The following is a 56,668-nucleotide window of genomic DNA, read 5'->3' on the forward strand; positions in this document are numbered from 1 at the left end:
CGCACGCTGGAGGATTACCGCAGCAAGCAGATCGCGCAGGCCGCGGCGGGCTATGCCAACCTCACCGCGCACGCCGCCGAAACCCAGCGCGAAGTGGTCTCCTCGGTCGAGACCATGCTGAAATCCGCCGCCTATATCCGCGCCTCCGGCGGCATCGCCCAGAGCTGCGAGGTGCTGCGCGCCAGCCTGCCGACCGTGCTGCCCTGGATCCGCAGCATCATGTTCGTCTCCCGGGACGGGCTGGTGCAGTGCTCCACGCTCAACACCCAGGTCGGGCTCAATGTCGGCGACCGCGAGTATTTCAAGAAGGCGCAGGACAACCGCGGCTTCGTGTTCAGCGACTATCTGCGCGGCCGGACCAACGGCCGGCCGATGATGATGGCCGCCTATCCGGTGGCCGCGATCAATCCGGAGCTGGATTCGGTCGTCGTCGCCGGCATCAACATCGACTGGCTGTCGCAGATCATGGCCAATCTCGGCGGCCAGCCCGGCATGTCGGCCGTTCTCGTCGACTCCACCGGAGTCGTGGTTGCAGCCCCGGCCGATCAGGCCAGCCTGATCGGCCGCTCGCTCGACACCATCCCGCTGATGGCCGCGATCGCGGAAAAGGCGCTGAGCTACGACGAGCCCTCCGGCTCGGTGTCGTTCACGGCGTCCGACGGCGCGCAGCGCACGCTGAGCTTCGCCCGCATCGCGGGCACGCAGTCGCGGCTGATCGTCAGCATGGACGAGGCCAAGGTGACGGCGGCGATCAACCGCGATATCCGCACCGCCTATCTGCAGCTCGGCTTCGTCTGCCTGTTCGTTCTGCTGGGCGCCCTGGTCGGTGCGGAGCGGCTCGTGATCCACCCGATCGAGCTGATGACCGGCATGGCGCGGCGGTTCGGCGAGGGCGACTGGTCGGCGCGCGTCGCCAAGCACAAGCTGCCGTCGGAATTCGTCCCTCTGGCGCGCGCCTTCAACGCGATGGCGGCGCAGCTCAGCCAGCGCGAGCGCGAGCTGGTCGCCTCCAACGATCGCCTCACCGTGATGGCGTCGATCGACGCGCTGTCCGGCCTGGCCAACCGCCGCGGCTTCCAGAGCCGGCTCGATTTCGAGTGGATGCGGGCGCAGCAGTATGAATGCGAGCTGTCGCTGATGATGATCGATGTCGATCACTTCAAGCTCTACAACGACACCTACGGCCATCCCGAAGGCGACGCCTGCCTGACCAGGATCGGCGAGGTGCTGTCCGGAATCGCCGCCGACACGATGGGCTTCGCCGGCCGCTACGGCGGCGAGGAGTTCTGCCTGTTGCTGCCGAACACCGACGCCGCGCATGCGCTCGCGATCGGCGAGACCGTGCGCACCGCGGTGCTCGGCCTCGCCGTGCCGCATGCCTCCTCGAGCCATTGCGTCGTCACCGTCAGCATCGGCATCGCCACGACCAAGCCGAACGAGACCCAGCGCCCCGGCGACCTGATCGAAGCCGCCGACGCCGCCCTCTACGCCGCCAAGCGCCGCGGCCGCAACGCCGTGATCGAGCACGGCTTCCTGCAGACGCTCGATGAAGCCGGGATGGCACTGGCGAGCTGAGCGTATCGCCGCACAAGGCGGATCAGCCCATCACCCCAGGCGGGCCTGCCGCCCGGCCAGGCCGGAGCCGGTATCCCCCGGCATTATCACCAGACCTCAATCGCGCTATGATCCGGCCATTCTTTGGACAAGACTGGTGGGAGTGCTGAGAGCTGACCGACCCTAACGGATAGCCGAGTTGGCACCCCTGGGTGACATTGGACGGAAAGGGAAACGCCAGTGACCTCCACACCCACTCCAAACCCAGTCGAATCGAGCGATAGCCCGGCCGCGCCCGCCGACGAGAAGCTCGCGGAAGTCCACAAGCAGATCACCAGCGCCAACGAAGACCTCACGCGCTTGAGTGAACAGCTTGCAAGAATGGAGCGCGACGCCGCGTCCCCGCCTCCGGCGCAACCTGCCCCGCCCGCGGTCGGACCTAATCCAGCTCCCTCCGACCCAGGCCCTGCCTCTTCCGGACCTGTCTCGCAGTCGCCGCGCCGAATGCCGCGCTTTCGCGCCCTCGCGGGCTTGTCGCTGGCAGCCTGTATCGTCGTCGCTGCACTGGCTCTGCACTCGTCTTATGGCAGGAGTGCCAAGCTGGCTGTCGCCCGTTGGGTGCCGCAGCTCGCTTCAACGCCATCATCGCCCCCGGATGATCCGCCGCTTGCGGCACAGCCTGCTCCGGCCACCGTTCAGGTCGCCGCGGCAGACGCCGCTCCGCCCCAAGCGACGCCCCCGGTTCAGACCCCGCCGCCGCAGGACGCCGCCCCGCCGGCCAACACAGCTCCTCCCGACCAGACCCAGCTGCTGCAAGCGATCGCGCGCGACCTCGCAAACGTGGAGCGGAATATCGAACAGCTCAAGGCGGACCAGCAACAAGCGGCCCGCGAGAACGCCAAAGCCATTGAGGAACTCAAGGCGAGCCAGGAAGACATGAAACGGGCGCTCGCGAAGGTTTCCGAGCCGAAGCCATTACCCGTACCGGCGCCGCCGGCTCCGGCCGCGCGCAAGCCCGAGCGGACGCCTCAGCCGCCCTACGCAAGAGCGCGGCCTCCGATGCCAAGGGAGATGCCAAGGGAGTGGCTGTACGACGACTGGTGACCGTCGATGCAATGATCGTCGGTCGTTTCGGCCCCTGCGCGCCACAGCTATTAGGTCAATGGTATTACCCGATAGCCCGTCGTTCCGAAGTTGGCCAGCGTCCCTCTACTCATCATCGTGCGGCCATGCTTTGGTCAAAACTGCGTTGAGTGCTTGGGGAACTTCGACGTCGTGACAATGCGATTCGCCTCTTTTGGTGACCCTGGATCAGGGGACAGGTCGCCACAGCATTCCTAAGATGCCCGCTGCAAAGGCTAGCGATGGAAAGGGCAAGGTTCGACAGAGCCAAAATTCTCGCTTTTGGCGACGCGCGGAGCATTGTGACCTGCGCGGTCGAAATCCTGATCATTGCCGCGATCTATGGCGGCCTTGCCGAAGCCGCGCGGCTCGTTCCCGCGATCAATCCAGCCGCGACACCACTCTGGCCGCCGACCGGGCTTGCGCTCGCACTGGTCCTGCTGCGCGGTCACCGGATCTGGCCGGCGATCCTGGCGGGAGCCGTCGTTCCCTACCTTATGGCCGACCGATCGTTGCTGGAGTTTGCCGCCGCCGGGATCGGCAGCCTGCTTGCTGCATTTGCCGGGGCATGGCTGATCGACCGCTGGTCGAACGGTCGCCGGACCTTTGCCACGCCTGTCGGTGTCCTAAAGTTTGCAATCATTTGCTTTGCGCCGACCACGATCATCAGTTCGGCCATCGCCCTGGCCGGCTTCACGCTCGCCAACGAAACGAGCCTTCCCGATTCCATCGCCGCCGGGGTCACCTGGTGGCTTGCGGACGCTGCAGGCTGCCTGGTGATTGCTCCGGTCGTCGTGCTCTGGGCGACGATGCCCCTTCGCATTTCCTCCAAATGGAATCTCCTGGAGTCGATCGCAGTCCCCGCTCTCGCTGCCATCATCGGGATCGTTGCTTACAGCCCGCTCATCGGCAGCGACCTCATCAGCACCAACCTCGACGTGTCGCTTCCGCATCGGAGCCTTCTGGGCTTTCTGGTTTTACTACCCCTGATCTGGGCCGGCCTGCGCGGCGATCGACGCACCGTGTCGACGGCTGCGTTCATTTTTGTCGGAGTGGCCGTGTGGGGGTTCTCGGCGGGGAATGATCCATTTCCAAAAATCGATCCGAATGGCGCATTGCTATCCTTGCTGGTGCTTTCGATCATCGTATCGGCGCCTCCCCTTGCCCTGGCAGCCGCAATTGCAACGCGCCAGAGCACGGAAGCGCGTCTCCTTTCTGTTCAGGACCAACTGAACGGTCAACTTGAGCGGAAAGCCTTGGCGCTCGACAGCATCAGGCGGCACTTCCAAACCCTTATCGAAGGTGTCGTCGACTATGCAATCTTTGCGCTTGATAGAGAGGGACACGTCACGAGCTGGAACAGCACCGCGCAAAAGATCATCGGCTACACTTCGGAAGAAATCATCGGCAAGCATTTTGGAATATTCTATCGGCCGGATGAACGCCGCGCGGGTTCACCGGCACACGCGCTGGAGACGGCAATCGAACGGGGCAAGTACGACGTTGAGGGTTGGCGCATCAGAAAGAATGGTACGCCGTTCTTCATCACGGGCTCGGTCTCGTCGAGCCATGATGACGCAGGAAATCTGATCGGCTTCATTAGCATTCTGCGGGACGCAACCGAGCGACGCGACGCGGAGGAGAAGCTTGTCCAGGCACGCGAACAGCTCGCGATGTCGCAGAAAATGGAGGCAATCGGCAAGCTGACCGGCGGGATTGCACACGACTTCAACAATCTATTGATGATCATCGGAGGCAGCGCTCAGATCTTCACGCGCCTGCTTGATCCGAAACTGCCCAAAGCAATCGAAGCCATCCAGACCGCGGCGAAACGCGGCGAGAGCCTCACACGCCAATTGTTGACGTTCTCTCGTCACCAGCATCTCAGCCCGACGGTCGTCGACCTGAATGCGTCCATCAAGAACATGCGGACGATGATCGAGAGCTCGTTGCGCGGGAACATCGTGTACAACGAGAACGTCGGCGAGGGCGTCGCGTCGATCAAGGTGGACCTCGCCGAGCTGGAGCTTGCGATCGTCAACATCGCCGTCAACGCGCGCGATGCAATGCCGAGCGGCGGCACCTTCACCTTGTCCGTCCATGCGGTGACCGCGAACCAGGAAACCAGCGGCGATCGCCGTGAAAAGGCCTACTTTGCGATCGCGCTTGGCGATACCGGCACCGGTATTCCGCCCAATCTTCTGTCCAAGATGTTCGATCCGTTTTTCACGACCAAGGAGGTCGGTAAGGGGACCGGGCTCGGCCTGTCCCAGGTCTATGGTTTTGCCCATCAGGCCGGTGGAACGGTGACGGCAGACAGCAAGGTTGGGCAGGGAACAACGATTACGATCTACTTGCCGTCCAGTGCAGACGAACAAACCGCCGGTAAGGACCTCGCCGCCGCCAGAGCAAGACCGAAGCAGCCGCAGCGGCAGACGGTTCTCGTTGTCGACGACAGCCCTGAAGTGGCGGATGTGACATCATCGCTGTTCGAGCATCTGGGTTACGAAACCATCTATCGGGATTCGGCCGAAGCGGCGTTGAAATTGCTCGATGCCGGCACGAGGATCGATCTCGTCTTCAGCGATATCGTCATGCCGGGAACCATCGATGGCGTCGGGCTCGCGAGAGAAGTGCGGTCGCGGTACCCGGGTTTGCCGATCGCCCTTACGACCGGCTACAGCGATGCTGCAAATGCGGCACCGCCAAGTCTGAAGATACTCCGCAAGCCGTTCGACACTGAGGCACTCAGAGATTTTATCCAGGATCTTGCACCGCCGAGATCGGCGCGCTCTTCCGTCGTACCTTTGGCGTCAAACACGTCCGACGCTTCGCGCAGACATTGATCGACCGCCATCGCGGGCACTGATCGGCGGTGCCGACGCGGTGATCGAGCGCGGATTGGAGACGTTGGACGAAGCCGGGATGACACTGGCGGGCTGCGCAGCTCCTCCTTCGTCATTCCGGGGCTCGCGAAGCGCGAGCCCTGCGGGCTGCCCCGGAATGACGAGGCGGCTTTCCTGTTGCGAGGCGAACTTCAGTCACGCTATCGCGCCATGGAGCCCGACCTCACCCTTCCATCAATTCATCGGCCCGGCCGAACGCGGCGACGCGCGGCGCTTGTGTTTTGCGGGAGGTGCCGCGGGCTCCGGCGTCGCTTCCTTCACGCCGCCGATCCTGCGCAGCGCGGCGTCGGCGGCGCGCTCGCCGCTGTCCCAGGCGCCGTCGACCGTGCCCCACAGCGTCTCATGTGTGGCCTCGCCCGCGAGATACATCGCGCCGATCGGCTCGCTCAAAATCCTGCGCGAGAATTGCGCGCCTGGCGCTGCGGCCGACATTGCGCCTTGAACGAAGGGCTGTGCATTCCAGCGCGTCGCGCTGGTCTTCTTCACGGCGGCGCCGACCTCGCTGCCGTAGAGCCTGGTCAGCCATTCCACCGCGAACGCCGCCATCGCCTTCTCGCCCTGCGCCGACAGATCGCGGCCGAACGAGCCGGCGACGTCGATCGTGCACAGCGAGGAGCCGGCGATATTGCCGTAGAGCAGCGCGGTCCTGGCCGAATTGCTCTGCTCGATGATGACGTCGTCGCGTGACAGCCCGAGCGGATTGCCGGGGATCTGCAGCGCGATGCGGTCGTAGCTGCCGAGCGTCAGCTTCGCGGCGGCATCGAGCGCGCGCTTCGGCAGCTCGGGCGTAAACTTGATACTGCCGCTCGCGAGCACGTTGCTCGACACCGTGACGATGGCGGCGCGCGCCGTGATCTTGCCGGCGGGCGTCTCGACCATCACGTCGCGATTGCTCCACAGGATGCGCTGCGCCGGCGTCGACAGCACCAGCGGCAACCCCTCGCCGAGCTTTGCGATCAGCGCGCCGAGCCCCTGCCGGCAGGCGATCGCGGTGTTGCGATCCTGCGCGCGCACCTTGTCGACGGCGGACAGGTCCTTCAGATCCTTGCCGCTGAAATTGGCGCCGAGCAGGAATTCCGCGGTGCCGGTCCAATCGCCGAGATCCTTCGGCATCGCGGCGGCGCAGGCAATATCGGCCCTCCGCGAGGCATCGTCGACGGCGCGATTGGCGCGCACCAGCGCCGCCAGAAATTCCTCGGTCTCGCCGGGACGGGCGTAGCGCCGGCCGATGCGGATCTTCTGGCCCGCCGGCGCCGTGACGATGTCGAGGCCCGCGGAGCGCGCCAGCCGGATCATCGGATTGGTTTCGGGATTGTGCATCCAGCGCGCGCCGCGATCGAACGGCGCGTCGAAGGTCGATGCATCGGTCTGGCAGCGGCCGCCGAGCTGGCCCGATGCTTCCACCACGATCACTTTGCGGTTTGCGGCAGCGATCCGTCGCGCCGCGGCAATGCCCGCGGCCCCGGCGCCGATCACGACGATGTCGGCCTCGCGCGGCGGCGGCGCAGCAAGGACCGGTCCGCCCAGAGCGGGCGCCAGTGCAAGAGCAGCCGACGCCGACAGGAAATCGCGGCGGGTCACTGGCATGGCTTAGCTTCTGGCATGGTTTCCGGGGACTTGCAGGAAATGGGAACGCTTCGCGAACTGTGCCGCATCTCACCGACCGCAGCAACACTCATGGTAAATCAATCATGATTGATCCGGAGATGGCATGAACTAAATTGCAACGGCTTGCGACCATGATTAGGTCAAACGAAGCGGTCGTAGAACCGCTGGGGGGAATCCATGGGCGTAATGCTCGATACCGTCGGTAAATGGATCGCGGGGTACCTGCAGAAGGAGGTCCCCGGTTACGAGCCGTTCACGCCGAGCGACCCGGACCATCTGCGGAGCATCATGCAGCCCGGCGATGTGCTGCTGGTCGAAGGCAACAACCGCATTTCCGGCATCATCAAATACCTCACGCAATCGACCTGGTCGCACGCCGCGCTGTTCGTCGGACCGATCGACGGCGCGTTCGAGCCCGATGGCGAACAGCATGTGCTGATCGAGGCCAATATCGGCGAGGGCGTGACCTCGGCACCGCTATCGAAATATCTCGCCTATCACACCCGGCTCTGCCGTCCGGTCGGTCTGTCCTACGAGGACCGCACCACGGTGTGCCGCTACGCCATCAACCGCATCGGCTTCGGCTACGACACCAAGAACATCGTCGATCTGGCGCGCTTCCTGTTTCCGCTGCCGATCCCGCAGCGCTGGCGCCGCCGCATGATCGCGTTCGGCTCCGGCGATCCGACCAAGATCATCTGCTCGGCGCTGATCGCGCAGGCGTTCGACGCCGTGCGCTATCCGATCCTGCCCAAGATCACGCGCGCCGCCAGCCGCAAGGCGCGCCGCGAGATCCTGCACATCCGCGATTCCTCGCTCTACATGCCGCGCGACTTCGACATCTCGCCCTATTTCGAAGTCGTCAAACCCACCATCGTGCACGGTTTCGACTACACGGCCCTGCACTGGGCCGACAAGCAGAAGCCGCTCCAGGAGGTAGCCGGCGAATTCAGCGTGTTTCCAGAGCACAGGTCGCCGCCGCTTGTTCCTGAAGCGATTGACGAAGAGACGGCGCTTCCGGCTGCGGAAATGACCGCGGCAGAGTCCGCGCCGGTGTGACCAGCGCCGATGCCAGGCCCGCCCTGCCGGGCGGCGGTCGTGTCAACCATGATCTGGATTCCTTCTAGGCATCCGGCTTCGTCGTTGAGTTCTCGCTGCTGCATTACTAGGGTGCGCGCGCTTCAGTTTGGCTTCATTCGGTAGTTTTACGGTGTTTTCGTTGATCGATTTCTCGGCGCTGGCTGCAGCGTCGGAGAAAGACCCGGCGCGGTGGCGCCGCCCATTCATCAAATGGCTCGACGGGATCGAGGCAGGGTGGTCGATCCCGCTGCTGCTCGTTCTGTTTGTCGCGATCTGGACCGCGTATCTCGTCATCGCCTATCTCGGCGCCGGCCTGCACCCCGATGTGCTCGAGACCTGGACGCTCGGCCGGCACCTCGCATGGGGATACGCCAAGCATCCGCCGTTGATGGGCTGGATCACGCGGGGATGGACCGCGATCTTCCCGCTGACCGATTGGTCGCTGCAACTGATGGCGATGGTCAACGCAGCCGTGGCGCTGTGGGCGGTCGACCTGATCTCGCATCGGTTTGTCCGTGGCGAAAAGCGGGTGATCGTGCTGCTGCTCGCGATGCTGCTGCCGGTCTATCAATTCCACGCCCAGCGCTTCAACGCCAACACCGTGCTGCTGGCCGCCTGGCCGCTGGCGACCTACTGCTTCCTGCGCGCGTTCGAGGCGCCGAGGCAGCCCGGCTGGGCGATCGCTGCCGGCGCGGCCTGCGCGCTCGCCATGCTCGGAAAATATTATTCGATCTTCCTGGTCGCGAGCTTCGTCTTCGCTTCCGTGCTGCATCCGGACCGCCGCCGCTATCTGCTGTCGGCCTCGCCCTGGATCTCGACATTGGCCGGCATGCTCGTGCTCGGCCCGCATCTGCACTGGCTCGCCACCACGGGCGCAACGACGTTCGACTATGCGCTCGCGCACACCGGCGCCGATCATGCCGCCGCGCTGCGGGAAGTCACCTATTTCATCCTGGGGCTGATCGCGGCGCTCTCGGTCGCGGCGGTCACCTGGGCGTTCATCGCCGGACCGCGGCTGGCGCGGTTGCCGGGAGATCTACGCGCCATGAACTCCGGGCTCCGCCTGCTGCTGCTGGTCGCAATCGGGACCATCCTGTTTCCGGTTGGCGTTTCGCTTGCGGTCGGCACCGACCTGCCGTCGCTCTGGGCGGTGCAGGGCCTGTTCCTGTTCATCACTCTGATCGTCTGCACAACGAGCTATCCGATCGAGCGCTTCTATGCGGTCAATCTCGCCGTCATGGTGGCGGGATTCGCGCTTCTGGCCGTCGCCGTCGGCGCTCCGGTCCATGCCCTCTATCGCAACGCTTACGGCTATGAAGAGGGCCGCGGCTTCTATCACGCGGTCGCAGCCGAGCTCACCGCGCGATGGCACGACGCGGCCGGGACGCCGCTCGCTGCCGTCAGCGGCGACGACGCGCTCGCTTTCGCCGCGGCCTTCTACAGTCCGGACCATCCGTTCTATGCCCGGCCGTTTGCCTATCAGTACACCTGGGGCCTGCCGCGCAAGGTCACGCTGGACCGTGGCTGGGCCGCGCTGTGTTTCGCCGATCAGCCGGATTGCCTGAACTGGATGGCGCGCACGACATTGCGCGCAACGGACGTCATTCGCTCCGAATTCGATGCCGAGACGACGTTGCTCGGCAGGCGCGGCCAGACCCGACGGGTCGTGATGCTGATCGTGCCGCCGACCCGCGAAACGCCCGCCGTGCATCCCGATGTCGAGGATTTCAGCTCGAGCCGCCGCGCGCGCGACTGATCAGAACGTCGCCGCCAGTGTCAGGCGGACGGCGAGCGGCTCCGCCGGATGCACATGGCGGTCGGCGACGCCGCCGATCGGTTCGCCCGGCAGCCGCGACAGATAGTAGTATTCGATCTGGTTGGTTTGCGCGTTGAAGAGATTGAGGACGTCGAGCTGCAGCCGCATCCCGTTGTCGAATTTGTAGCCGGCACGGGCGTTGACGATGAACGACGACAGCGACCGCACGCTGTCGTCCTCGAGCAGCGGACGCGGGCCGAAATAGCGGGCGCGCAGGCTGCCGAACCAGCCCGTCTCGTGGCCGAAGGTGACGCCGCCGCTGGCAACCCAGCTAGGTGCGCCCGGAATGAAATTGCCGACCGGATCGCTATCCGTGAAGCGCGCGCGGGTGTAAGCGAGATCGAAATCGAGGTTGATCCACGGCAGCAATTTGTACTGATTGGTCCACTCGACGCCGACGCGCCGGCTCGGCCGGCTCGGTTCCGTGGTACCGGCATCGCCGACGAACAAGAGCTCGGAATCGAAGTCGAGCACGAACACCGCAAGCGACGAGGTGAGTCCGTCGATCACTTTGGTGCGGATGCCGAGCTCGGCGCCCTTTGAACGCACCAATAGCGGCACGCGCTCGAGCGGCGTCACCTTGTCGTTGGGATCGACGGTGATGGTTGCCCCCCGGATGTCGTTGGAATGCAGGCCGAAGCCGGCATTGCCGTAGAACTCGGTCCTGGACCAGGGGCCGAGCACGATGCCGGCCTTCGGGCTCGTCATCGCGGCCTGCGCATTGCCGGAATTCTGCGGGGTGTCGCTCAGCACATGGCCGGCGAAATAATCCTCGCGGATGCCGACCGTGGTACGCAGCCAATCGGTCCAGCGCGCCGTCGTATCGGCCCACAGCGCGACGCTGCCCTCCTGCACCTGGTCGCTGCGCACGGTGGACAGGATCTCGCGCTGCGCCGTCTTGAACAGGCCGACAGTGATGTCGTCATAGCGGGTCTGCACGCCGAACCGGGTCTGGGTATCGATGCCGGCAATGCGGATATCGGCGGCGTGGCTGGCATCGAAGCCGTAGACGGTGCGTCTGTCGGTCTGGCTGAACTGATCGCCGTTGACGGGATCGTCGAGGAAATAGGTGAAGTCGTTGTAGAGCTGCAGCGAGGAGCGGATCGCATAGGCGTTGAGCCTGGTCTGCCCGTAATCGCTGGACTGCGCCCAATTGCCCGACAGGCTGAAGCGGCTCGCGGTGCCGCCGTCGGTCGGATCGAGCGAGCCATAGCGGCCGATCAGGCCCTGTTCGATCGCGCGCTGCGCCACCTGGTCGGTCGAATTCCAGCCGTTGGAATAGGCCATCGCAGTCAGCGAGAAGCCGTCGGTCGCGGTGCCCTGGCTGTAGCGCAACACGCCGTTGAGCTTGCGGATATCGTCGGGCACGTCCCACGGGCCGTTGTATCTGTTGGCCTCGAAGGCCGCGAGCAGCGTGCCGTCACCGACCTTGGTCGAGCCCGCGGCCATCGCGCGCTGATAACCGAAACTGCCGGCCGTCAGCTCGACAATGTTCCTGGGCAGGCCGTTCAGATAGTTGATATCGACCGCACCGGCGGACGCGAAGTCGCCCTTGTCCGCGTAGTAGGGACCTTTGCGCACATCGATCGACTGGATCAGCTCCGGGATCAGGAAGTTGATGTCGGCATAGCCCTGGCCGTGACCATGGGTCGGCATGTTGACCGGCATGCCGCCGACGGAGATCGCGAGATCGGTGCCGTGGTCGAGATTGAAGCCGCGCAGGAAATACTGGTTGGCTTTGCCTTCGCCGGAATGCTGGGTGACGATCAGGCCCGGCACCGCCTCCAGGACTTCGCCGACGCGCGAGACCGGCCGCGCATTCACCTCGTCGCCGCTGATCTGCCGCGCGCTGGCGGCGGCCGGTTGCAGGCCGGGAGTCACCGTGGCGGCCCCGCCGGTGACGCCGCTCGCCGCAGCGGGGGATTGGATCGGCTGCGGCGCGGCCGGCTTACGGCCGCTGGCGGCGGCATGATGCCGGCGCTGCGACGGCCTGGTGCGCTTGGGCGGGGCCTGATCGGGCGAGGTCACCGTCACCGGCGGCAACTGCCCGGGCGCAGCGGCAAGCGTCTGCGCTTCGGCGAGCGGCGCGAAGGCCGCTAGGGATGCGGCAGCGGGAAATATCCGCCATACAGTACGTCGCAACGCCCATGCCCCCGCATGACACCTGTTACAGTCATGCGACGACCGCACCAGCCCAGTCCAATCCCGGCGCAGTGACGCTAGCAAGCACGGTATGACGTTTCAATATAAATGTCATACCACCAGGTAATTGAGCAGGCAATCGAGCCAAACACGGACAATTCATGCAACGCATCACCATCACCATCGAGGATGATCTGCTCGCGGAGATCGACGCCGCCGCCGAGGCGCGCGGCTATCAGAACCGCTCCGAGATCATCCGCGACCTCGCGCGCGCCGGTCTGCAGCAGGGTGCGGAGGAAGCACCGTCAGGGCAATGCGTGGCGGCGCTGGTCTATGTCTACGATCATGCGGCGCGCGATCTGTCGAAGCGGCTGGTGCAGAACTTCCACGGCCATCACGATTTGTCGCTGGCGACGCTGCATGTCCATCTCGACGACGACAGCTGCATGGAGGTGACGGCGCTGAAGGGCGCCAGCGGCGAGGTCCGCCATCTCGCCGATCACATCATCGCCGAGCGCGGCGTGCGCTACGGCCGCGTCGTGATGATCCCGACCGCCGCGGACAAGAAGCCGCGCAAGCGCGGGCATCGGCATGACTGAGACCTCGTAGCCCGGATGGAGCGAAGCGAAATCCGGGACGGTCCATCCGCGGACGGAAGGCCCCGGATTTCGCTTCGCTCCATCCGGGCTACGCAGATTAATTCGTTACGCCGCCTTCGCCTTGGCGCCGCGCGGCAGGCCGGCGCGGGCGAGGCCGCCATAGAGCTGCTCGTTCGGCATCTCGGCCTTGAGGATCGCGCGCACCTCGACCAGGCGGTCGAGATCGATGCCGGTCGGGAAGCCCTTGCTCTCGCAGAGGAACACCAGATCCTCGAACACCACATTGCCGGTCGCGCCCGGCGCGAACGGGCAGCCCCCGAGGCCGCCGAGCGAGCCGTCGAGCACGCGGGCGCCCTCATCGAGCGCGGCGGAGGCGTTGGCGATGCCCATGCCGCGGGTGTCGTGCAAATGGACGCAGACCGGCTTGGAGCCCGCGATCTTCACCGCACCGCGTGTCAATTCGCCGACCGCCTTCGGCCCGGCATAGCCGACCGTATCGGCGATCGCGACCATGTCGACGCCGACCTCATAGAGCTTCGCGGTGAGGCGCAGCACCTCCTTCGGATCGACCGCACCCACGATCGAGCAGCCCAGCCCCATCGAGATCGCGGCATTGACCAGCGGCTTGTGCGCGCTGGCGTCGCGCAGCTCGCAGAGCCGCTTGATGTTTGCGATCGCGGATTCGCGCGAGCGGTTGGCATTGGCCTGGCTGTGTTCTTCGGTCGCCGACACCACCGAGGCGATCTCGGCAACGCCGGAGGCCAGCGCCTCGTTGACGCCGCGCTCGTTCAGCGCCAGCGCGACACCGTGCGCGCCGGGCAGCGACGCGATGGTTGCGACCACATCGCGGACATCGACGAATTGCGGGAAGGTCTTGGCCGGCAGGAACGAGCCGACCTCGAAATGCCTGACGCCAGCGGCATATTCGTCGCGCACCCAGCGCTGCTTCGCCGCGGTCGACGGGAATGTCTTCACCAGCTGCAGGCCGTCGCGCAGGCCGACCTCGCGCAGGCTCACTCTGTCGTTGGGATAGATATCGTGGACGCGGGTCATGTCAGCCTCACGCAGCGTTGCCGGTTGATGAAATCGTCTGTTGGGCGAGCTCGGCGCGCACCGCTTCGGTATCGGCGCCGAGCACCGGGACTTTCAGGCCCTCGCCGATATTGCGGCCGTTCCATTCGACCGGCAACGCGGGGACGCGGAACGGCTTGCCGTCGGCGTTGATATTGTTGACGAGCCCGCCGGGCCGCAGCACGTGCGGATCCTGCAACAGGTCTTCCGGCCGATTGATCGGCGAGAAGCAGATGTTGAGCGCGTCGAGCCGCGCCGAGAGGTCGGCCACGTTCCAGCCCTTGATCACCTCGGCGACGCGCGGAATGATGCGGTCGCGCGCCATGATGCGGTCCGTGGTCGTGCGCAGCGTCGGATCGTCGGCGAATTCCGTGAGGCCAAATTCGCGGCAGAAGCTCTGCCAATGACCTTCGGTGACGACCCCGATGAAGATCCGATCGCCGCCGGCGGCATCGAAGATGTCGTAGATCGGCCAGGCGTGCTCGCGCTCCGGCATCGAGCGCGGCTTGCGCCCGGTCATCTCGTACTCGACCATGTGCTGGGCGACCAGGAACAGGCAGTTCTCGAACAGGCCGATGCGGATGTCGGCGCCGTTGTTGTTGCCGCCGCGCTTCTGATAGAGCGCGGCGAGGATCGAGATCACGCCGAACATGCCGCCCATGATGTCGTTGGCGGAGGAGCCGACGCGCTGCGGCTTGTCGCGCGTGCCGGTCATCGCGGCGAGCCCGGACATCATCTGCACGACCTCGTCGAGCGCCGGGCGATGATCATAGGGGCCGGACAGAAAGCCCTTGTGGCCGGCGATGATCAGATGCGGATATTTCGCGCGCAGCTCCTCAGTGCCAAGCCCCTGCTTGTCGAGCTGGCCATCGCGAAAATTCTCCAGGAACACATCGGCGCCGGTGAGCAGCCGATGCATCGTGTCGCGATCTTCCGCCTCGGCGAAATCCAGCACCACGCTGCGCTTGCCGCGGTTGAACAGCGGGAAGAACGAAACGCCCATGCCGCCGAGCGAACGGGTCTTGTCGCCCGCGGGAGGCTCGACCTTGATCACCTCGGCGCCGAGTTGCGCCAGGATCATGCCGCAGGTCGGCCCCATCACCATGTGGGTCATCTCGATGACCCTCACGCCTTCCAGCGGCAGCCCGCTCCCGGTCATCGGTTTCTCCGTGCTCGTTGCGCTCGTTTTGACTGATCGGCGCAGGTTAGGCTTCCGCACGCTATCTGAAAAATATAATCTGTCGAATAGTGCATTCGTCGTTCTAGAACGCTGAACCCTCATGGATTCGCGCCAGCTTCGCTATTTCATCGCGGTTTACGAGCAGCGCAACCTGTCGCGGGCGGCTGATCAGGCCAATGTCGCGCAATCCGCGCTCAGCCACCACATCGCCAATCTCGAGGCGGAATTCGCCACGCCGCTGTTCGAGCGCAAGCCGCGCGGCATGGAACCGACCGCCGCGGGCGAGCGGCTATACGAGCATGCCCGCATCATCCTGCGCGCGATGGCGGCGGCCGAGCGCGAGATCAAGGAAGGCGGCAGCGCCATCGCCGGCGAGATCTCGATCGGCATGGCCAATTCCGGCATGAAGGCGATCGGCGTGCCGCTGATGCGCACCGTGCTGGCAAAATATCCGAACCTGAAACTGTCGCTGACCGAGAGCCTGTCCGGCGCGACGCTGCTGCATCTGATGAGCTCAGACGTCGACCTCGCGCTGGTCTACAATCCGCCGTCGGAAAAGGATTTGATCGCCGAGCCGGTGCTGGAGGAGCAGATGTTCTGCGTCGGCACCGAGAAACTGATCGGCAAGAAGGGACCGATCACGTTCGAGCAGGTGGCCCAGCTGCCGCTGATCCTGCTGCGGCACGGGTTGTCGGCCCGCGCGCTGCTGGATGATCCAGTGCCGCTGAAGCGGCTGGAGGCCAACGCGATCCTGCACCTCAATTCGACCAGCGGCATGATCGGCGCGCTCACCGCCGGTCTCGGCTGCACGATCGCGACGACGCACTTCGTCAGCGAGCCGCTGAAAGCCCGATTGCTGGTGGCGCACGAGGTGATCGAACCGAAACTGACGCGCACGCTCTATCTCTGCCGCCTGCGCAACCGGCCGATGACCTACGCGATGGAGGAGATGTGCCGCCTGATCCGCGCGCTGATCGCCGACCAGGTGGGCCGCGGCGCCTGGGAGGCGACGCTGTTGATCTGAGTTCGAAAATATCGAACGATCCCTTCGAGATGTTCGTCTGGATTTCTGGCTCGCCGCCGCCAAACATGGACGACGCGTACGCCCTCGCAAGCAGGGCGGCCACGGGAGCCCCCAGGGAGGACCAGAATGAGCGCCGTCGATGTCGGCACTGCGATCGATCTCGCCACCACGACAGGCGGGCCCGACGAGATCTCTCGACGGCTCGAGGCGCTGCCCACCTCCTCCTACGTCTGGCGGCTGGTGATCCTGCTCTCGCTCGGCGGCTGCTTCGAAATCTACGATCTGTTCTTCACCGGCTATATCGCGCCGGGCCTCGCCCGCAGCGGGCTGATGACCACGACGACGCAGGCCTTCTTCGGCTTCTCCGGGATCGGCGCCTTCGTCGCGGCGACCTTCGCCGGCCTGTTCATCGGCACCTTCTGCCTCGGCTTCCTCGCCGATCGTTACGGGCGCAAGGCCGTCTTCACCTGGTCGCTGCTGTTTTACAGCGCCGCATCTGTCATCATGGCGTGCCAGAGCACGCCGGGCGGCCTCTTGCTGTGGCGCTTCATCGCCGGAATCGGGATCGGCATCGAGGTCATCACCATCGACGCCTACATCACCGAGCTGGTGCCGAGCTGGATGCGGGGCCGCGCCTTTGCGATCAACCAGGCGGTGATGCTGTCGGCGGTGCCTGTTGTCGCCGCACTGTCATGGTGGCTGGTGCCGCTGACGCCGCATGGCATCGACGGCTGGCGCTGGGTGGTGCTGATCGGCGCCGCCGCCAGCATGATCATCTGGGTGCTGCGGCTCTACGTGCCGGAAAGCCCGCTCTGGCTGGCCCGCAACGGCCGCGCCACCGAGGCCGAAAAGATCATGCGGACGCTCGAGGCTGCATTGCCCACCGCCGTACCGCGCCCTGCTCCCACGGCCGCGGCGGCGCCGGGGCGAGTGCCGGTCGAGACCAGCTACGCCGATTTGTTCCGGCCGCCCTATGCCTCGCTCGTCGTGCTGTTCATGATTTTCAACCTGTGCCAGGCGTTCGGCGTCTACGGTTTCTCGAACTGGGTTCCGGCGCTGCTGGTCGAGAAGGGCATCAACGTCACCAAGAGCCTGCAATATTCCTTCATCATCGCGTTCGCCTATCCGCTCGCGCCGCTGCTGGCCGCAACCTTCGCCGACCGCTTCGAGCGCAAATGGATCATCTGCGGCGCGGCCGCCGCGATCTCGGTATTCGGTCTCGCCTTCGCGCAGCTCACCGAACCTGTGCTGCTGATTGCCAGCGGCGTGCTGGTGACCGGCGCCAACATGACGCTGTCCTACGCCTATCACGCCTACCAAACCGAGGTGTTCCCGACCGCGATCCGGGCCCGCGCCGCGGGCCTCGTCTATTCGATGAGCCGGCTCAGCGCGACCTTCTCCGGCTTCATCGTGGCGTTCATGTTGAAGGAGGCCGGCGTCGGCGGAGTATTCGGCCTGATCACCGCGGCGATGATCATCGTGATCATTGCTATCGGTGTCTGGGGACCCCTGGTGCGCGGCAAGCCGCTCGACGCCTAGCTCGAAAACGCGCTCACCGCGACACGAGCGGCACTTGCCGAAGCCATATTGGGTCGCTACCTCTCGCTCGTCATTTGCTAGAGGTACCCCGGTCATGTTCGACGCCGCCGTCAAGGCGCTTTCGCAAATCCTGTCGCCGCCGATGCGCACCATCCTGTGGCGCTCGATCGGGCTCGCGCTGGTGCTGATCACCGTGCTGGCAATCGGTTTGCAGCGGCTGCTGAGCTGGTTTGCCGACACCGGCGAGGTCTGGGCCGAAGGCATGCTCGGCCCCAACTTCCATTCCACCCTGCACGTGCTGTCCTGGATCATCTCGATCTCGGCCGGCCTCGGCGTCGTGCTCGGCGGCATCTTCCTGATGCCCGCGATCACCTCGCTGGTGGCGAGCCTGTTCGTCGATGACGTCGCCGACCATGTCGAGCGCGAGCACTATCCCGCCGACCATCCCGGCACGGCGCTGCCGGTCACGCTCGCGACGATCGAGGGCGTCAAGACGGCGCTGCTGACGATCCTGGTCTATCTGGTCGCGCTGCCGTTTGTGCTGTTCGCAGGCGCAGGCTTCATCATCTTCTTCATCGCGACGGCGTGGCTGCTCGGCCGCGAATATTTCGAGCTCGCGGCGATGCGGTTCCGCTCGCCTGATGACGCCAAGGCGATGCGCAAGGAGAATGCGGCGACCGTGTTCACCGCCGGCCTGTTCATCGCGGCCTTCGTCTCGATCCCGATCGTCAACCTGGCAACGCCGTTGTTCGGCATGGCCTTCATGGTGCACATGTACAAGCGGCTGTCGGGCCCGCGGCGCGAACTGGTCGAGCCGGCGCGGCGCGGCAACGTCCGATCCGTCTAGGCCGGGTCTGGGGGCACCTGCAGCGATACGGGCACCCGCTCGCGCGCGAATGGCACCAGCAGAAGTCCGGCGATCGCCACGCAGGCGAGCATCGCCCAAGCCTCGTTGACGCTGAGCGCGAGCGATGCCCGTTCGACCAATGGCCGGATGAACGCCACCGTGGCCTCGTCCGGCGGACCCGGCGGGCGGTTGATCAGCAGCATCGGATCGAGCCCGATCGCCTGCGCCGCGGTGATATCACCTGCCAGCAGGCGCGCCCGAAAATCCTCGCCGTAGATCGGGCTTCGCCCGTAGAGGATGGTGTCGATCAAGGCGATCCCGATCGCGCCACCCAGATTGCGCATCAGGTTGAACAGCCCGCTGGCGTCGGCAACCTCGGCCTCCGGCAGGGCGCCGAGCGCAATGCGCGTCGGCGGCAGCAGGCAAAACATGATCGCAACGCCGCGCAAGACCTGCGGCCAGAACATCTCGGCGAAATCCGCGGTGCGCGGCTGAAACGCGCTCAAGCCGAGACCGAGCGCGAACAAGGCGAAGCCCGCGCCAGTCAACGAAGGCGCGCCGACGCGGCTTTCGAGGATTGCCGCCAAGGGAGCTGCGATCAGCTGCGCAACTCCCGTGGCCAGCATGATGGTGCCGATCTCGAAGGCATCGTGGCGGCGCACGAAGCCGAGGAAGACCGGCATCAGATAGGTCGATCCGTACAGGCCGATGCCGAGGCAAAAGCTCAGGGCGCAACCGATCGCGAAGGAGCGCCGCCTGAACAGCGCCAATCGCGCGATCGGATACGCCGCCCGGAGCGTGCGCCGGATCAGCAGCAGCATCCCGGCAATGCTTCCGCTCAACAAGCTCAGGCAAGGCATCGAGACCCAGCCGCGCTGCGGCGCTTCCTTCAGACCGACCATGAGGCTTGCGAGCACCGCAGCAAGCAGCACCAGCGACCATCTGTCCAGTCTGGCGAACGCGCGGAGCTCGACGCCCTGCCTCGGGAGCAGCAACGGCGTGACGGAGGCCGCGATCACTCCGGGAATCACGTTGATCAGGAACAGCCAGGGCCAGGACCAGGTCTGGGTGATCCAGCCGCCGACGACAGGTCCGACGGTCGGTGCGAGCACCGCGACGACGCCACCGATCGTGGTCGCTACGGCATGGAGCCGCGCCGGGAACAGCATGAACACGGCGGAGAACACCGCAGGGATCAGGACCCCGCCGGAAAATCCCTGCAGCACGCGAAAGGCCAGCAGCACGGCAAAGCCACCGCTGAGCGCACAGCCGATCGACGCGATGGTAAACAGGCTCACGGCGATCGCGAACAGCCATCGCAATGACAGCGCATGGGTGAACAATCCAGTCAGCGGGATCGCGATCACTTCCGCGATCAGATAGGCGGTCTGGATCCAGCTCATCGCCGAAGGCGAGATCGCCAGCGCGCGCTGGATCGTCGGCAACGACGTCGCGACCACCTGGATATCGAGGATCGCCATGAACATGCCGAAGCACATCAGGAGGAAACCGGCCCAGGTCGCGGCCGATGGGCCGTCGGCTGGATGATCCGCCCGGTCGCTCACGGCGCGCTCGTGCGTAGCCGGCCGGCAACCGAAAGCGCACGGCTCTCGGCCCGAATCCGGATCACAAGCACCGCGAGATTGAGCACGGTGAAGATCAGCGCCAATACCGGCAGATGCAGCGCGAGCGGCAGCAGCGCGATTTCACCGACGACGACGGCATAGTTCGGATGCGGGAAAAACCGGTACGGGCCGGATGCGACCAGCGGCGCGCCCGGCAACACGATGATCCGCGTGGTCCATCGCGGTCCGAGCGCGGCAAGGATCCACAGCCGCAGGCCCTGCAGCGCCAGAAAGGCCGCGAGTATCGTCAGGTTGACGTCCTGGTTGCGGCCCCAGATCCACAGCGCGGCCAGCCAGCCGGCATGAACCAGCACGATGAGCAGGTAGTGGCTGGCGCCGACCTCGATCGCGCCTCGCGCCAGCAGCCGCGTCGTGTTGCGGCGTGACAGCACGAGCTCGCCGAGGCGCTGCAAGGTGACCAGCGCAAGGATGATCGCGGCGAGGCTCACGCAGCATGCCTCAGCGCAACGCAGCTAAGCGTGAAGCCGGGCCCGAGCGCGGTGAGCAGCGAGCGCGGCGGCAAGCCTTTGGCGCGGGCGCGCTCGAGCACGAACAGAACCGTTGGGGCCGACATGTTGCCGCACGCCGCGATGACGTCGCGTTCGTGATCGAGCGTGCCCTGATCGAGCGCCAGTGCCCGCTCCAGCGCGGCGATGACCTTGGCGCCGCCGGGATGGCAGATGAAGCGGTCGATGTCATCGGCCGTCAGCTGCATCCGTGCCAGGATCTCGGCAACCGCCGGCCCGACATGGTCGCGGACGAAATCCGGAATGGTGCGCTGAAACACGACACCGAATCCTTCCGGATCGACGGTCCAGCCCATGATGTCGAGCGTATCCGGCCAGAGCTTCTCGCCCGCGGTCTCGATCCGCGTCGCGCCGCCGTCGCCGGCGCGCAGCACGATCGCGGCGGCGCCATCGCCGAACAGGCTGGCGGCCACGATGTTCGCCTTGGTGAGCTCGTCGTGGCGAACCGCAAGCGTGCAGAGCTCGAGCGCGACCAACAGGACATTCGCACCGGGCTGCGCCTGCGCCAGCCGCGCCGCGATCGACAGGCCGATACGCCGCCCGCGCAGCCGAGGCCAAACACCGGCACGCGCGACACATCGCTGCGCAGGCCGAGCTTGCCAGCGACGCGCGCCTCCAGCGTCGGCGTCGCGATGCCCGTCGAGCACACCGTGACCACGATGTCGATGTCACTGCCGCTCAGGTCGGCGCGAGCAATCGCCTTGCGGGCAGCGTCGACGAACAGCGCCTCGGCGCCTTCCAGGAAGGCCTGCGTGCGCTCGGGCCAGCCGCGGCGCTCGAGATACCATTCGATCGGCTTGACGCCGTAGCGATGCTGGATGCCGGTGTTGGCGAACAGGCTCGAGAGCGTCGCGAATTCGGGATAGCGCTCGGCGAGGAGGTCGCGCGCGGCCTGCAGGACTTGTCCCTGATGGAATAGATGCGGTGGAACCGCCGTCGCCATGGAAACAAGCGCGGCCGTCTGTTTGGTTTCGATCATCGTGGCTCCAGTTCCCCCGCTTGTGGAACCGCGCGATGAGCAAAATATTTCAGACGCCCGCGAGATAGCTGGAGCGCCGCATTCACTATTAATTGACCCCGCCGGCGATATCCGCGCCGCGCTTGCGCAGGTCAGGAAACGACAACGCCCAATCTGCGCAGCAGGTTTTTCACCAGGCCAAGCGGTGCCGGCGACAGCGGACCCTGCGGTGCGCGGGTGATCAGGGCGACCAGGAACAGCGCCAGGATCGCGAGCCAGAAGCACAGCCAGAAGCCGTCGATATAGGCGAGCGTGTTGGCCTCGCGCTGCACCAGCGCCGCGAGCGTGCCGACGGCACGCCCCGCCGCCGCACCGATGCCGTGGCCGGAGAATTCACCGGCCAGCCGCTTCAGCAGGTTGACGACGTCGACATCACCGTTCTGGACGTGCTGGCCGAGATAGTTCGAATGGATCTGCTCGCGGACGCGCAGCCATGTCCCCATCAGGGCGATGCCGATCTCGGCGCCGCCGAGCCGCATGATCTGGATATAGGCCGCGAACGCGGTCGCCCGCGACGGGTCGGAGTTGGACAGCGCCATGATGATGATCGGCAGCAGCGTGAACGCCTGCCCGATCGACGTCAGCAGGACGATGCCGGTGAAATCCCCCCGCGCCCAGACATGGCTCAGCTGCGTGCCCCAGAGATTGGCCGCCGCGAATGCCGAGAACCCGAGCACCACGACGATACGCGGATCGAGGTGGCGGAGCAGCAGGATCGAGACCGGCACCAGCACGAACATCGGCAGCGCGCCGTAGGTGAACAGCAGCACGCCCGACTGTTCCGGCCGCAGCGCGGCGACGCTGCCGAGGAAATTCGGCACCAGCGACGAATTCGACAGGCTGGTCAGCGTGTAGAGCAGGATGACGACCAGCGAGAGGCCGATATTGCGCGAGAACAGCACGTTGAAATGCGCCCAGGGCCGCGGCGCGACCATCTCGTTGATCATGAAGGCCATGATCAGCAGTCCGCCGCCGATCAGGAGCGCCATCACGGTGCCCGACGACAGCCAGTCCAGCCGGTTGCCCTGATCGAGCCCTGCATAGACCATCGCCACGCCGGCGCCGAGCAGCAGCATGCCGCCCCAATCGGCATGATGCAGCAGGTCACGATTGACCGGCTCCTTCGGCGTGCCGAGATACACCATCAACCCCATCAGCGGCGCGATCACGACACCTTGCCAATACAGCCACTGCCAGCCGAGGTGCTCGACATAGAAGCCGACCAGCGAGCTCGACGAATCCAGCGCGAAGCCGACGCGGATCGAATACATCGCGATCGCCGGCACCCACCAGCGGATCGGCAAATTGCGCAGGATGATCATCAGCGTTGCCGGCACGAAGGTGCCGAGCAGCATGCCGTGCGCGATGCTGAGCGCGATCAGCGTGGTGTAGTCACGCACGAACGGGATGGTCAGCGAGACCACGGCATAGACCAGGCTCGGAATCCCGAGCACGCGGCGCAGACCGAACACGGTGGCAAGCCAGGCCACCGCCGGCGCGATGAAGATCTGCGAACCGATCGCAGCGGTCGAGAGCCAGGCGCCCTCGTCGAAGCTGAGCGAGAATGCACCGCGCAGGTCGGGCAGGCCGACCGTGGTCAAGCGGCTGTCGAAATTCGCCAGGAACGCGCCGAGCAGCACGGCGACGACGGCAAACAGCGGATAGCGCGCGACGTCTCCGCGCGAGACCGGACCGCTGTTACGGTCGTCACTCTCCGCCATTGGCGGCTGCCTCGCCGGTGTTGATCCGCGTCACCACCGACATGCCCGGCAGCAGGCGCTCGAGCAGCGGCTGGCCCTTGTCGAACTGGATCCGCACCGGGATGCGCTGCACCACCTTGGTGAAATTGCCGGTGGCGTTGTCGGGCGGCAGCAGCGCGAATTGCGATCCGCTTGCCGGCGCAATGCGCTCGACCGTGCCGCGCAGCTTCTGACCGGAGAAGGTATCGACGGTGACCTCGACCGGCTGGCCCGGCTTGACGTTGGTCAGCTGGGTTTCCTTGTAATTGGCGATCACATAGACGTTGGGCAGCGGCACGACATTGACCAGATTGGTGCCGATGTTGACGTAATCGCCGGGCTGCACCTGACGCTCGCCGGTGACGCCGTCGAACGGCGCGGCGATCCTGGTGTAGCCGAGCTTGAGCTTGGCCGATGCCAGCAGCGCCTTGGCGGCGTCGAGGTCGGCCGCACGCTGCTTCTTGGTGCCTTGCAGGACCTCGAGCTGATGGCGCTGCGCGGCGATCACCGCACGGCTGGCCTGCACGTCGGCCTCCGACTTGGCGTAGGATGCGGTGGCCTGCTCGAGCCGCTGCCGCGTGCCGGCATCGGTTTGCGACAACGACTGCTGACGCTCTTGCTCCTGACGTGCCAGGGTCTGCTGCGCCTCCGCCGACAGCCGCGAGGCCTCGGCCTGCGCGATGGTCGCATATTGCAGCTCGACCTGGTTGTTGAGGTTATCGAGCGCGGCCTGCGCACCGACCACGCCGGCCTCGGCCTGCGCCACCTGCGCCTGGTAGTCGGCCGGATCGATCTGCACCAGGAGATCACCGGCCTTGACGCGCTGGAAATCGGAGACCGCGACCGTCAGCACCTCGCCCGAAACGCGGCTGGAAAGCTGGGTGAGCTCGGCCCGGACATAGGCATCATCCGTCGTCTGGATTTTGGCGCTGCCGACCCATGCGTTCCAGCGCGAGGTCGCCACAACGACGAAGGCGAGTGCGACGAGCACCGCGAACAGTGGGATGGCAAAGCGGCGCCAGAAGCCCTTGGTCGCAGATTTCGGTGTCACCGGCGCTGTCGCCGGAGCAAGAGCCGGCTGGGTGTCCCGTGAGGCACCGTCTTGGACCTGCTCTGTCACACTACACTCCTCAGTCACGCACCGGACGCCGGACGAGCCTCATAACACATGATGACGATCATGGCTTAGACGGTCTTCTCCGGCCACCGGCAAAGATCATTGATCAGACAGACGTCGCAACGCGGTCCGCGCGCGAGGCAGGTGTAGCGGCCATGCAGGATCAGCCAGTGATGGGCGTGCAGCATGAACTCGATCGGGATCACCTTCTCCAGTCCGAGCTCGACCTCGAGCGGCGTCTTGCCGGGCGCGAGGCCGGTGCGGTTGCCGACGCGGAAGACGTGGGTGTCGACGGCCATCGTATGCTCGCCGAACGCCATGTTGAGCACGACATTCGCGGTCTTGCGGCCGGCGCCGGGCAATGATTCGATTTCGGCGCGGGTGCGCGGCACCTCGCTGCCGAATTCGGCAATCAGCTTCTCGGACAGCGCGATGACGTTCCTGGCCTTGTTGCGATAGAGCCCGATGGTCTTGATGTAATCCCGCACCTTGTCTTCGCCGAGCTCAAGCATCTTCTCCGGCGTGTCGGCGGCGGCGAACAGCGCCCGCGTCGCCTTGTTGACGCCGGCGTCGGTCGCCTGCGCCGACAGCACCACCGCGACCAGCAGCGTGTAGGGGTTGAGATGCTCGAGCTCGCCCTTCGGCTCCGGATTGGCCTTGCGGAACCGATCGAAGGCCTCGTAGACCTCCTCCGCCGTCCACGGCTTCGGCTTTGCGGATTTCTTGGCGGTTTTCTTGGCGGTTTTCTTGACGACCTTTGTCGCCGGCTTCTTTGCCGCGCGTTTAGGCGCAGGCTTTGCCGCTTTCGCGGCCTTCTTCTTCGGCGCGGACTGAACACTTGAGGTGCTGGCGCGTTGAGAGCGGATGATTTTGGCCATGAACGGGATATACTGACACGTCATGACCGCAGGCAACGACTTTGATCCGGGCGACGACCCCAGGCAGGACCTCAGGGCCACTGACCTCGACGTCGATGCGCCCGAGGCGGAGCCGATGCTGTTCTCGGCGCTGCTGACGCCGCACCGTTCGCTGAACCGCACCGGCTTCATCGTGCTGATGTCGTTCGTCACCGTGGTCAGCTTCGTCGCCGGCGCGGTGTTCTGGTGGCTCGGCGCCTGGCCGATCTTCGGCTTCTTCGGCCTCGACGTGCTGGTGATCTACTGGGCCTTCAAGGTGAATTTCCGCACCGCGCGAGCGAGCGAGGAGATCACCGTGACGCCGTCGCAACTGCGGGTGCGCCGGATCAGCCACCGCGGCCATGTCGCCGAATGGGTGCTCAATCCGGTCTGGGTGCGGTTCGAGCAGATCTCGCATGAGGAGTTCGGCATCGAGCGGCTTTATCTGGTGTCGCGGGGCCGCCGGGTCAGCGTCGGCAGCTTCCTCGGTCCGGATGAAAAGGCAAGTTTTTCCAAGGCCTTGACCGCGGCTTTGAACGCCGCGAAACGCGGCCCGACCTACAATCCCGTTCACTAGGCCAGCTTGTCAGAAATCGGGTGGTTTGGATGCGCCATGGCTCCTAAATCAGACACCATGATGACACTCGCCATACACGACCAGCGCCTGGCCAAGCCGGGCCTCCAGAGCGCCGCGCTGCGCGACTATGACTCGGTGCGGCGCGCCATCGCGTTCATCTCGGAGCACTGGCGCACGCAACCGACCATCGAAGCGATGGCCGATGCCGCCGCCGTCACGCCGGATGAACTGCACCATCTGTTCCGCCGCTGGGCCGGGCTGACCCCGAAGGCCTTCATGCAGGCGCTGACGCTCGATCACGCCAAGAACCTGCTGCGCGATTCCGCCAGCGTGCTCGACGCGGCACTCGACTCCGGCCTCTCCGGCCCGGGGCGGCTGCACGATCTGTTCGTCACCCACGAGGCGATGTCGCCGGGCGAATGGAAGACCGGCGGCGGCGGCATGACGCTGCGCTACGGCTTCCATCCCTCGCCGTTCGGCACCGCGATCGTGATTGGGACCGACCGCGGACTGGCGGGGCTTGCCTTCGCCGATCCGGGCGACGAGCAGACCGCATTCGCCGACATGAAGCGGCGCTGGCCGAATGCGATCTATGTCGAGGACACCAATGGCACCACCGCGCTGGCGCAGCGCGTGTTCGATACCAGGTTGTGGCGGGCGGACCAGCCGCTGCGCGTGGTCCTGATCGGCACCGACTTCGAGGTGCGGGTGTGGGAAACGCTGCTCAAGGTCCCGATGGGCCGCGCGGTGAGCTATTCCGACATCGCCTGCAAGATCAACAGCCCGAAGGCCTCGCGCGCCGTCGGCGCCGCGGTCGGCCGCAACCCGGTGTCGTTCGTGGTGCCCTGCCATCGCGCACTCGGCAAGAGCGGCGCGCTGACCGGCTACCACTGGGGCATCACGCGCAAGCAGGCGATGCTGGGCTGGGAGGCCGGCCAGGTCGGCTTGCACTAAACCGACGTGCTCTTTCACCGTCACCCTGAGGAGCGCGCCTACCCCGCCAGATCGACCTTCGACGCCACGGTGGAATCGGCGTTGAGGCGATAGACCACCGGCGCGCCGGTGCCGAGTTCGCGCTTGAGGATCTGCTCCGGCGTCAGCTTCTCCAGCACCATGATCAGCGCGCGCAGCGAATTGCCGTGCGCGGCGATCAGCGTGCGCTGGCCGCGCAGCACGCCGGGCAGGATCTCCTGCACGTAATAGGGCAGCGTGCGCGCCAGCGTGTCCTTCAGGCTTTCGCCGCCGGGCGGCGGCACGTCGTAGGAGCGGCGCCAGATCAGGACCTGGTCCTCGCCCCACTTCTTGCGCGCGTCGTCCTTGTTGAGGCCCGAGAGATCGCCGTAGTCGCGCTCGTTGAGCGCGAGATTCCTCGTGGTCGGCAATCCGGTCTGCCCGATCTGCTCCAGCATCAGCTTCAGCGTGTGCTGCGCGCGGGTGAGGTCGGAGGTGAAGGCAACATCGAACGACAGGCCCTGCGCCTTCAGCTTGCGGCCGGCGTCCTTGGCTTCCGCGACGCCCTGTTCGGTGAGATCGGGGTCCTTCCACCCGGTGAACAGGTTCTTCAGATTCCAGTCGCTCTGACCGTGACGAACGAGCACAAGAAGACGATCACTCATTTCAGATTCCGTTTTCGCTTGGCTGGATTTTGTCTGGTCGGGCGGTTCAGTCGCTCAATCCGAGAACGTCGGTCATCGAATACATGCCGGGCTTCTTGCCGTGCGCCCACAGCGCCGCCTTCAGCGCGCCCTGCGCGAACAGCGCGCGATCCTCGGCATGATGCGACAGCGTGATGCGCTCGGAGGGACCGGCGAAGATCACGCTGTGATCGCCGGCCGCGGTGCCGCCGCGCAGCGAGGCAAAGCCGATGTCGCCGGCACGCCGCGCGCCGGTGAGACCGTCGCGGCCGCGCGCCGAGTGCTGCTCGAGCGCGATCTTGCGTCCGGCGGCCGCGGCCTCGCCCAGCATCAAGGCGGTGCCCGACGGTGCATCGATCTTCGACTTGTGGTGCATCTCGAGAATTTCGATGTCGAAGCTCTGGTCGAGCGACTGCGCGACGCGCTTGACCAGCGCGGCGAGCAGATTGACGCCGAGGCTCATATTGCCCGACTTCACCACGATGGCGCGGTTGGTGACGCTGCGGATCACCGCATCGTCGGACTGCGACAGGCCGGTGGTGCCGATGACGTGGACCAGGCCGCGCTCGGCCGCGATCGCGACATTGGCGATGGTCGCAGCCGGCACGGTGAAATCCAGGATGCCGTCGGCGGCCGCCGACATCGACCACAGATCGGCCGACAGCTTGACGTCGTTGGCGGGAAGGCCGGCGAGCACGCCGGCATCCTTGCCGAGCAGTTCCGAGCCCGGCGCTTCCAGCGCGCCGGCCAGCACCGCCCCCGGGGTTTCTGAAATCACCCGCGTCAGCGTGCGGCCCATCCGGCCGCCGGCTCCCGCAACAATCAGACGCATGTCAGCCATGGCTCACCTCTCCCCGCCGTATAAAGCATGATCCGGCAAAGTGGAAACCGGTTTTCCCTCGCGACAAACGCGAAGCGCGTTTGCGCGGGGATTATGCCTGAACGGCGGTCGTCGCCGGCCGTTCCGGCGACCGAGCCTGCCCGTGCGGGCTACGGGCTTTCATGCCCCTCGATGATGATGAGGTCGGCGATCGAGTGCGGCTGCCGCACCTTGATGTTGGCCTGGTATTCCGGCGATTGGTAGCAGGCGAGCGCGGTCGCATAATCGGGGAATTCGATCACGACATTGCGCGATCGGCTCTGGCCCTCCACGCCGGTGAACTTGCCGCCGCGCACGATGAACTTGCCGCCGAATTTCTGGAAGATCGCCGGGTTGGCCGCCATGTAGGGCTTGTAGCCCTCCTCATTGTGAACGTCGACGCGTCCAATCCAGTATCCCTTCGCCATCTCTGTTCTCCCTTGTTGTCGATTCAGGCGAGCGCCTGGGCGATCTCGGCGTGAATGGCTTCGGCTGCGGCCTTCGGATCGGCGGCGGCCACGACCGGCCGTGCCACCACCAGATAGTCGGCGCCGGCCGCGATCGCATCGGCCGGAGTCATGATGCGCTTCTGGTCGCCGGTGTCGGAGCCCGCAGGGCGAATGCCCGGTGTCACCAGGTTCACCTGGTCGCCAACGATCTTGCGCAACGAGGAAGCCTCTTCGGGCGAACTCACAATGCCGTCGACACCGAGCGCCTGCGCCTGCCGCGCCCGCGCTTCGACGAGATCGGAGACGTTGAGACGATAACCCGCGGCATGAAGGTCGCTGTCGTCGTAGGAGGTCAGGACGGTGACCGCGAGGATCTTCAGGCCGGAGCCGGCACGCGCCTCGACCGCAGCCTTCATGGTCTGCGGATAGGCATGCACGGTGAGGAAGGTCGCGCCAAGGCTCGCGACACTCTCGACGCCGCGCGCAACCGTGTTGCCGATGTCGTGCAGCTTGAGATCGAGGAAGACCTTCTTGCCTGTGCTTGCCAGCTGTTTTGCGAGCGGCAGGCCGCCGGCATAGGCCAGCTGATAGCCGATCTTGTAGAAGGTCACGCTGTCGCCGAGCCTGTCGATCATCGCCTCCGCGGCGGCCACGGATGGCAGATCAAGCCCCACGATCAAGCGGTCTCTCGGAGCGATCCTGGCTGGCTGCATGTCACCTCACATCATGCGTTGGGAATGGTCGATCAGCTGCCGCACCAGCGCCCGCATCGTGTCGATGTCGGCCTGGTGTTTCAGGCGATCCATATCGTCATAGGCCTGCTCGGCAAATGACAGCGCGAGCTGGTTCGGGATCACGGCGGCGTGGCATGCCGACAGGATCAGACGCAACGCCGCCAGCGCGCGGGTGCCGCCGAGCCGATTGCCGGATGCCGCAGCCATTGCGAAGGCACGGCCGCGGAACACCTGGCCGCGGGTCTCGTGCGGATCCTGCACGCGGCTGACCCAGTCGATGGTGTTCTTCACCAGCGCCGGCACCGAGGAATTGTATTCCGGCGTCACGATCAGCACGCCGTGATGGGCGCCGATCATCCGCTTCAGATTGACCGCGTGCTGCGGCACGCCCGATTTCGCCTGCAGGTCGCCGTCGTAGATCGGCAGCGGAAAATCGCCGAGCGAGATCCGGGTGACGTCGGCGCCCAGCTGCGCGAGCTCATGCGCGAGCACGACGGCCAGCTTCGCGTTGAGCGAGCCCGATCGAAGCGATCCGGGGATCACGAGGATTTTCAGCGCTGACATTTCGAAATCGCGGTTAGGGCGCGTGCCCGGCGCGATGACGCAGGGCGATGATCAGCCCTTGCGATACACCCAGACCCGCGCGGGCGGAAGGTTCATCCAGATCCGCTCGGACGCTTCTGTGGACACGCCGGGCAGCGACTTCGGAATTGGAGGCGCCACCGAATAGGTGAACTGAACGAAGGGCGCGCCGGGCGCCAGTGCCAGGAAGGCGTCGCGGATCAGCTTCAGGCGGGTCAGCATCGGCTTGGTGACCAGCGGCAGGCCGGAGACCACCGCCGAGGCCGGCGTCTTCATGACGTCCCACAGCGTATCGCGCAGCCTGTAGGCATCGCCCTGGACCACCTTGGCCTGCGGATAGCGTTCGCGCAGCAGCGCACAGAAGCCGGGATTGTATTCGACCAGGACGAGACGCTTCTGATCGACGCCGTGCTCGATCAGCGCGTTGGTGATCGCGCCGGTGCCGGGCCCAAGCTCGACCACCGGGCCGTCGGCTTCGGGATCGACATATTGCGCCATGGTGCGCGCAAGCAGCCGTCCGGACGGCATCACCGCGCCCATATGCAGCGGCTTCTCTATCCATGAACGGAGAAAACGAACCTCGTCGTCGAGACGGAGGGGCTTCTTCGACGCACGCACGGACGATTGCAGAGGCATGTCGCTACCAGGCGGGACCGCGCACAATCGAGCGGTTGTCAGAAAACAGTCACAAACACGTATAGATCGAAGTCGTTACGGTCAAGCATAACGACTGCGGCTAGACGGAGCGGCTTCCGAAGAAGTCCTTGACCTTAGAGAAGAAACCCGCCGCCTCCGGCTGGGTTGCGCCGGACGACAGCTTTTCGAACTCCATCAGCAGTTCTTGCTGTTTCTTGGTCAGATTCTGCGGCGTTTCGACCACGACCTGGACATACATGTCGCCGGTCTGGCGCGAGCGGAGCACCGGCATACCCTTTGATGCGATGCGGAATCGCCGGCTGGACTGGGTGCCGGCGGGCACCTTTACCTTGGTCTTGCCCTTGTCGATGGTCGGCACCTCGAATTCGCCGCCGAGGGCTGCGGTCACCATCGAGATCGGCACGCGACAATGCAAGTCGGCGCCGTCGCGCTGGAAGAACTGATGCGTCGTCAGCGACAGGAAGATGTAGAGGTCGCCGGGCGGTCCGCCGCGGACACCGGCCTCGCCTTCGCCGGCAAGACGAATGCGGGTGCCGTCCTCGACGCCCGGGGGAATGTTGACCGACAGCGTGCGCTCGCGCGTCACCCGGCCGGAACCGGCGCAGGAGGTGCAGGCGTCCTCGATCATCTGGCCACGGCCCTGGCAACCGGGGCAGGTCCGCTCCAGCGTGAAGAAGCCCTGGGCCTGCCGGATACGGCCGGCGCCGCCGCAATGCGGGCAGGCCTTCGGCTTGGTGCCGGCCTTGGCGCCGGTGCCGGAGCAGGATTCGCAGGTCACCGAGACCGGGATCTCGATCTGCGCGGTCTTGCCCTGGAAGGCCTCCTCGAGCGTGATTTCCATGTTGTAGCGCAGGTCGGCACCGCGTTCGCGGCCGCCGCCGCCGCGGCGCTGCCCGGCCATGCCGAACAGATCCTCGAAGATGTCGGAGAAGGAAGAGGCGAAGCCGGCGCCGAAGCCGGGGCCGCCGCCGCCCATGCCCTGCTCGAAGGCGGCATGGCCGAAGCGGTCGTAGGCGGCGCGCTTGTCGCCGTCCTTCAACACCTCATAGGCTTCGTTGATTTCCTTGAACCGGACCTCGCTGCTGGCGTCGCCCGGATTCTTGTCGGGATGCCATTTCATCGCGAGCTTGCGGAAAGCCGATTTCAGCTTGGTCTCGTCCGCGTTCCGCTCGACCTCGAGGGTCTCGTAATAGCAGCGCTTGGTGGACATCCTTCAATTCCGTCCGAAGTTCGTCGCGATCGCCAAGGATTGCGCCAAGCATTGCGCAAAGAATCGCGTCAAGGATTGCGCCTGTCTGGAAGATGCAGCGATCGCCTTAAAGAAAAATGACCCCCACTCCTCCGAGACGCCTGGCGTGCTCATTGGTGTGAGGGTCATGATCGCAAGCCCGCTTAGGCAGACTTCTTGTTGTTCTTGTCGTCGTCGACCTCGGTGAACTCCGCGTCGACAACGTCATCCTTCGCAGCGTCCTTGGCCGCATCGGCCTCGGCCTGCTGCTTGTACATGGCCTCGCCGAGCTTCATCGAAGCCTGCGCCAGCGTGTTGGTCTTGGCCTTGATCGCCTCGGCGTCGTCGCCCTTCAGCGCTTCCTTGAGGTCGCTGACGGCATCCTCGATCGCCCGGCGATCGGTCTCCGGGATCTTCGAGCCGTGTTCGGCCAGCGCCTTCTCGGTCGAATGCACCAGGCCGTCGGCATGGTTCTTGGCGTCGACCGCCTCGCGGCGCTTCTTGTCGTCGGCCGCGTTGGCCTCGGCGTCCTTGACCATCTTGTCGATGTCGGCCTCGGACAGACCGCCGGATGCCTGGATCCGGATCTGCTGTTCCTTGCCGGTCGCCTTGTCCTTGGCCGAGACGTTGACGATGCCGTTGGCGTCGATGTCGAAGGTCACCTCGATCTGCGGCATGCCGCGCGGAGCCGGCGGAATGCCCATCAGGTCGAACTGGCCGAGCATCTTGTTGTCGGCCGCCATTTCACGCTCGCCCTGGAAGACGCGGATGGTCACGGCGCCCTGATTGTCTTCGGCGGTCGAGAACACCTGGCTCTTCTTGGTCGGGATCGTGGTGTTGCGGTCGATGATGCGGGTGAACACGCCGCCCAGCGTCTCGATGCCCAGCGACAGCGGGGTCACGTCGAGCAGCAGCACGTCCTTGACGTCGCCCTGCAGCACGCCGGCCTGGATCGCAGCACCGATCGCGACGACCTCGTCGGGATTGACGCCCTTGTGCGGCTCCTTGCCGAAGAACTGCTTCACGACTTCCTGGATCTTCGGCATGCGGGTCATGCCGCCGACCAGCACCACTTCGCCGATCTCACCGGCGGTCAGGCCGGCATCCTTCAGCGCCTTGCGGCACGGCTCGATGGTCTTCTCGACGAGGTCGGCCACCAGCGCCTCGAACTTGGCGCGGGTCAGCTTCATCGTCAGATGCTTCGGACCGGTCTGGTCAGCCGTGATGAACGGCAGGTTGATTTCGGTCTGCGTGGTCGACGACAGCTCGATCTTGGCCTTCTCCGCAGCTTCCTTCAGGCGCTGCAAAGCGAGCTTGTCGTTGCGCAGGTTGATGCCCTGCTCCTTCTGGAATTCGTCGGCGAGATAACCGACCAGGCGCATGTCGAAATCTTCACCGCCGAGGAAAGTGTCGCCATTGGTCGACTTCACCTCGAACACGCCATCGCCGATCTCCAGGATCGAGACGTCGAAGGTGCCGCCGCCGAGATCGTACACGGCGATCGTGCCGGCCTTCGTCTTGTCGAGACCGTAGGCGAGCGCGGCAGCGGTCGGCTCGTTGATGATGCGCAGCACTTCGAGGCCGGCGATCTTGCCGGCGTCCTTGGTGGCCTGACGCTGCGCGTCGTTGAAATAAGCGGGGACGGTGATGACGGCCTGATCGACCTTCTGGCCGAGATGCGCCTCAGCGGTCTCCTTCATCTTCTGCAGGATGAAGGCCGAGACCTGCGAGGGCGAATAGGTCTTGCCGTCGGCTTCGACCCAGGCGTCGCCGTTCGATGCCTTGACGATCTTGTAGGGGACGAGCTTCTTGTCCTTCTCGACCATCGGGTCGTCATAGCGGCGGCCGATCAGGCGCTTCACCGCAAAGAACGTACGCTCGGGATTGGTCACCGCCTGGCGCTTCGCCGGCTGGCCGACGAGGCGCTCGCCATCGTCTGTGAAAGCAACGATCGACGGCGTCGTTCGCATGCCCTCGGCATTCTCGATCACCTTGGCGTTTTTGCCATCCATTACGGCGACGCACGAATTCGTGGTGCCGAGGTCGATCCCAATGACCTTACCCATGGTTTTGATATCCTCTTTGCTACGGCAGGTTGGTTGGGCCCTGACGGCGCTCCGTACCGAACCCCCAGCGTTCACATACTCGCGATATTGCGACGGTGAGCCTGATATAGGAGAGAGGGTCCTGCCCGCAAGGACTGGACGCAACGTTGAGGCCTGAAAAGACTGACGTTTGAAAGATTGTGTCAGTCCGGCTGCGGCACCGGTTCACCCCCGCGCCAAGTTAACAAATCGGCAATGATGCCGCCCGCGGACGACCGCAAACCTCCGCAGCACGACATCAGCGCTGTTGAGTAAACGCTCACAAACGTCGTATGCGAGAGCGGCGCACGGGTCGCGGGCGCGCTGTTTGGCCGCTGGCGGTCAATCGCCGAAACGTCGGGAAACTGGAAAGTGCCTGCCAATCAGGGCGAAAAGCCCATGGAATCGGGCCTGCTGACCCGAAGCGGAGATTTGGCGGCCTGTTGCAGGGTCATCAAAACCGCTAAAAGCGGTCCGACTGAAGAGGCCATCCAGCCCTGCACCGGCCCCGTTGCGCGGCCACCAAGCAAAACCGGTAGATTCCCCATGACGCCTTTTCGAGTTCTCGTTGCGGTTGCCTTGCTGATTGCTGCCACCTGTCGTGGCTTCGCCGCAGACGTGGTGTTTCCGCCGGGCGCGCATGTCGGCATGAAGCCGCTGGTGGGCCTCGTCCGCGCCAAATCGTTCATCGGCTTCGAGACCGAGGATCAGGGCGTGAAGGTCCTGATCGCCGACCTGCCCGCGGACGCCTACAACGAGGTCGTGACCGCCTTCAAGACCAACCCCGCCGGCACCGGCAACATCAAGCCGGAGAGCCTCGAGACGCCGGCCGGCCTTGCCTACTACACCGTGGAGAGCGCGCGCGACGGGACCAGCAATGTGCGGCGCTATTCCATGATCCTGCCCGGGCCGACCTTCTCCGGCTATGTCGCGGTGCAGGTGCCGGAGAACGCCAGCAAGATCTACACCGATGACGCCGTCCGGCAGATGTTCGCCTCCGCCGAAATCCGCAAGGAGGTGCCGGTCGACGAGCAGCTTGGCATGATGCCGTTCAAGGTCACCGAGCTCAGCAATTTCAAGAACGTCCGCACGCTGGCGCCCGGCGCCGCGCTGCTGATGGCAGACGGCGACGACAAGGCCCTCGAGACCAAGCCCTTCATGCTGCTCGGCATCATCGGCTCGGCCCCGGCCACGCCGGATGATCGCGGCCGCTTCGCGCAGCAGATCGCCACCACGATCCCCGGCGTGCGCGACGGGCGCATCACCATGTCCGAACCGATCCGGATCGACGGCCAGCCCGGCTTCGAGACCCGGATCGACGCCGTCAGCGGCAAGGACAACACCCCGGTGACCATCGTGCAGTGGCTGCGGTTCGGCGCGCAAACCTCGATGCGCGTCATCGGCAGCTCGCCGCGTACCGATTGGGAGAAGGCCTTCCCGCGCTTCCGCGCGGTGCGCGACGGCATCCAGCCGCGCGGCTGATCGGGCTTTCGCAGCTCCAGTCGGAAAAATCCCACTTTCGTCGTTCGCCGAACGGAACTAGCCTCCTCGCGCAGTTACCAAAGCGAGGAGGGGCGCGATGTTGGATCGACGACAGGTTGTTGCAGGCCTCGGGACCCTGGCGCTTGCGACGCTGGTTCCAAGAACTCTCTGGGCCGCCGCGGTCAAGCCCGACGACGGCTCCGCACTGCTCGTGATCGACGTGCAGAACTGCTTCCTGCCCGGCGGCAGCCTGGCGGTGAAGGACGGCGAGCAGGTGGTGCCTGTCATCAACAAGATCGCCAAGAGCTTTGCCAATGTGGTGATGACGCAGGACTGGCACACGCCCGGACACGTCTCCTTTGCCTCGACCCATTCCGGCAAGAAGCCGTTCGAAACCGTCGACCTCGCCTATGGCAAGCAGGTGCTGTGGCCGGACCACTGCGTACAGGGCACCGACGGCGCCGGATTGTCGAAGGACCTCGCGATCCCGCAGGCCGAGCTGATCATCCGCAAGGGCTTTCACAAGGACGTCGACAGCTACTCCGCCTTCATCGAGGCCGACGGCAAGACCACCACCGGGCTTGCCGCCTATCTGAAGGCACGCAATGTCGAGCGGGTCTTCGTGGCCGGGCTCGCCACCGATTTCTGCGTGGCCTGGACCGCGCTCGACGCGCGCAAGGCCGGCTTCGAGACCTATGTCGTGGAAGACGCCTGTCGCGGCATCGACACCCAAGGATCGCTGACCAAGGCCTGGGCCGACATGGACAAGGCCGGCGTCAAGCGGATCCAGTCGTCGGATATCGCCTAGAGCATGATCCGGAAAAGTGTGAGGCGGTTTTCCGAAAAGATGCTCGAACAAGAATCTGAAGCGCGATGACGATTCAACCTGATCTCATCGCGCTCTAGGGCGTTTTCGAGCGAAGTGGATATCGGCTCGCGTGAAGAAAACGCGTCAAAACGAGAATCCAGAGCCCCGTTCCGATTCAATCGGAACAGCGCTGGCTCTTGGGTTCAGCCCAGCGGCTCAGACCGTGAAATCGGCGCTCGGGGCGGCCTTGGCGCCGCCCTTGGAGACGCCGACCAGTGCCGGACGCAGGATGCGCTCGCCGATCATGTAGCCGGCCTGCACCACCTGCACCACGGTGCCCGACGGCACCGACGCATCGGGCACCTCGAACATCGCCTGCTGGAAGTTCGGATCGAACTTCTCGCCGATCGGATCGAACTTCTTGACGCCGTTCTTCTCCAGCGCGTTGAGCAGCGAACGCTCGGTCAGCTCGACGCCTTCGAGCAGCGCCTTCAGGCCGGGATCGGCGGCTTCCTTGGTCTCGGCCGGCACGGCGTCGAGCGCGCGCTGCAGATTGTCGGCGATATCGAGCACGTCGCGGGCGAAACCCGTGATGCCGTAGGTCTTGGCGTCGGAGACTTCACGGCGGGTGCGCTGACGCAGATTCTCCATCTCGGCCAGCGTGCGCAGCGTCCGGTCCTTCGCCTCGGCGAGTTCCTTGGCCAGCGCCTCCGCCGATCCGACCTCGGGATCGTCAGGCATGATGTAGGGCTTCGAGACCACGGGCTCACCCGTCGGCGCCGAATTCTCGGTGTTGTCATTGGCCCGGTTCGGATCGGTCATGGCGTGCCTTCTCGAAAACTCGCGTCGGTTCAAATCTTGGGGATTGCTTGCCGGGATATCGTGCTTTGGGCGGCGAAAATCAAGCGCAACATGCCGGTCTCGGGCACAGGGATCTCCGGTTCGGGTGCAGAAAACCCGTCAAATGCAGACGAAATCCGATCCTGTCAGCCGCCCAGCATCTTGCTGACGATGCGCGCGGCATAGTCGACGGTCGGGATCACCCGGGCATAGTTCAGCCGGGTCGGTCCGATCACGCCGAGCACGCCGACGATCCGGCCCTGGGCGTCGCCGTATGGCGCGATGATGGTCGAGGAACCCGACAGCGAGAACAGCTTGTTCTCCGAGCCGATGAAGATCCGCACGCCTTCGCCGCGTTCGGCGCGGCCGAGCAGATCGATCACGCCGCGCTTGGTCTCGAGATCGTCGAACAGCGACTTGATCCGCTCGAGATCGTCGAGCGCGTGCAGATCCTCGAGCAGATTGGCGTGGCCGCGCACGATCAGCTGGCGGTCCTCGCTCTCGCCGCCGGACCAGCTCGCGATCCCGGCTGCGACCACCTTCTGGGTGAGCTGATCGAGCTCGGCGCGATTTTGCGTCAATGCGGTTTCGAGCTCGAGCCGGGCTTCGGCCAGCGTCCGGCCGCGGATCCGCGCGTTGAGGAAATTGGTCGCTTCGGTCAGGGCCGAGGACGGAACGCCCGGCGGCAGCGCCAGCACGCGATTTTCGACCTGGCCGTCTTCGCCGACCAGCACGACCAGCGCCTTCTCGGGCTCCAGCCGGACGAATTCGATGTGCTTCAGCCGCGCATTCGACTTCTGCGTCAGCACCACTGCCGCGGCGCGGGTCAGCCCCGACAGCCGCGTCAGCGCCTCGCCGAGCGCCGCCTCGACGGATTGCGCCCGGCCGACGGCCGCAAGCTGGGTCTGGATCGATTGACGCTCGGCCTCGGTGAGGTCACCGACCTGCATCAGGGCGTCGACGAAGAAGCGCAGGCCGAGTTCGGTCGGCAACCGGCCGGCCGAGGTGTGCGGCGCATAGATCAGGCCGAGCTGCTCGAGGTCCGACATCACATTGCGGACCGAGGCCGGCGACAGCGGCAAGGCGATCAGGCGCGAGATGTTGCGCGAGCCGACCGGCTCGCCGGTCGCGAGATAGCTTTCGACGATCTGACGAAAAATGTCGCGCGAGCGCTCGTTGAGCTGGGCGAGCCCGGCATGCGGCGCGATCAGGCCGATCGGATCGTGATGAGTCACACTCCAGTCCCTCGCAATTACTGCCTAATTTGTCGATCCAGGAGGCCGGTGACAAGCGGGCATTCAACCCCTTGATACCGGGACGATACCAGGGCCGAAAACCCTCGCCAAAACCCTTGCCAAAACCCTTGCCGCTGCCCCTTCCCCCTCCTACAAGCACGGCCAGCCAATTTTCTCGGATTTCTGGAGGATTTCATGCGGCCAAGCCGCCGTGCACCCGATGAGCTGCGTCCCGTGTCGCTGGAACGCGGCGTCGTCAAATATGCCGAGGGTTCCTGCATGGTGAAGTTCGGCGACACCCATGTGCTGGTGACCGCCACGCTGGAAGAGCGTCTGCCGCCATGGCTGAAGGGCCAGGGCCGCGGCTGGGTCACCGCCGAATACGGCATGCTGCCGCGCGCCACCCTGGAACGCACCCGCCGCGAGGCCTCCGCCGGCAAGCAGGGCGGCCGCACGGTCGAGATCCAGCGGCTGATCGGCCGCTCGCTGCGCGCCGCCGTCGATCTCGAAGCGCTCGGCGAGCGCCAGATCACGGTCGATTGCGACGTCATCCAGGCCGATGGCGGCACCCGCACCGCCTCGATCACCGGTGCCTGGGTGGCGCTGGCCGACTGCATCAACTGGATGAAGACCCGCAACATGCTGAAGACCAACGTGCTGCGCGACAACGTGGCGGCGATCTCCTGCGGCATCTACCAGGGCACGCCGGTGCTCGATCTCGACTACGCCGAAGATTCCGAGGCCGACACCGACGCCAATTTCGTCATGACCGGCGACGGCCGCATCATCGAGGTTCAGGGCACCGCCGAGAAGACGCCGTTCTCGCAGGACGAGTTCCTGGCGCTGATGGCACTGGCGCGCAAAGGTGTCGCGCGTCTGGTCGACTTGCAAAAGATCGCGGTGGCGTAGTCAGATTGGCCATGCATCGCCGAATCACCGGAAGGCTCGTCATCGCCACCCATAATCCCGGCAAGCTTGCCGAGATGCGGGAACTGCTGGCGCCGCACGGCGTCGAGGCGGTGTCGGTCGGCGAGCTCGGCCTCGCCGAGCCCGAGGAGACCGGCGATAGCTTTCGGGCCAATGCGGCGATCAAGGCGATCGCGGCGGCGAAAGCTACGGGGCTGCCGGCCTTCGCCGACGATTCCGGCCTCGTGGTCGACGCGCTCGACGGCGCGCCCGGGATCTACTCGGCGCGCTGGGCCGGCGAGGGCAAGGATTTCATGGCGGCGATGACGCGGATCGAGCGGCTGCTGCAGGAGCGCGGCGCCACCGAGCCGGCGCAGCGCAAGGCGCATTTCGTCTCGGCGCTGTGCGTGGCCTGGCCCGACGATCACCTCGAAGAGGTCGAGGCGCGGGTCGACGGAACCCTGGTCTGGCCGCCGCGCGGCACCGCCGGCTTCGGCTATGATCCGGCGTTCCTGCCCGATGGTTACACGCGGACCTTTGGCGAGATGAGCAGCATCGAGAAACACGGCCTGCCGCCGCTCGGGCTCGGCCTGTCGCATCGCGCCCGCGCCTTCGTGAAGCTCGCGGAGATCTGCCTTGAGCCACGCTGACCGGGAAGCTTTCGGCGTCTACGTGCACTGGCCGTTCTGCCTGTCGAAATGCCCGTATTGCGACTTCAACAGCCACGTCCGGCACGCGCCGGTCGATGAGGCGCGCTTCGTGCGCGCGTTCACCCGCGAGATCGAGACCACGGCCGCGCGGGTGCCGGGCCGCGAGGTCACCTCGATCTTCCTCGGCGGCGGCACGCCGTCGCTGATGCAGCCGCAGACCGTCGGCGCCGTGCTCGATGCGATCGGCAAGCACTGGCAGGTGGCGCGCGACGTCGAGGTCACGCTCGAGGCCAATCCGACCAGCGTCGAGGCGACGCGGTTTCGCGGCTATCGCGCGGCCGGCGTCAACCGCGTCTCGCTCGGCGTGCAGGCGCTGGACGATGCGTCGCTCAAGGCACTCGGCCGCCTGCACACTGCGCGCGAGGCGCTCGACGCAGTCGCGATCGCGCGAAGCGCATTTGACCGCTACTCGTTCGATTTGATTTATGCGCGCCCCGACCAGACGCCGCAGATGTGGGCCGATGAACTGAAGCAGGCGATCTCGGAAGCAGCCGAGCATCTGTCGCTCTATCAGCTCACCATCGAGGAAGGCACGCCGTTCTTCGGGCTGCATGCCGCCGGCAAATTGCAGACCCCGGATGAAGCGACCTCCCGCGCACTTTACGACGTGACGCAGGAGGTCTGCGCCCGCGAGGGATTGCCGGCCTACGAGATCTCCAACCACGCCCGCGCGGGCGCCGAGTGCAAGCACAACCTCGTCTACTGGCGCGGCGAGGAATATGCCGGCATCGGCCCCGGCGCGCATGGCCGGCTCGACATCGACGGCGTCAGGCACGCGACCGCGACCGAGCGGCGCCCCGAGGCCTGGCTGTTGAACGTCGAGGAGCGCGGCCATGGCGTCGTCACCGATGACAGCCTCAACAGCGAAGAGCGCGCCGACGAATTTCTGCTGATGGGGCTGCGGCTCGCCGAGGGCATCGATCCCAGGCGCTATGCGAAGCTGTCGGGCCGCCAGCTCGATCCGCACCGGATCGCGATGCTGCGCGAGGAAGGCGCGATCGCCGTCGATGCCGACGGACGGCTGCGCGTGACCAAATCGGGCTTCCCGGTGCTCGACGCCGTCGTCGCGGATCTCGCCGCCTAGGTCCAGGCCGCCAAAATATCGAAAACAACCCCATGCACAGTAGCTGGCGGGTGCATTAAAGCGGTTTCAGGCCGGCGCCTGACCAAAATCAGGCGCCAAAACTCTTCGGCGAGCCTGCGACCGGCGTGCTGCCGCCCGACGCCACCTTCATGACCGCAAGGCCCCGCTCATTGGTGCCGTCGGAGCGGAAGCGGAACAGGCCGTCGATGCCGGCAAAGCCGGACGGGTTGGTCAGCGTCTCCGGCGCGAAGCGCTGCGCGCCCTGGGTGCGCGCCAGCGCCGCCATCAGCGCGACGGCATCATAGGCCAGCGTCGCGGTGCGCACCGGCTCGCCGCCATATTTGGTACGGTAGCGGCCGGCGAAGCTGCGGAAGCCGGACGGATCGGGCGCGGCATAGAGGCCGCCCTGCAGGACCGGGCTCGCAAACACCCGGGGATTGTCCCACAGCCCGGTGCCGAGCAGCTGGATGTTGCGCAGATTGGCGCCGGCGGCGGTCAGCGCGTCGGCGGTCGCGACCACCGAATCGCCGTCGTCGGCGATCAGCAGCGCATCGGCCTGGCCGAGCGCCTGCGCCACGGTCCGCGCAGGGGTCGCGCGATCGGCGCCGTATTTCTCGAACGCGACGACGCGGCCGTTCTTGCGGCCGACCGCCTGCTTGAACGCGGCCTCGACCACATTGCCGTAGGCGTTATCGGGCACCATCGCGGCGAACGAGCGTTTCCCGATCCCGGCGGAATAGTCGACGATCCGGTTGACGTCGGACTCCGGCAGGAAGCTCAGCAGATAGACGCCGCGTCCGGCCACGCTGGAATCGGTGGAGAACGCGATCACCGAGGTTCCACGCGGCCGCGTCAGTTGCGCGACGGCCGGCACGGAGCCTGCGAACAATGGTCCCAGGATGATCTCGGCGCCTTCGGACAGCGCCTGCTGGGCACCTTGCGACGCGCCCTGCGCGCTGCCGCCGTCGTCCTTGATCAAGAGCTGGATGTTCGGGTTCTGGAATTCCGCCAGCGCCATTTCGGCGGCGTTGCGCATCGACTGCGCGGCGAGCCCGGCATTGCCCGAGCCCGACAGCGGCAGGATCAGCCCGATCTTGACCTGCCCGGTGCCGACCGCCTGCGGCTGCTGCTGCGGGCCGGCGGGACCGGCTTCCTGGTTGCCGCCGAACGGACTGGAAAACTGACTGAGGCTCTGCTGCACGCCGGAACAGGCGGTCAGCAATGGCGCGCCCACGAGTAGGCCAAGCGCGGTCCGCCGGGTCGTGCCCGACGGCGGGGACGTACGGTGATGCGGGCCTTCCATCGTCTCTCTTCTCTTGGCCGACCAAGATCGGCCAGGACTCCATCCACCTTCGATGAGGCGGGTGGATTTGGGCATATTGTCGGCGAATAGTTAACTAAAACAAAAGGATTATGGCCCCGCGGCGCCCTTGCCGCGGCCTCCATTTCCCTCCCTCAGGCAGCGTTCCATCACCGCCATTTGCAGGATGTGGCGCAGGCGCCGCCATCCCGCTAGAGGCTATATCCACTTCGCTCGAAAACGCTCTAGATTGGCATTATGCGCGCAAAAGCCAGTTCCCTCCACCATTCGGATGCCACGACGGGCGCTGTAGCCAGAACCTTTTCGATCGGCGGCCAGCAGCTGGCCGCGCCAAAGGCGAGGCCCGGGCTGCATCTGGTCGCGACCCCGATCGGAAATCTCGCCGACATCACCCTGCGCGCGCTGGAGACGCTGGCCGGTGTCGACGTCATCGCCTGCGAGGACACCAGGATTACGCGTCGGCTGACCGAGCGTTACGCGATCACCGCTGACCTCGCGCTCTACCATGAGCACAACGCGGTCCAGGCCCGGCCCAAGATCCTCGAGCGGCTGGCACAGGGCGCCGCGATCGCGCTGGTGTCCGACGCCGGCACGCCGCTGATCTCCGATCCCGGCTTCAAGCTGGTGCGCGAGGTCTGCGCCGCCGGACATGCCGTGATCGCGGTGCCCGGGCCATCGTCGGTGCTGACAGCACTGTCGGTGGCGGCACTGCCGACCGACCGGTTCTTCTTCGAGGGCTTCCTGCCGGCCAAGGAACACGCGCGCCGCGCACGGCTCAATGAACTGGCCCGGATCGATGCGACGCTGGTGATGTTCGAATCCGGCAATCGCGTGCAGGATACGCTGCGCGATCTCGCCGCGGTCATGGCCGGGCGCGATGCGGCGATCTGCCGCGAGCTGACCAAGCTGCACGAGGAGGTCAAGCGCGCGCCGGTCGCCGAGCTTGCAGCAGCCGCGGACGCGCTGGAGACGCGCGGCGAGTTCGTGCTCGTGATCGGACCGCCGGCCGACGACGCCGGGGTGATGGATGAGCACTCGCTCGACGATCTCCTGCGCGCGCAACTCGCCCGCGGCAGCGTCAAGGATGCGGTGGCCCACGCGGTCGAGCTGTCCGGCCGGCCGCGCCGCGAGGTCTACGCCCGCGCGCTCGAGCTCGCGAAAACCATCGGGGACCGCGATGGCGAAGACTGACGGCGCCGCGCCCGAACGGGTCGCCGCGTTCCGCACCGGCATCTCGGCCGAAAGCCGCGCCGCGGCGCTATTGATCGCCAAGGGCTATCGCATCCTGGCACGGCGCTTCCGCACCCCCTATGGCGAGATCGATCTGGTGGCGCGCCGGCGCAACCTCGTCGCCTTCGTCGAGGTCAAGGCCCGTGCCAGCCTCGATGAGGCCGCCTATGCGGTGACGCCGCGCCAGCAGCAGCGCATCGTCAATGCCGCCCAGGCCTGGCTGATGGCGCATCCCGAACATGCCGAATTTGACCTCAGATTCGACGCCGTGCTGATTGCGCCGAAGAGCCTGCCGCGCCATCTGTTAGCGGCATTCGACGCCAGCCCTTAAAGTCACGACCCTCAGACCTCGCGGGACACGCCCATGAAATTGAACGTCGCCGTCCAGATGGATCCTATCGCGCGCATCAACATCCGCGGCGATTCCACCTTTGCGCTGCTGCTCGAGGCGCAGAAGCGCGGCCACAGCCTGTCCTACTACACGCCCGACAAACTGTCGCTGCGCGGCGAGGAGCTCGTGGCGCCGGTGCAGCTGCTCACCGTGCGCGACGAGGTCGGCAATCACTTCACGCTGGGCGAGCCGAAGCGCGAGCCGCTCAACGGCTTCGACGTCGTCTTGCTGCGGCAGGACCCGCCGTTCGACCTCGCCTACATCACCTCGACCCATTTCCTCGAGCGCATCCATCCGAAGACCCTGGTCGTCAACGACCCGGCCAGCGTGCGCAACGCGCCGGAAAAGCTGTTCGTGATGAATTTCCCGCAGCTGATGCCGCCGACCCTGATCTCGCGCGACCTCGACGAGATCAACGCCTTCCGCGACCAGCATGGCGCCGTCGTCATGAAGCCGTTGCACGGCCATGGCGGCGCCGCGGTGTTCCGCGTGATGCCGCAGGACATGAACTTCGGCTCGCTGTTCGACATGTTCTCGGTCACCTTCAAGGAGCCCTGGGTGATCCAGCGCTTCCTTCCCGAGGTGAAGCACGGCGACAAGCGCATCATCCTGGTCGACGGCGAATTCGCCGGTGCCGTCAACCGCGTGCCGGCGGCCGACGACCTGCGCTCCAACATGGTGCGCGGCGGCGCGGCCAAGGCGACCGAGCTCTCGGATCGCGAGCGCGAAATCTGCGCCACGCTTGGACCTGCGCTGCGCGAGCGCGGCCTGCTGTTCGTCGGCATCGACGTGATCGACGGCAATCTGACCGAGATCAACGTCACCTCGCCGACCGGCATCCGCGCCATTCAGCGGCTCAACGGTCCCGACGTCGCGGCGATGATCTGGGATACCATCGAGACAAAGCGCGCCGCGAAATAATCCTCCCTTGTGCGCCGCACTTGCTGGCTGAAATTTAGAAGCATGATCCGGAAAAGTGCGAAGCGGTTTTCCGAGAAAGATCATGCTCAAACAAAGAGCTAAAGCGCGCTGACGATCTAATCGGACCTCATCGCGCTTGAGCGCGTGGGCGCGCGTGCGTTCGCCTTATTCTACTTGCCAGCTTGCGCGGGCGAGGGCAGCATTCTGTTGCCTGCGTCAGGTCAAGCGGCGGGTCAACGCGCGGGCAACAACGCGAAAATCTCATAAAAAATGTGGAGGAAGACGTTATGACGCTCGATGTTTCACGACGATCCTTGCTCGCGCTCGGTGCCGGTCTCGGCGCCAGCACTCTGCTCGGCAGCACCGCACAGGCGCGCGCACCGAAGCTCGGCACGCAGACACCCTACTGGCACCGCTTCGAGCTCGGCGACGCCGAAGTGACCGTCGTATCCGACGGCCCGCTTCCGCTCGGCGATCCCTCCGGCACCTTCACCGGCGTGCCGAAGGAAGAGGTGAAGAAGATGCTCTCCGACAACTTCCTCTCGCCCGACAATGTCGTGCTCGAGCAGAACTCGCCGATCGTCAACATGGGCGACAAGCTGATCCTGTTCGATACCGGCATGGGCACGTCGCAACTGTTCGGCAAGACCACCGGCCGGCAGCAGAAGAGCATGATGGAGGCCGGCATCAAGCCGGCGGACATCGACGCCGTCGTGCTGTCGCACGCACACATCGATCATATCGGCGGCATTGTCGGCGCCGACGACAAGCCGCTGTTCCCGAATGCGCAATACTACATCGCGCAAAGCGATCTCGAGTTCTGGACCGACGAAGGCAAGATGGGCAGCGGGCTGAAGGATTTCATCGTGCACGCCCGCAAGAACCTGCTGCCGGTGCGCGACCGCATCGTGTTCTTCAAGGACGGCCAGGAATTCCTGCCCGGCGTGACGGCGATCGCAGCACCCGGCCACACCGTGGGTCACTCGATCTTCATGGTGAGCTCGGGCGGCAAGTCCTTTGCCTTCCTCGGCGATCTCTCGCATCACGCGGTGCTGCTGCTGGAGCGGCCGCGGATGGAGTTCTCCTACGACACCGATCCGAAGCAGGCGGCGGCGTCGCGGGTCAAGCTCTTGGAGATGCTGGCGGCGAACAAGACGGCGGTGATGTCCTATCACTTTGCCTGGCCGGGATACGGCCACGTCGCCAAGGCCGGCGAGGGCTTTCATTACTATCCCGAGCCGATGCAGATGACGCTGTAACGGCCTGAGCTTCGGGGGCGGCACCGGTCGCCGCCGACCATCCGTACTTCAAGATGGTCGGCTTAAAGCGGCGGCCGCCGCCGAGGTCACAGCAGCAGCGTGTGCTAGACGGAATGGTCGACGTCACTCGGGGAGTAGTCGTGACGACGTATATTCGCGCCGAGATTACGAGATGGGTCAGTGACGATTTTCCAGGATTTGTGGAATGCCGGTTCGCCGATAGGTTTGGTAGAGAATGGTTGGTAGTCGAGAAGGCGCCGCTTCTTACTGATGAAGAACTACGGTCTGACAGCCGATTTCCTCAGCCGGTTCTTATTGCGTGCGAGGTCGTTGCAAGACGCCAAGATGATGCTGGACGCGAAATCACCGACATCACCACTGAGACCCCGTGGGCTATAGAAGCCACAGATGGAACGACAAGCTTCCAACTGTTCGCTGAACAGCTACAATCTGATCGGACTACCGCTCCGAAATGAAGCGGACACCAATTGTCCGCCTTTGGCTCGATAAGCTTGCCGCATGGGAACCCTGATACTCGAAGACCACTCCGTGGAATACCAATGGGCGAGCGATGTCGCCTTCGACGGCATTCGCCTGGAAGTCTTTTCGGGTGACGGGAATACGCTTTTTGATCTCAGTGTGCCCGATGAGGGTCCGATCACCATCAACACCTTCGGCAAAAGGTTCCCGCAACCCTAATCGAAGCAGCAATCGAGGTCGTGCGCCGCTCCAGATAGCGGTAAGCGTCGCAAGGGCGGTCTCACTTGAAACGAGGTTGTTCGTTATTCAGCAGCGCGGCGCCGCGGCCGGCTGGTGTATCGGACACGACGATGGACGAGCATTGTTGCGATCCCGAGGGATTTGGGTCCCTTGGTCCCCGGCCACACGATTGCGCCTCCGTTCGCGCGTGCGTGCTACGTGGGGGATCACCTAGATCGCCGTTGCCGACACGTTCCTTTTGCCATCGGCCGCACTGTGCCGTTGGCCGTCGCGCGGTTATCCAAGATAAGCAACAGGGTCAAGGACGGCGCGGCGCCCCGGATGTTCTCTTAATGTTCTTGCGCTAGACGGCCCGCTCCGCTACCTTCGATTGCGGAAGACAGGGGCAGCATGGTCCAGCGCGTTTCTACCGTCGCATTCGAGGGGATCGAGGCCCGCGCGGTCGACGTGCAGGTCCAGGTCGCGCCGGGACTGCCGGCATTCGCGATCGTCGGCCTGCCCGACAAGGCGGTGTCGGAGGCGCGCGAGCGGGTGCGCTCGGCGCTGATCGCCTCAGGCCTCGCGCTTCCCGCCCGCCGCATCACCGTCAACCTCGCGCCGGCGGACCTGCCCAAGGAAGGCAGCCATTACGACCTGCCGATCGCACTCGGCCTCATGGCGGCGATCGGGGCGATCCCGCCGGATGCGCTGAGCGGCTTCACCGTGCTCGGCGAGCTCGGGCTCGACGGCTCGATCGCAGCCGTCGCCGGTGTGCTGCCCGCCGCGATCGGCGCCAATTCCCGCGACGAGGGACTGATCTGTCCGGCCGCCTGCGGCTCTGAAGCCGCCTGGGCGAGCCCCGACATCCAGATCATCGCCGCGCACTCGCTGATCCAGATCGCCAATCACTTCAAGGGCACGCAGCTGCTGTCGCGGCCGCAGCCGAAGGTGCAAGACCAGAATGAGGCGCGCGAGGAAGCGCTGCTCGACCTGCGCGACATCAAGGGCCAGGAGAGCGCCAAGCGCGCGCTCGAGATCGCGGCCGCCGGCGGGCATCATCTGCTGATGATCGGCTCGCCCGGCGCCGGCAAGTCGATGCTGGCGGCGCGGCTGCCCTCGATCCTGCCGCCGCTGTCGCCGTCGGAGCTGCTCGAAGTCTCGATGATCGCCTCGGTCGCCGGCGAGATCCGCGACGGCGCCCTGACCGCGCGGCGCCCGTTCCGCAGCCCGCATCATTCCGCCAGCATGGCGGCGCTGACCGGCGGCGGCATGCGCGCCAAGCCGGGCGAGATTTCGCTCGCGCATCAGGGCGTGCTGTTCCTCGACGAACTGCCGGAGTTCGATCCGCGCGTGCTGGATTCGCTGCGCCAGCCGCTGGAGAACGGCGAGGTGTCGGTGAGCCGGGCCAACCACCGCGTCACCTATCCGGCGCGCTTCATGCTGGTTGCGGCGATGAACCCGTGCCGCTGCGGCCACGCCTATGAGCCGGGCTATTCCTGCAAGCGCGGCCGGCTCGACCGCTGCACCGCCGACTACCAAATGCGGATCTCCGGCCCGCTGATGGATCGCATTGATCTGCGGATCGAGGTGCCGGCCGTCACCGCGGCGGACCTGATCCTGCCGCCGCCGGCCGAGGGCTCGGCCGAGGTCGCCGCCCGCGTCGCGGCGGCGCGCGACATCCAGCTCGCGCGCTATGCGGCGGCTGGCATGCCGCAGGTCCGCACCAATGCCGAAGCGCCGAGTTCGCTGCTCGAAACCATCGCGCAGCCCGACGCGCAGGGGCAGAAGCTGCTGCGCGAAGCCGCCGACACCATGCGCCTCACGGCGCGCGGCTATCACCGCGTGCTGCGGGTGGCGCGGACGCTCGCCGATCTCGACGGCACTGATACGATCGGCCGGCTGCACCTCGCCGAAGCGCTGTCCTATCGTGCATTGGCCGACGATCTGCGCCGCGCGGCGTGATGAAAACCGGCGCCCTGGCCCGATTCCCTGCCCCGATTTATGGCGCAATGCCTCGCGTCAACGTGACGGTAACCACTCTCATTTACGCTCTGCAAACCATAAGCACCGCGATCCGCGGGACGCTTGGGTGAGCGAGTTGTGTCATGTTGCGTTTGAAGGTTTTGGCCTCGGTGGTGCCCCTTGCCGTGGCCGCGGTATTTGCCCGCGCTGAAATCCTGCCGGGCCCGCGCCCCTGCATCGAGGTGGACGGCACCACGATGCAGATCGCATCGGTGCCCTGGCTGGCGCAGCTTCACGTCAGCTTCACCGACGACCCCGGCGTTGCGACCGTCCGGGTCCGGATCGCCGACAGCCCCGACGCCGCCGACTTCACCGTGATCGACGACATCGACGATGCCGAGGCCGGTGCGTGCGAGCGCAGCGCGGCGCCGCAGCTGATCGGGATTTCCGGCAAGCCGACGGCGACCGGCCCGATCATCTACCTGTCGCATGATGATGGCCCGTCCGACTACCGCGTCTATGTGCAGTCGAAGACGTTCTCGGTGCGCGATGCCGCCGCCCTGATCGTCAGCGCCCGCGGCGGGCACCCCCGCCTCGAAGCGGCGTCGCAGGCGCCGCACACGCGCGTCCCGAACCCGGTCGTGGCGGAGTTAACCTCCCGCTAACCCTGATCCGAGCGGTGGCGCGAAACGGTCACCAACCTCAAGCACTTTTCAAGGTGGCCGACGCATCGTCATCGCCGGATCAAGTTATTTCAGGGCCACCATTGATGGGGCGTTTCTTCCGGATCAAGTTGCGCCTGCGCCGCTTCCTGCGGCGCCATTCCTGGGTTGCGACGATCGTCCGCTCCTTCACGATCTTCTCGGTCGCATTCGGCGGCGCCTTCGGGTTCATTTCCGGCGCCCTCTCACCGCACAGCGGCTACGATCCCAATTCATTCGCAATCGGGGTCAGCTTCCTGTTCGCGCTCGCCTGCCTCTGGATCGTGACGCTCGGCATCCGCCTGCGGCTGATGCGCAAGAGGTTGCGCACCGTCGCCATGCACAATGAGGCGATGGCCGACCGCAACTGGGAACTGCAGGAGGCCGAGCAACGCGCCTCGACCCTGTTCGAGGCGCAGGACGATCTGATCGTGCTGCGCGACCTCGACGGTCTCATCACCTATGCCAACGACGCCTATTGCGAGCTGGCGCAGATCCCCCGCGGCGAATTGATCGGCAGCACCGCCACGCTCAACGTGCTCGAACAGGGCGACACCGCGCTCGAATCCAACGGCACGCGGGTCTACGACCAGAAGATCGAGGGCCCGCTCGGGCCGCGCTGGATCGCCTGGCGCGAGGGCCTCGTGCGCAACGATGCCGGCGCGCCCGCGGAGATGCAGAGCGTCGGCCGCGACGTCACCGACCGCACCGAGAGCGAGCGGGCGCTGGCCGAAGCCCGCGATCAGGCCGACGCCGCCAACCGCGCCAAGTCGCGCTTCCTGGCGATGGCCAGCCACGAGATCCGCACCCCGCTGAACGGCATCATCGGCATGAGCGGACTGCTGATGGACACGCAGCTGACGCCGGAGCAGACGACCTACGTCAAGGCGGTCAAGACATCCGGCGACGCACTGCTCGCGCTGATCGAGGAGCTGCTCGACTATTCCAAGATCGAGGCCGGCAAGATCGATCTCGAACATCGCGCCTTCGCGCTGTCCGGCCTGATCGAGGACATCACCGAGCTGCTGGCGCCGCGCGCGCAAACCAAGGGCATCGAGATCGCGGCCTATGTCGACGAGCGGCTGCCGACACAGGTGACCGGCGATGCCGCACGGCTGCGCCAGGTGCTGCTCAACCTCGCCGGAAACGCCATCAAGTTCACCGCGACCGGCGGCGTGGCGCTGATCGTCGAGCCCGGCATCTGGCCGAACGAGATCAGCTTCCTGGTCCGCGACACCGGCATCGGCATCGCACCGGAGGCGCAGCAGCGCATCTTCCGCGAATTCGAGCAGGCCGACGACCGCATCGCGCGCAGCTATGGCGGCACCGGCCTCGGCCTCTCGATCAGCGACCGCATCGTCAGGCGGATGGGCGGCCGCATCACGCTGGCCAGCACGCCCGGCGCCGGCTCGACCTTCGAGGTGTCGATCCCGCTGGCCCGCGCCGACACCGGCGAGGCCAACGGCTTCACGGTGCCCGATCTCGCCAACCAGTCGATCATGCTGGTCGCGCCGCACAGCATCGAGGCCTCGCTGATCTCGCGTCGGCTGCAGCGCTGGGGCGCGCAGACCTGCATCGTGTCGGATGCCAATGTGGCCGAGGCATTGCTGCCGGAGCGGAGCTGGCACGCGGTGCTGATCGACCACAGCCTCGGCGCGCCGGCGATGGAGGCGTTCGCCAACGCCGCCCGGCTCCATGCGATCCATCGCATCGTGATGTTCACGCCGGCGACGCGGCAGGAGCTTTCGGCCACCGAGACGGCGATGTTCACCGGCTATCTGGTGAAGCCGCTGCGCGCGTCCTCGCTCGCGGCACGCCTGACCGCGTCGCCCGAAATCGCCGCACCAAGCCTTGCGATGCCAGGTCTTGCGATCGAGGCCGTCGCCGAATCCGCGCCCGCCGCGCCGGTGCCCGCGCCGCCGCACAAGGGGCTGTCGGTCCTGGTCGCCGAAGACAATGAGATCAACGCGCTGTTGATGCGCTCGCTGCTCACCCGGCTCGGCCACAACGTGGTCATCACCACCAATGGCGAGCAGGCGATGGAATCCTGGCTCTCGGCGAGGTCAGCCGGCACGCCCTATGATCTCGTGCTGATGGACATCCAGATGCCGCGCCTCAACGGCATCGAGACCACCAAGCAGATCCGTGCCCATGAGTCCGGCGAGCTGGCCGGCCAGTCGACCCGCCGCACCCCGATCCTGGCACTGACCGCCAACACGCTGGTGGAGGACCGCTATGCCTGCTTCGAAGCCGGCATGGATGGTTTCCTGATCAAGCCGCTCGACCGCGAGAAGCTGGAAGAAGCCCTCGCGGGCCTCGCCGCCGCGCGGCATATCGCGGCGTAGCCTGCCACAAACTCGCCGTCGTCCCGGCGAAGGCTGTGATGTGGCCCGTTCGCTGAGATGCGGTGATGCTTACAGCCGCCGCAGCGCGACCGACTCCACCACGTGGTCGGCGCCCTTCTTCAGGATCAGCGTCGCGCGCGGGCGGGTCGGCAGGATGTTGTCCTCGAGATTGGCGAGGTTGGTGCGCTCCCAGATCGCGATCGCGGTTGCGGTCGCTTCCTCGTCCGACAGCGGCGCGTAGCGGTGGAAGTAGGACCTCGGATCGGTGAACGCGGTGTCGCGCAGCGCCAGGAAGCGCTTGATGTACCACTGCCGCAGTGCCGCCTCGTCGGCATCGATATAGACCGAGAAGTCGAAGAAGTCGGACACGAACGGCACCGCCTTGCCATCGCGCGGCAGCCGCCCGGTCTGCAGCACGTTGACCCCCTCGACGATCAGGATATCAGGCTGGTCGATCTCGACCCATTTGTTCGGCACGATGTCGTAGGTCAGATGCGAGTAGACCGGCGCGCGCACCCGGCGACGGCCCGCCTTGATGTCGCTGAGGAACGACAGCAGCGTCGGCAGGTCGTAGCTCTCCGGAAAGCCCTTCTTCTGCATGATGCCCTGCCGCTCGAGCACCGCATTGGGAAACAGGAAACCGTCGGTCGTGATCAGGTCGACCTTCGGCCGCGGCGACCAGCGCGCCAGCAGCGCCTGCAGCACGCGGGCGGTGGTCGACTTGCCGACCGCCACCGATCCGGCGACGCCGACGATGTAGGGCATCTTGCGATCGCGGATGTTGAGGAACTGGCGCTGCGAATAATACAGCCGCTGGGTCGCATCGACATAAATCGAGAGCAGCCGCGACAGCGGAAGATAAATGTCCTCGACCTCCTGCAAATCGAGGCGATCGTGCATCGAACGCAGGCGGTCGAATTCGCCCGGCTCGAGCGTCATCGGCGTATCGTCGCGCAGATGCGACCATTGCTGGCGCGTGAAGACGCGATAGGGGTTGTACTGCTGATCTGGTGCCCGGATGTCCATGAGGCCGCCCCTCTCGATGCGCTCGATCATTTGCGCTAGTCGCGCGTGCGCGACGCCTTCTCTTGCAGTCCCGACATCGAGGTGCGCATCTCCAGCTCGGCCTCGACATCTTCCAGCTTCACGCCGCGTGATTTCAACAGAACGAGCAGGTGAAACACGAGATCGGCACTTTCCGCGACGAGATGCTCGCGGTTGTTCTCGACCGCGGCGATCACGGTCTCGACCGCTTCCTCGCCCAATTTCCTGGCGCAGTGCTCCGCGCCCTTGTCGAGCAGCTTGCGGGTGTAGGACGCCTCGCCGCCCGTTGCAGCACGGGCGTCGATGGTGGCAGCCAAATCGTGGACCGTGAAACGCGACATCAACTCAACTCAAGCATGCGCATCGGCACCGCTGTGGTGCCATCCCTTAGGTGGGGACTTAGCATTTTTGTGACAAGGAGTCCCAGACCACTCTGTTTCCGGACCATGCTCTAGGGATCGAGCCGCATCGGCAGGCCGGCGCGCACCATGTGATCCTTGGCCTGGCGAATGGTAAATTCCCCGAAGTGGAAGATCGACGCCGCCAGCACGCCGGTGGCATGACCCTCGCGGACGCCGTCGACCAGGTGATCGAGATTGCCGACGCCGCCGGACGCGATAACCGGTACGGGGACACTATCCGCGATCGCCCGGGTCAGCGGCAGGTCAAAACCCTGCCTGGTGCCGTCCCGGTCCATCGACGTCAGCAGGATTTCACCGGCGCCGAGCGCGACGACCTCCTGGGCATATTCGATGGCATCGATCCCGGTGGCATTCCGTCCACCATGGGTGAAGATCTCCCAGCGGTCAGAGCCGCCGGCGCGCTTGACCCGCTTGGCGTCGATCGCGACCACGATGCACTGCTCGCCGAACTTCTCGGCGGCTTCCTTGACGAACTCGCGGCGGCTGACCGCCGCTGAATTGATCGAGACCTTGTCGGCGCCATAGCGCAGCAAGGTCTTGATGTCGTCGACGGTGCGGACGCCGCCGCCGACCGTCAGCGGCATGAAGCAGGCTTCAGCCGTCCGCCGCACCACGTCGAGCATGATGCCGCGGTTCTCATGGGTGGCGGTGATGTCGAGGAAGGTGAGTTCGTCGGCGCCGGCGGCGTCATAGGCGATCGCGGCCTCGACCGGATCGCCGGCGTCGCGCAGATCGACGAAGTTGACGCCCTTGACCACGCGCCCGTCCTTGACGTCGAGGCAGGGGATCACGCGAACCTTGAACATGGCTGTCTCCTAGGCCGCGGTCTTGATCAGCTTGAGCGCCGCGGCCGGATCGAGCCGGCCGTCATAGAGCGCACGGCCGACGATGGCGCCGGCGAGCTTTTTGGCGCGCGGCTCCAGCAGCGCCTTGACGTCGTCGATCGAGGCAAAGCCGCCGGATGCGATCACCGGAATCGAGATGCGGTCGGCCAGCGCGATGGTGGCGTCGAGGTTAAGGCCCTTGAGCAGGCCGTCGCGGGCGATGTCGGTGAAGATGATCGCGGCGACACCGGCGTCCTCGAAGCGCTGCGCGATCTCGAGCGCCGTCACATGCGAGGTCTCGGCCCAGCCCTCGACCGCGACCTTGCCGTCACGCGCATCGAGGCCCACGGCGACACGGCCGGGGAATTTCTTCGCCGCGCCCTTCACCAGCTCGGGATCGCGCACCGCCGCGGTGCCGATGATGACGCGCGTGATGCCCTTGTCGAGCCAGGCTTCGATGGTCGCGAGGTCGCGAATGCCGCCGCCGAGCTGCACCGGCATGGTGACGGCCTTCAGCATCGCCTCCACCGCATGGGCATTCATCGGCTTGCCGGCGAACGCACCGTCGAGATCGACGACGTGGAGATATTCAAAACCCTGCGCGGCGAAGCTTCGCGCCTGCGCCGCCGGATCGAGATTGAACACGGTGGCGCGCGCCATGTCGCCCTGCTCCAGGCGCACGCACTGGCCGTTCTTCAGATCAACCGCTGGAAAGAGAATCACGGCTTCCACTTCAAGAAATTGGAGATCAGAGCGAGGCCGAAGCGCTGGCTCTTCTCGGGGTGAAACTGGGTGCCGACAGCGGTGTCCTTGCCGACGATCGCGGTCACCGGCCCGCCGTAATCGGCGCGCGCCAGCACATCCGCCTCGTTGGCGGCGTTGAGGTGATAGGAGTGCACGAAATAGGCGTGGCGCCCCTTCGGCCCGAGCGGCAGCCGCTCCAGCAGGGGGTGCTCGCGCACCATGTCGAGCGTATTCCAGCCCATATGCGGCACTTTCAGGCTCTCGTCGCGCGGCTCGATCTTGACGACATCGCCGCCGATCCAGTTGAAGCCCTCGGTGATCACGTGCTCCTTGCCGCGCGTCGCCATCAGCTGCATGCCGACGCAGATGCCGAAGAACGGCCGTGCCTTGACCCGCACCGCCTCGGTGAGCGCTTCCAGCATGCCGTCGACCGCATCGACGCCGCGGCGGCAATCGGCGAACGCGCCGACGCCGGGCAGCACGATCCGATCGGCGCGATACACCGCGTCGGGATCGCGCGTCACCTTGATGGCTTGCGGATCCTCCATGCTGCGCGCGGCGCGCTCGAAAGCCTTCGCCGCCGAATGCAGATTGCCGGAGCCGTAATCGATGATTGCAACCGTCATCGCGATCCTCCTGGCTCTGGAAACAATCCGATGATGCCGCCCTGCGGCATCGGCGGGGGTTTTGAGAATGATTGACCTGGCACGTCCCGGGTCGGGGGTGGCCCGCCGCGATCGACCGACCGCTGGTCGTTGACGGCGCCGCGATGCCGCGCGGTCCAGCGCTCGAAGAAGCGGTGTTCGGCGTCCAACAGATTGTCGGCCACGACGATGTCGAGCTGGCGCCATTTGCGCCGCGACAGCGTCCAGCGCTGCAGCGTCGCCGCTTCCAGCCCGATCAGCACCATCAGCACCAGGTCGACGAGGAAGATCGCCCCGCGGCCGATACCGAGCCTGGCCAGCGCATAATCGATCGCGAAGGTGAGGATGAGCCAGCCGATCAGCGCCAGCCAGAGCCTGTTCCAGGCGAGCCAAACCACGCCCGCAACCGCGGCCCAGAAATGGAAGCCGTCGCGCACGAAGACGAACTTGTCGGTCGCCGCGAGATCGGCGCCGTTGGCCACGGGGGCATGCACTGTATAGACCGGCATCGAACGCTCCGCCGAGGATGAACTCTACTTACCGCATGATCTCCGGGAAAACCGGTGCCACCGTTTCCGGATCATGCTCCCCCGATCAGCCGCCGAGCTGACCCTTGGTCGAGGGCACTTCGCCCTGGGCCCGCGGATCGATCGCAACCGCCGTCCGCAGCGCCCTCGCCAAACCCTTGAAACAGGATTCGGAGATATGATGGCTGTTCTCGCCATATAGGGTCTCGACGTGGAGAGTCACGCCGGCGTTCATCGCGAAGGCGTTGAACCACTCGCGCACCAGCTCGGTGTCGAACTCGCCGATCTTGTCGCGCGGGAACGCGACCTTGAACACCAGCACCGGGCGGCCGGAAACGTCGATCACGACGCGCGA

At 65.6% G+C, this 56,668-nt stretch carries 51 protein-coding genes and 1 pseudogene (2 of these 52 running past the window's edge); 24 read left to right on the forward strand and 28 right to left on the reverse strand.

Annotation, left to right across the window (positions count from 1 at the left end; translation table 11 throughout):
• The 3 genes from BRSPCE3_RS24785 to BRSPCE3_RS24795 all read left to right on the forward strand — a co-directional run.
• A protein-coding gene (locus BRSPCE3_RS24785; protein ID WP_244068915.1) for a diguanylate cyclase domain-containing protein crosses the window boundary here: on the forward strand, positions 1-1,575 show its 3' portion. It extends 117 nt beyond the left edge of the window; 1,575 of the gene's 1,692 nt are visible here — the last part of the coding sequence; its start codon lies beyond the left edge, outside the window; the stop codon is at positions 1,573-1,575.
• A 219-nt stretch (positions 1,576-1,794) separates the two neighbouring features.
• On the forward strand, positions 1,795-2,658 hold the full coding sequence (locus tag BRSPCE3_RS24790) for a hypothetical protein (protein WP_244068916.1): 864 nt from the start codon (positions 1,795-1,797) through the stop codon (positions 2,656-2,658).
• Positions 2,659-2,918: 260 nt separating this feature from the next.
• Entirely contained in the window at positions 2,919-5,522 is a 2,604-nt protein-coding gene (locus tag BRSPCE3_RS24795; RefSeq protein WP_244068917.1) for an MASE1 domain-containing protein, read from the forward strand.
• A 234-nt stretch (positions 5,523-5,756) separates the two neighbouring features.
• Here BRSPCE3_RS24795 and BRSPCE3_RS24800 read toward each other — a convergent pair whose 3' ends face one another.
• Positions 5,757-7,169 carry an NAD(P)/FAD-dependent oxidoreductase gene (locus tag BRSPCE3_RS24800; protein WP_244068918.1) on the reverse strand — a complete coding sequence of 471 codons (1,413 nt, stop codon included), beginning with the start codon at positions 7,167-7,169 and terminating at the stop codon, positions 5,757-5,759.
• Between the two features lie 198 nt (positions 7,170-7,367).
• On the opposite strand from BRSPCE3_RS24800, the gene BRSPCE3_RS24805 reads away from it, so the two are divergent.
• Together BRSPCE3_RS24805 and BRSPCE3_RS24810 are read left to right on the forward strand one after the other, a co-directional pair.
• A complete protein-coding gene (locus BRSPCE3_RS24805) occupies positions 7,368-8,249 on the forward strand; it encodes a YiiX/YebB-like N1pC/P60 family cysteine hydrolase (RefSeq protein WP_244068919.1) in 882 nt (293 codons plus the stop codon).
• A 151-nt stretch (positions 8,250-8,400) separates the two neighbouring features.
• Positions 8,401-10,026, forward strand: coding sequence for a glycosyltransferase family 39 protein (locus BRSPCE3_RS24810; RefSeq protein ID WP_244068920.1), 1,626 nt, complete (start codon positions 8,401-8,403; stop codon positions 10,024-10,026).
• Here BRSPCE3_RS24810 and BRSPCE3_RS24815 read toward each other — a convergent pair whose 3' ends face one another.
• Positions 10,027-12,228, reverse strand: coding sequence for a TonB-dependent receptor (locus BRSPCE3_RS24815; RefSeq protein WP_375709955.1), 2,202 nt, complete (start codon positions 12,226-12,228; stop codon positions 10,027-10,029).
• Between the two features lie 161 nt (positions 12,229-12,389).
• Between BRSPCE3_RS24815 and nikR the strand changes: the two genes are divergently transcribed.
• Positions 12,390-12,827, forward strand: a complete 438-nt coding sequence (gene nikR / locus BRSPCE3_RS24820) for a nickel-responsive transcriptional regulator NikR (protein ID WP_244068921.1) — start codon at positions 12,390-12,392, stop codon at positions 12,825-12,827.
• Positions 12,828-12,932: 105 nt separating this feature from the next.
• Here the strand turns inward: nikR and BRSPCE3_RS24825 are convergent, their stop codons facing one another.
• Together BRSPCE3_RS24825 and BRSPCE3_RS24830 are read right to left on the reverse strand one after the other, a co-directional pair.
• Entirely contained in the window at positions 12,933-13,880 is a 948-nt protein-coding gene (locus tag BRSPCE3_RS24825) for a hydroxymethylglutaryl-CoA lyase (protein WP_244068922.1), read from the reverse strand.
• 7 nt (positions 13,881-13,887) lie between these two features.
• On the reverse strand, positions 13,888-15,057 hold the full coding sequence (locus tag BRSPCE3_RS24830; RefSeq protein ID WP_244068923.1) for a CaiB/BaiF CoA-transferase family protein: 1,170 nt from the start codon (positions 15,055-15,057) through the stop codon (positions 13,888-13,890).
• A gap of 121 nt (positions 15,058-15,178) precedes the next feature.
• Between BRSPCE3_RS24830 and BRSPCE3_RS24835 the strand changes: the two genes are divergently transcribed.
• The 3 genes from BRSPCE3_RS24835 to BRSPCE3_RS24845 all read left to right on the forward strand — a co-directional run bounded on the left by BRSPCE3_RS24835 (position 15,179) and on the right by BRSPCE3_RS24845 (position 18,488).
• Complete coding sequence (locus tag BRSPCE3_RS24835; RefSeq protein ID WP_244068924.1) at positions 15,179-16,102, forward strand: LysR family transcriptional regulator; 924 nt, start codon at positions 15,179-15,181, stop codon at positions 16,100-16,102.
• 126 nt (positions 16,103-16,228) lie between these two features.
• Positions 16,229-17,641, forward strand: a complete 1,413-nt coding sequence (locus tag BRSPCE3_RS24840; RefSeq protein WP_244068925.1) for an MFS transporter — start codon at positions 16,229-16,231, stop codon at positions 17,639-17,641.
• A 94-nt stretch (positions 17,642-17,735) separates the two neighbouring features.
• Positions 17,736-18,488, forward strand: coding sequence for a sulfate transporter family protein (locus BRSPCE3_RS24845; RefSeq protein WP_244068926.1), 753 nt, complete (start codon positions 17,736-17,738; stop codon positions 18,486-18,488).
• Here the strand turns inward: BRSPCE3_RS24845 and BRSPCE3_RS24850 are convergent.
• The 6 genes and pseudogenes from BRSPCE3_RS24850 to nth all read right to left on the reverse strand — a co-directional run bounded on the left by BRSPCE3_RS24850 (position 18,485) and on the right by nth (position 25,392).
• Positions 18,485-19,987 carry a DHA2 family efflux MFS transporter permease subunit gene (locus BRSPCE3_RS24850; RefSeq protein WP_244069051.1) on the reverse strand — a complete coding sequence of 501 codons (1,503 nt, stop codon included), beginning with the start codon at positions 19,985-19,987 and terminating at the stop codon, positions 18,485-18,487. The genes BRSPCE3_RS24845 and BRSPCE3_RS24850 overlap by 4 nt on opposite strands.
• Positions 19,988-20,049: 62 nt before the next feature.
• Positions 20,050-20,562, reverse strand: coding sequence for an isoprenylcysteine carboxyl methyltransferase family protein (locus tag BRSPCE3_RS24855; protein ID WP_244068927.1), 513 nt, complete (start codon positions 20,560-20,562; stop codon positions 20,050-20,052).
• A pseudogene (locus BRSPCE3_RS24860) lies at positions 20,559-21,619 on the reverse strand (type III polyketide synthase). Before BRSPCE3_RS24860 ends, BRSPCE3_RS24855 begins: the two are co-directional and overlap by 4 nt.
• Positions 21,620-21,750: 131 nt before the next feature.
• Positions 21,751-23,379 carry an MFS transporter gene (locus tag BRSPCE3_RS24865; RefSeq protein ID WP_244068928.1) on the reverse strand — a complete coding sequence of 543 codons (1,629 nt, stop codon included), beginning with the start codon at positions 23,377-23,379 and terminating at the stop codon, positions 21,751-21,753.
• Entirely contained in the window at positions 23,366-24,517 is a 1,152-nt protein-coding gene (locus BRSPCE3_RS24870; RefSeq protein ID WP_375709956.1) for an HlyD family secretion protein, read from the reverse strand. Before BRSPCE3_RS24870 ends, BRSPCE3_RS24865 begins: the two co-directional genes overlap by 14 nt.
• A gap of 65 nt (positions 24,518-24,582) precedes the next feature.
• A complete protein-coding gene (gene nth / locus BRSPCE3_RS24875) occupies positions 24,583-25,392 on the reverse strand; it encodes an endonuclease III (protein WP_244068929.1) in 810 nt (269 codons plus the stop codon).
• Positions 25,393-25,414: 22 nt separating this feature from the next.
• Here nth and BRSPCE3_RS24880 point away from each other — a divergent pair, with 22 nt between their 5' ends.
• Complete coding sequence (locus tag BRSPCE3_RS24880; protein ID WP_375709957.1) at positions 25,415-25,987, forward strand: DUF2244 domain-containing protein; 573 nt, start codon at positions 25,415-25,417, stop codon at positions 25,985-25,987.
• Positions 25,988-26,044: 57 nt separating this feature from the next.
• Positions 26,045-26,941 carry a bifunctional helix-turn-helix domain-containing protein/methylated-DNA--[protein]-cysteine S-methyltransferase gene (locus BRSPCE3_RS24885; protein WP_244069054.1) on the forward strand — a complete coding sequence of 299 codons (897 nt, stop codon included), beginning with the start codon at positions 26,045-26,047 and terminating at the stop codon, positions 26,939-26,941.
• A 38-nt stretch (positions 26,942-26,979) separates the two neighbouring features.
• Here BRSPCE3_RS24885 and BRSPCE3_RS24890 read toward each other — a convergent pair whose 3' ends face one another.
• The 8 genes from BRSPCE3_RS24890 to dnaK form a co-directional block, all read right to left on the reverse strand.
• Entirely contained in the window at positions 26,980-27,603 is a 624-nt protein-coding gene (locus BRSPCE3_RS24890; protein WP_244068930.1) for a 2,3-bisphosphoglycerate-dependent phosphoglycerate mutase, read from the reverse strand.
• Between the two features lie 46 nt (positions 27,604-27,649).
• Positions 27,650-28,462 (reverse strand): 4-hydroxy-tetrahydrodipicolinate reductase, encoded by an 813-nt coding sequence (gene dapB, locus BRSPCE3_RS24895; RefSeq protein ID WP_244068931.1) that lies wholly within the window; start codon positions 28,460-28,462, stop codon positions 27,650-27,652.
• A 149-nt stretch (positions 28,463-28,611) separates the two neighbouring features.
• Positions 28,612-28,908: a DUF1330 domain-containing protein gene (locus BRSPCE3_RS24900; protein ID WP_244068932.1), complete on the reverse strand. Its 297-nt coding sequence runs from the start codon at positions 28,906-28,908 to the stop codon at positions 28,612-28,614.
• Between the two features lie 23 nt (positions 28,909-28,931).
• Positions 28,932-29,642 (reverse strand): orotidine-5'-phosphate decarboxylase, encoded by a 711-nt coding sequence (pyrF, locus tag BRSPCE3_RS24905; RefSeq protein WP_244068933.1) that lies wholly within the window; start codon positions 29,640-29,642, stop codon positions 28,932-28,934.
• A 6-nt stretch (positions 29,643-29,648) separates the two neighbouring features.
• On the reverse strand, positions 29,649-30,227 hold the full coding sequence (locus BRSPCE3_RS24910; protein ID WP_244068934.1) for an NADPH-dependent FMN reductase: 579 nt from the start codon (positions 30,225-30,227) through the stop codon (positions 29,649-29,651).
• A gap of 51 nt (positions 30,228-30,278) precedes the next feature.
• On the reverse strand, positions 30,279-30,881 hold the full coding sequence (locus BRSPCE3_RS24915; protein ID WP_244068935.1) for a class I SAM-dependent methyltransferase: 603 nt from the start codon (positions 30,879-30,881) through the stop codon (positions 30,279-30,281).
• A gap of 100 nt (positions 30,882-30,981) precedes the next feature.
• Positions 30,982-32,112, reverse strand: a complete 1,131-nt coding sequence (gene dnaJ, locus BRSPCE3_RS24920) for a molecular chaperone DnaJ (protein WP_244068936.1) — start codon at positions 32,110-32,112, stop codon at positions 30,982-30,984.
• Between the two features lie 182 nt (positions 32,113-32,294).
• Positions 32,295-34,196 (reverse strand): molecular chaperone DnaK, encoded by a 1,902-nt coding sequence (dnaK, locus tag BRSPCE3_RS24925; protein WP_244068937.1) that lies wholly within the window; start codon positions 34,194-34,196, stop codon positions 32,295-32,297.
• Between the two features lie 564 nt (positions 34,197-34,760).
• On the opposite strand from dnaK, the gene BRSPCE3_RS24930 reads away from it, so the two are divergent.
• Entirely contained in the window at positions 34,761-35,696 is a 936-nt protein-coding gene (locus BRSPCE3_RS24930; RefSeq protein ID WP_244068938.1) for a hypothetical protein, read from the forward strand.
• Between the two features lie 97 nt (positions 35,697-35,793).
• Entirely contained in the window at positions 35,794-36,504 is a 711-nt protein-coding gene (gene pncA / locus BRSPCE3_RS24935; RefSeq protein WP_244068939.1) for a bifunctional nicotinamidase/pyrazinamidase, read from the forward strand.
• A 216-nt stretch (positions 36,505-36,720) separates the two neighbouring features.
• Here pncA and grpE read toward each other — a convergent pair whose 3' ends face one another.
• Complete coding sequence (gene grpE / locus BRSPCE3_RS24940; RefSeq protein ID WP_244068940.1) at positions 36,721-37,326, reverse strand: nucleotide exchange factor GrpE; 606 nt, start codon at positions 37,324-37,326, stop codon at positions 36,721-36,723.
• A gap of 164 nt (positions 37,327-37,490) precedes the next feature.
• A complete protein-coding gene (gene hrcA, locus BRSPCE3_RS24945; protein ID WP_021078184.1) occupies positions 37,491-38,579 on the reverse strand; it encodes a heat-inducible transcriptional repressor HrcA in 1,089 nt (362 codons plus the stop codon).
• 195 nt (positions 38,580-38,774) lie between these two features.
• Here hrcA and rph point away from each other — a divergent pair, with 195 nt between their 5' ends.
• The 3 genes from rph to hemW are packed head-to-tail and all read left to right on the forward strand — an operon-like array spanning position 38,775 to position 41,279.
• Positions 38,775-39,488 carry a ribonuclease PH gene (gene rph / locus BRSPCE3_RS24950; protein ID WP_021078183.1) on the forward strand — a complete coding sequence of 238 codons (714 nt, stop codon included), beginning with the start codon at positions 38,775-38,777 and terminating at the stop codon, positions 39,486-39,488.
• 11 nt (positions 39,489-39,499) lie between these two features.
• Positions 39,500-40,135: an RdgB/HAM1 family non-canonical purine NTP pyrophosphatase gene (rdgB, locus tag BRSPCE3_RS24955; protein WP_244068941.1), complete on the forward strand. Its 636-nt coding sequence runs from the start codon at positions 39,500-39,502 to the stop codon at positions 40,133-40,135.
• Entirely contained in the window at positions 40,122-41,279 is a 1,158-nt protein-coding gene (gene hemW / locus BRSPCE3_RS24960; protein WP_244068942.1) for a radical SAM family heme chaperone HemW, read from the forward strand. The genes rdgB and hemW overlap by 14 nt, the downstream gene beginning before the upstream one ends.
• An 88-nt stretch (positions 41,280-41,367) precedes the next feature.
• Here hemW and BRSPCE3_RS24965 read toward each other — a convergent pair whose 3' ends face one another.
• Positions 41,368-42,582, reverse strand: coding sequence for a penicillin-binding protein activator (locus tag BRSPCE3_RS24965; RefSeq protein ID WP_244068943.1), 1,215 nt, complete (start codon positions 42,580-42,582; stop codon positions 41,368-41,370).
• 255 nt (positions 42,583-42,837) lie between these two features.
• Between BRSPCE3_RS24965 and rsmI the strand changes: the two genes are divergently transcribed.
• From rsmI to BRSPCE3_RS25005, 8 genes are all read left to right on the forward strand, one after another.
• Positions 42,838-43,791, forward strand: coding sequence for a 16S rRNA (cytidine(1402)-2'-O)-methyltransferase (gene rsmI / locus BRSPCE3_RS24970; RefSeq protein ID WP_244068944.1), 954 nt, complete (start codon positions 42,838-42,840; stop codon positions 43,789-43,791).
• Positions 43,778-44,161, forward strand: coding sequence for a YraN family protein (locus BRSPCE3_RS24975; protein ID WP_244068945.1), 384 nt, complete (start codon positions 43,778-43,780; stop codon positions 44,159-44,161). The genes rsmI and BRSPCE3_RS24975 overlap by 14 nt, the downstream gene beginning before the upstream one ends.
• A 33-nt stretch (positions 44,162-44,194) precedes the next feature.
• Positions 44,195-45,142, forward strand: a complete 948-nt coding sequence (gshB, locus tag BRSPCE3_RS24980) for a glutathione synthase (protein WP_244068946.1) — start codon at positions 44,195-44,197, stop codon at positions 45,140-45,142.
• 287 nt (positions 45,143-45,429) lie between these two features.
• Complete coding sequence (locus tag BRSPCE3_RS24985; RefSeq protein WP_244068947.1) at positions 45,430-46,401, forward strand: MBL fold metallo-hydrolase; 972 nt, start codon at positions 45,430-45,432, stop codon at positions 46,399-46,401.
• A 519-nt stretch (positions 46,402-46,920) separates the two neighbouring features.
• Positions 46,921-47,100, forward strand: a complete 180-nt coding sequence (locus tag BRSPCE3_RS24990; protein WP_244068948.1) for a hypothetical protein — start codon at positions 46,921-46,923, stop codon at positions 47,098-47,100.
• A gap of 411 nt (positions 47,101-47,511) precedes the next feature.
• Positions 47,512-49,062: a YifB family Mg chelatase-like AAA ATPase gene (locus BRSPCE3_RS24995; protein WP_244068949.1), complete on the forward strand. Its 1,551-nt coding sequence runs from the start codon at positions 47,512-47,514 to the stop codon at positions 49,060-49,062.
• Positions 49,063-49,205: 143 nt separating this feature from the next.
• On the forward strand, positions 49,206-49,727 hold the full coding sequence (locus BRSPCE3_RS25000; RefSeq protein WP_244068950.1) for a hypothetical protein: 522 nt from the start codon (positions 49,206-49,208) through the stop codon (positions 49,725-49,727).
• 104 nt (positions 49,728-49,831) lie between these two features.
• Positions 49,832-52,108, forward strand: coding sequence for a PAS domain-containing hybrid sensor histidine kinase/response regulator (locus BRSPCE3_RS25005; protein ID WP_244068951.1), 2,277 nt, complete (start codon positions 49,832-49,834; stop codon positions 52,106-52,108).
• A gap of 69 nt (positions 52,109-52,177) precedes the next feature.
• On the opposite strand, the gene coaA is transcribed toward BRSPCE3_RS25005, so the two are convergent.
• From coaA to hisB, 7 genes are all read right to left on the reverse strand, one after another.
• Positions 52,178-53,134, reverse strand: coding sequence for a type I pantothenate kinase (gene coaA, locus BRSPCE3_RS25010; protein ID WP_244068952.1), 957 nt, complete (start codon positions 53,132-53,134; stop codon positions 52,178-52,180).
• Between the two features lie 35 nt (positions 53,135-53,169).
• Positions 53,170-53,493 carry a phosphoribosyl-ATP diphosphatase gene (locus tag BRSPCE3_RS25015; RefSeq protein ID WP_244068953.1) on the reverse strand — a complete coding sequence of 108 codons (324 nt, stop codon included), beginning with the start codon at positions 53,491-53,493 and terminating at the stop codon, positions 53,170-53,172.
• A 110-nt stretch (positions 53,494-53,603) separates the two neighbouring features.
• A complete protein-coding gene (gene hisF / locus BRSPCE3_RS25020) occupies positions 53,604-54,380 on the reverse strand; it encodes an imidazole glycerol phosphate synthase subunit HisF (RefSeq protein WP_244068954.1) in 777 nt (258 codons plus the stop codon).
• A gap of 9 nt (positions 54,381-54,389) precedes the next feature.
• On the reverse strand, positions 54,390-55,121 hold the full coding sequence (gene hisA / locus BRSPCE3_RS25025) for a 1-(5-phosphoribosyl)-5-[(5-phosphoribosylamino)methylideneamino]imidazole-4-carboxamide isomerase (protein ID WP_244068955.1): 732 nt from the start codon (positions 55,119-55,121) through the stop codon (positions 54,390-54,392).
• A complete protein-coding gene (hisH, locus tag BRSPCE3_RS25030) occupies positions 55,118-55,768 on the reverse strand; it encodes an imidazole glycerol phosphate synthase subunit HisH (RefSeq protein WP_244068956.1) in 651 nt (216 codons plus the stop codon). Before hisH ends, hisA begins: the two co-directional genes overlap by 4 nt.
• A complete protein-coding gene (locus BRSPCE3_RS25035) occupies positions 55,765-56,295 on the reverse strand; it encodes a DUF2628 domain-containing protein (protein WP_244068957.1) in 531 nt (176 codons plus the stop codon). The genes hisH and BRSPCE3_RS25035 overlap by 4 nt, the downstream gene beginning before the upstream one ends.
• Before the next feature lie 85 nt (positions 56,296-56,380).
• A protein-coding gene (gene hisB / locus BRSPCE3_RS25040) for an imidazoleglycerol-phosphate dehydratase HisB (protein ID WP_244068958.1) crosses the window boundary here: on the reverse strand, positions 56,381-56,668 show its end. 306 nt of this gene lie beyond the right edge of the window; only the last 288 of its 594 coding nucleotides appear in the window; its start codon lies off the right edge, out of view — the gene reads right to left on this strand; the stop codon is at positions 56,381-56,383.

It is taken from the genome of Bradyrhizobium sp. Ce-3 (genome assembly GCF_022835695.1).
In the GTDB taxonomy this organism is placed as follows: domain Bacteria; phylum Pseudomonadota; class Alphaproteobacteria; order Rhizobiales; family Xanthobacteraceae; genus Bradyrhizobium.

What these genes read in the sequence shown, in the direction of transcription:
- BRSPCE3_RS24795 (WP_244068917.1), top strand. Translation starts at nt 2,919, where the DNA reads ATGGAAAGGGCAAGGTTCGACAGAGCCAAAATTCTCGCTTTTGGCGAC.
- BRSPCE3_RS24800 (WP_244068918.1), bottom strand. Translation starts at nt 7,169, where the DNA reads ATGCCAGTGACCCGCCGCGATTTCCTGTCGGCGTCGGCTGCTCTTGCA.
- BRSPCE3_RS24805 (WP_244068919.1), top strand. Translation starts at nt 7,368, where the DNA reads ATGGGCGTAATGCTCGATACCGTCGGTAAATGGATCGCGGGGTACCTG.
- nikR (WP_244068921.1), top strand. Translation starts at nt 12,390, where the DNA reads ATGCAACGCATCACCATCACCATCGAGGATGATCTGCTCGCGGAGATC.
- BRSPCE3_RS24825 (WP_244068922.1), bottom strand. Translation starts at nt 13,880, where the DNA reads ATGACCCGCGTCCACGATATCTATCCCAACGACAGAGTGAGCCTGCGC.
- BRSPCE3_RS24830 (WP_244068923.1), bottom strand. Translation starts at nt 15,057, where the DNA reads ATGACCGGGAGCGGGCTGCCGCTGGAAGGCGTGAGGGTCATCGAGATG.
- BRSPCE3_RS24835 (WP_244068924.1), top strand. Translation starts at nt 15,179, where the DNA reads ATGGATTCGCGCCAGCTTCGCTATTTCATCGCGGTTTACGAGCAGCGC.
- BRSPCE3_RS24840 (WP_244068925.1), top strand. Translation starts at nt 16,229, where the DNA reads ATGAGCGCCGTCGATGTCGGCACTGCGATCGATCTCGCCACCACGACA.
- BRSPCE3_RS24845 (WP_244068926.1), top strand. Translation starts at nt 17,736, where the DNA reads ATGTTCGACGCCGCCGTCAAGGCGCTTTCGCAAATCCTGTCGCCGCCG.
- BRSPCE3_RS24850 (WP_244069051.1), bottom strand. Translation starts at nt 19,987, where the DNA reads ATGTGCTTCGGCATGTTCATGGCGATCCTCGATATCCAGGTGGTCGCG.
- BRSPCE3_RS24865 (WP_244068928.1), bottom strand. Translation starts at nt 23,379, where the DNA reads ATGGCGGAGAGTGACGACCGTAACAGCGGTCCGGTCTCGCGCGGAGAC.
- nth (WP_244068929.1), bottom strand. Translation starts at nt 25,392, where the DNA reads ATGGCCAAAATCATCCGCTCTCAACGCGCCAGCACCTCAAGTGTTCAG.
- BRSPCE3_RS24880 (WP_375709957.1), top strand. Translation starts at nt 25,415, where the DNA reads ATGACCGCAGGCAACGACTTTGATCCGGGCGACGACCCCAGGCAGGAC.
- BRSPCE3_RS24885 (WP_244069054.1), top strand. Translation starts at nt 26,045, where the DNA reads ATGATGACACTCGCCATACACGACCAGCGCCTGGCCAAGCCGGGCCTC.
- BRSPCE3_RS24890 (WP_244068930.1), bottom strand. Translation starts at nt 27,603, where the DNA reads ATGAGTGATCGTCTTCTTGTGCTCGTTCGTCACGGTCAGAGCGACTGG.
- dapB (WP_244068931.1), bottom strand. Translation starts at nt 28,462, where the DNA reads ATGGCTGACATGCGTCTGATTGTTGCGGGAGCCGGCGGCCGGATGGGC.
- BRSPCE3_RS24900 (WP_244068932.1), bottom strand. Translation starts at nt 28,908, where the DNA reads ATGGCGAAGGGATACTGGATTGGACGCGTCGACGTTCACAATGAGGAG.
- pyrF (WP_244068933.1), bottom strand. Translation starts at nt 29,642, where the DNA reads ATGCAGCCAGCCAGGATCGCTCCGAGAGACCGCTTGATCGTGGGGCTT.
- BRSPCE3_RS24910 (WP_244068934.1), bottom strand. Translation starts at nt 30,227, where the DNA reads ATGTCAGCGCTGAAAATCCTCGTGATCCCCGGATCGCTTCGATCGGGC.
- BRSPCE3_RS24915 (WP_244068935.1), bottom strand. Translation starts at nt 30,881, where the DNA reads ATGCCTCTGCAATCGTCCGTGCGTGCGTCGAAGAAGCCCCTCCGTCTC.
- dnaJ (WP_244068936.1), bottom strand. Translation starts at nt 32,112, where the DNA reads ATGTCCACCAAGCGCTGCTATTACGAGACCCTCGAGGTCGAGCGGAAC.
- dnaK (WP_244068937.1), bottom strand. Translation starts at nt 34,196, where the DNA reads ATGGGTAAGGTCATTGGGATCGACCTCGGCACCACGAATTCGTGCGTC.
- BRSPCE3_RS24930 (WP_244068938.1), top strand. Translation starts at nt 34,761, where the DNA reads ATGACGCCTTTTCGAGTTCTCGTTGCGGTTGCCTTGCTGATTGCTGCC.
- pncA (WP_244068939.1), top strand. Translation starts at nt 35,794, where the DNA reads ATGTTGGATCGACGACAGGTTGTTGCAGGCCTCGGGACCCTGGCGCTT.
- grpE (WP_244068940.1), bottom strand. Translation starts at nt 37,326, where the DNA reads ATGACCGATCCGAACCGGGCCAATGACAACACCGAGAATTCGGCGCCG.
- rph (WP_021078183.1), top strand. Translation starts at nt 38,775, where the DNA reads ATGCGGCCAAGCCGCCGTGCACCCGATGAGCTGCGTCCCGTGTCGCTG.
- rdgB (WP_244068941.1), top strand. Translation starts at nt 39,500, where the DNA reads ATGCATCGCCGAATCACCGGAAGGCTCGTCATCGCCACCCATAATCCC.
- BRSPCE3_RS24965 (WP_244068943.1), bottom strand. Translation starts at nt 42,582, where the DNA reads ATGGAAGGCCCGCATCACCGTACGTCCCCGCCGTCGGGCACGACCCGG.
- rsmI (WP_244068944.1), top strand. Translation starts at nt 42,838, where the DNA reads ATGCGCGCAAAAGCCAGTTCCCTCCACCATTCGGATGCCACGACGGGC.
- BRSPCE3_RS24975 (WP_244068945.1), top strand. Translation starts at nt 43,778, where the DNA reads ATGGCGAAGACTGACGGCGCCGCGCCCGAACGGGTCGCCGCGTTCCGC.
- gshB (WP_244068946.1), top strand. Translation starts at nt 44,195, where the DNA reads ATGAAATTGAACGTCGCCGTCCAGATGGATCCTATCGCGCGCATCAAC.
- BRSPCE3_RS24985 (WP_244068947.1), top strand. Translation starts at nt 45,430, where the DNA reads ATGACGCTCGATGTTTCACGACGATCCTTGCTCGCGCTCGGTGCCGGT.
- BRSPCE3_RS24990 (WP_244068948.1), top strand. Translation starts at nt 46,921, where the DNA reads ATGGGAACCCTGATACTCGAAGACCACTCCGTGGAATACCAATGGGCG.
- BRSPCE3_RS24995 (WP_244068949.1), top strand. Translation starts at nt 47,512, where the DNA reads ATGGTCCAGCGCGTTTCTACCGTCGCATTCGAGGGGATCGAGGCCCGC.
- BRSPCE3_RS25000 (WP_244068950.1), top strand. Translation starts at nt 49,206, where the DNA reads ATGTTGCGTTTGAAGGTTTTGGCCTCGGTGGTGCCCCTTGCCGTGGCC.
- BRSPCE3_RS25005 (WP_244068951.1), top strand. Translation starts at nt 49,832, where the DNA reads ATGGGGCGTTTCTTCCGGATCAAGTTGCGCCTGCGCCGCTTCCTGCGG.
- coaA (WP_244068952.1), bottom strand. Translation starts at nt 53,134, where the DNA reads ATGGACATCCGGGCACCAGATCAGCAGTACAACCCCTATCGCGTCTTC.
- BRSPCE3_RS25015 (WP_244068953.1), bottom strand. Translation starts at nt 53,493, where the DNA reads ATGTCGCGTTTCACGGTCCACGATTTGGCTGCCACCATCGACGCCCGT.
- hisF (WP_244068954.1), bottom strand. Translation starts at nt 54,380, where the DNA reads ATGTTCAAGGTTCGCGTGATCCCCTGCCTCGACGTCAAGGACGGGCGC.
- hisH (WP_244068956.1), bottom strand. Translation starts at nt 55,768, where the DNA reads ATGACGGTTGCAATCATCGATTACGGCTCCGGCAATCTGCATTCGGCG.
- BRSPCE3_RS25035 (WP_244068957.1), bottom strand. Translation starts at nt 56,295, where the DNA reads ATGCCGGTCTATACAGTGCATGCCCCCGTGGCCAACGGCGCCGATCTC.